The sequence below is a fragment of the Companilactobacillus zhongbaensis genome (assembly GCF_003946515.1).
Taxonomy (GTDB): Bacteria; Bacillota; Bacilli; order Lactobacillales; family Lactobacillaceae; genus Companilactobacillus; species Companilactobacillus zhongbaensis.
In genome coordinates, this window is sequence record NZ_RHOM01000003.1 from 1 (window position 1) to 57,671 (window position 57,671).

Consider the following 57,671-nt stretch of genomic DNA (forward strand, 5'->3'; position numbering starts at 1 on the left):
AAGAATATAAAAAAGACCAACGCAAAATGGTTACGTCGGCCTCAAGTCATATATAGCTAGCTAGCAACTACAGTATACAAATTTTTTTTCGTAATGGCTAGTAGCTTATTTAGTGCACCCTATTATTAGGTTTATTTCATATAAAAAGCAGCATTATCGAAAAAAATCGACAACACTGCTAACTTCCTATCATCTACAGTTGACTCATATGAGATTCATCTACCAGTCAAACTATTATACTACTTATTTCTCATTCAAAACAGCCTGTTGAGCCGCAACATTAATAATATTCCAAGGACGATCAAAACCAGGTTGGAAGAAGAAGTCCGCATATTCAAGATCTTCGATCTTCAACTTAGCTTGGATAGCAACTGAAATAGCATTAATATTAGCAGTCACATCTTGTTTAGACATAATTTGTGCACCGACTACTTCATGATTGTCAGCATTATAAGTTAGCTTGAAGTAAACTGTGGCATTTTCTGATTCTGGAACAAATTTTGGACGATACAAGTCAGTTACAAAAACAGACTTAACGTTTGCACCGTATGACTTAGCAGTAGCATCCTTGATACCTGTTGATGCAAACTTGTAATCAAAGACGGTCAAAGCAGATGAACCTGAAACACCAGGGAATTTTCTAGTTGGTTTTTCTAAGTTCAAGGCAGCAATCCGACCTTGACGACGCGCATTTGTTGCTAAAGCAATGTGAGCATCACCATCTGTTGGCAAGAACTTAAGATGGGTAGCATCACCAACAGCAAAAATATCTTTTTGACTAGTTTGCATGTAGTCATCAGTGGCAATAGTTCCATCATCGTTCAATTGAAGGATACCTTGTAGCCACTTAGTATTTGGACGGACACCAGCTGCTTCAATGACCAAATCAGCATCATAAGTACCCTTGTCAGTTTCAACTTGAGTTACCTTACCATCTTTACCGATGAATTTTTTAACTGATTCTCCAGCAGCAATTTTTACACCATGTTCTTCCATATTTTTAGCCAAAATATCTGTAAATTCTGGATCCAAATAAGTTCCTAAAACACGTGGCAAAATATCGATAACTGTTACATTCATGCCTGCTTTGGCGAAGGCTTCAGTTGCTTCGTTACCAATGTAACCCGAACCAACAACTACTACATTGTTGATTTTTGGATCAACTGTTCTAGCTTTAAGCTTGATAGCCCAATCGCGTCCACGCATTGAATAAATATTTTGAAGGTCTGAACCTTCTACAGGGATTTGAGTTGGTACGGCACCAGCACTCAAAACTAGTTTGTCGTACTTTTCGGTCCTTGTTGAGTTGTCAACGTGGTTAACTACTTCAACCTCATGTTTGTCCGGATCGATCTTTGTGATTTCTTGTTGAAGAAATACAGCGACACCCTTCTTTGACATTTCTTCAGGCGTAGCATAGCTTACGCTATTAACCTTTTTAACCTTACCTTCGAGATACAATTGCATACCACAAGACAAGAATGATAAAAAGTCGCCCTTTTCATACCATTGAATTTCTGTGTCAGGGTTTTGTTTGAGAAGTCCTTCGACCGTTTCGTACCCACCGTGAGATGAACCCACTACAATAACTTTCATATAGAAACCTCCTCTTATTTATAAATCAATCATAACTTTAATGATAAGTTTTTTCAAGCAAAACAGATGCGAACGTATGGTCGTTTTATGGTAAAATTAAGCAATGTAAGCTTGACACATCAAGTTTGTGAACTGGCTATTTTTTATGGATGGAGGAATACTACTACAATGTACATGCTACTTTTGATCGTCCTCGGACTAATCTTATTAGTCACGGCTCTGATCGTTAAACCGAAGAAACGAAGACGGAAGAAAATCATTACCCTCGCCTTAGTTTTGATAATTGCGGGTGGGTCAGGTGCTTATCAGCTTTATCAAGGTTCAGACAGCAATGGTAATAAAACTACCCAAACCGATGCTAAATCTTCGTCAGAACTAGCCAAATTAAATTATACTGATCAACAGGAAGTTGAGGTAAATAATAACCAACCAACTTTCTCCCAAGCTGATCTAGACGTCAGTAAAGGTGCTTGGCAGAGTTTTGCCGATTTAGATAACCTCAATCGTGCAGTTCAGGCCGACGCACTTTTGAGTAAAAGCCTGATGCCCACCGCTAAAAGAGAGCCCCTTTATGTCAATCCAACCGGTTGGCACAATAAACGGATCAATGGTGGTTGGTTGTATAATCGATCCCATTTAATTGGTTATCAACTGACCGGGCAAAATAACAATCCCAAAAATTTGATGACGGGTACCAGATCATTGAATTCTCCGGAAATGCTGAAACATGAAGACGACATTGCAGATTATTTAAAGCAAAATCCGAACAATTTCATCCGCTACCGCGTTAAGCCAATTTACCGTGGAAACGAGCTCCTAGCTAGAGGCGTGCAGATGATGGCGCAATCATTAGACCAAAATGGCAACTCTGATAAACAAATTATTTTTAATGTATACATTTTCAATGTTGAGAAAAACGTGAATATCAATTATGCTGATGGTACAAGTGTTGTAAATAATAACTAAGGAGTGGTTCAATGAAATACAGTAATGGTGATAAGGAAATTTTCGACCTGATCAAAGAAGAAGAAGGTCGTCAAAACCGTAACATCGAACTTATTGCATCAGAAAACATCGTTTCCGATGATGTTCGTAAAGCTCAAGGTTCTGTTTTAACTAACAAGTACGCTGAAGGATATCCTGGCAGACGTTATTATGGTGGTTGTGAATTTATCGATCAAATCGAGCAAATTGCAATCGACCGTGCCAAGAAATTGTTCAATGCTGAATATGTTAATGTTCAACCGCACTCTGGTTCACAAGCAAACGCTGCTGCTTATCAAGCAGTTCTCAAACCTGGTGACAAGGTACTCGGTATGGATCTAAATGCCGGTGGTCACTTGACTCACGGTTCCCGTGTAAACTTCTCAGGTAAAATGTACGAATTCCATTCATATGGAGTTAATGATGAAGGTTTCATCGATTACGATGATGTCCAAAGAATCGCCAAAGAAGTTCAACCTAAGTTGATCGTTGCTGGTGCTTCGGCATACAGTCGTGTGATCGACTTCAATAAGTTCCGTGAAATTGCTGACTCAGTTAACGCATTGTTAATGGTCGACATGGCTCACATTGCTGGACTTGTATCCGTTGGTCTACATCCATCACCAGTTGGTGTCGCTGATATCGTGACAACTACAACACACAAAACACTCCGTGGACCTCGTGGAGGAATGATCATTGCTAAAGAAGAACTTGGCAAGAAGATCAACTCTGCTGTCTTCCCTGGAACTCAAGGTGGACCACTAGAACACGTGATTGCTGCTAAAGCTGTTACCTTCGGTGAAGACCTTCAACCAGAATTTAAGACTTACATTGAACAAGTTATCAAGAATGCTGCTGCTATGGCTGAAGTTATCAATAATGCTGATAACCTTTCAGTTTTAACTGGTGGAACAGATAACCACTTATTGAATGTGGTCCTAACTGAAACTGATTTAAATGGTATGGAAGTTCAAAACTTACTTGATTCGATCCATATCACAACTAACAAGGAAGCAATCCCTAACGATCCATTGCCACCAAAATTGACTTCTGGACTTCGTTTAGGTACTCCGGCTATTACTACACGTGGATTCGACGAAGAAGACTCTCGTGAAGTTGCACATATTATCGTTGATGCTATTAAGTATCATGACGATGCTGATAAGTTGAAGGAATTAGATGCACGTACTAAGGCTTTGACTGACAAGCATCCTGTGGATTAGTGTTTTTATTTGGAGCTGGCCTTTGGCTGGCTTCTTTTTTTGTGAAAAAGTGGCTGATTTTTGGTCAGCTGCTTTTCTGGTTGGAATTGTATGGTAATTTGGCTTTTGTTCTTTGGATCTGAATTCGTGCTTATTGTTTTACTGGTCGCCCCTATCCATATGGCGGAAACGTGTTGCGGTTAGTTTGGTAAATATCATATTTTTTAGACAAAAAAGCAGCTGATTTTATGTCAGCTGCTTTTCTGGTTGGAATTAAAAGGTAATTGAGATTTAGTTCTTTGAATCTGATTTAGTACTTAATGTTTTGCTAGTCGCTCCCTATTCATATAGTGGAAACGAGCTCCGGAGACGATGCAACCTCCACATAAGCAAGTCAACGCTGCGTGGGCCTGACGGGCCCAGCTCCGCATTGACTCACTTGTGCTCCGGTGGCAGACCTCGTCTCCTCCGCTCTCTTGTTTGAAACGAGCTCCGGCACACAGCGGCCTCCGGTTTAGAAACTGTCAGCAGGCACGGCTTCGCCGCACCTTTGTGATGACAGTCCCTAAATCCTCAGCAGCTAACCGTGTACCTGCGCTCTCTTTATTCTCCCCAGCTGTAATCATTAGGGTCTTGAATTCCACGGCCTGTTGCTTTGTCTAGCATGATTCTTTGTTCGAAGTGGGCTACGTTGCGTTTTGTTTCTTTAACCATGTCTGGGTTAACTGAGACGTAGTCGATTCCGCTTTGAATTAAGAAGTTTGTGAATTCTGGGTACTCTGATGGTGCTTGTCCACAGATCGATACTGTTCTGCCATCTTTGTGGGCTGTCTTGATCAAGTGACGGATTGCCCGTTTAACGGCTAAGTTACGTTCGTCGAATAGACTTGCTACGGTATCGTTGTTTCTGTCACAACCTAGGATCAACATTGCTAAGTCATTTGATCCAATCGAGTAACCATCAACGTACTTGTTAAATTGATCGGCAAGGATGATGTTTGTTGGGATCTCAGCCATCATGTAAATCTTGAAGTCTGCTCCACGAACTAATCCTTCACCTTGAATAATGTCGGTAACTTTCTTAGCTTCATCAACTGTTCTCACGAATGGGATCATGATGTTCAAGTTGGTCAATCCAAATTCGTTACGTACTTTCTTAACTGCTGCAAGTTCTAGTTTGAAAGCTTCGATATATTTTGGATCGTAGTAACGTGAAGCGCCACGCCAGCCTAGTAAGTCTGCTGGTTCGTGTGGTTCGTACTTGTCTCCACCTTTCAAGTTACGGTATTCACTGGACTTGAAGTCTGATAGACGTAGCACTACTGGTCTTGGAGCCATTGCACGTGCAACTTTGGCGATACCATCTGAAAGCATGTTAACGACTTTTTCAGGACGGCCCGTTTCAATCAAGTATAGTGGGTGTTCGTGAATGAATGTTGTCCATAAGAACTCTTCACGCATTAGTCCAATACCATCTGCAGGTAGTGTTGAATACTTGTCTGCAAGGTCTGGATCACCTAAGTTCATCATTACTCGAATTGCTGTTGGAGCAAATGTTTCTGCAGCAACTACTTGTCCAGCTGCTCCTGCTTCTGGTGTCTTCTTCTTGAGCAAGCTATTAACTTTACCACGATATACGACACCATTTTTAGCATCAACAGTTACGACATCACCCGTCTTGAATGCGTCTGTAGCTGCCACTGTCTTACTCTTAGTACCAACGATACAAGGGATCTGCATTTCACGAGAAACGATAGCAGCGTGACAAGTCATACCACCATTGTTAGTAACGATAGCAGCAGCTTTCTTCATAGCTGGTACCCAGTCAGGTGATGTCATTAGTGTTACTAAGACTTCACCTTCCTTGAATTGATCGATATCTTTAGGATCGTCGATAACATGAACGACACCACTTGCCAATCCAGGACTAGCAGGTAATCCACGTACAGCTACTTCTGCATCACTTTCTGATACCACGTTCTCATCTTCTTCTGAGTCATCTTGATTTTTATTTCTTTGTGACCATACGGTTTCTGGACGAGCTTGAACGATCCACAATTTATTTGTGTTTTCATCCAAAGCATATTCCATATCCATTAAGCAACCATAATGGTCTTCAACTTTTTTAACATATCCAGCTAATTCGATTACTTGTTCATCAGTTAGAACTGGTTTGTCTTGGATATCCTTCGGTACTTCTTCTTCGTAAGTACCACCGTTTTCTTTTCTTAGTAATTGAATTGGTTTATTGATAATTGTGCGATCGACGATCTTCATTGATTTCTTGTCGATTACAAAATGGTCAGGTGTAACTTTACCTAAAACGATATATTCACCTAATCCGTAAATACCATCAATAACGATTTGTGACTCGTCACCGTTAGCTACGTTAACAGAGAACATAACACCTGATGCCTTTGAGAAGACCATCATTTGAATAGCTGCTGAAAGAGCAACTTTTTCATATGGGAAGTTTTGCTTGTGACGATAGTATGTTGCACGATCTGTAAAGAGTGATGAATAACATTCTTGCACACGTTTTACAACGTCGTCGCCGCCTTTAATATTTAGGTATGATTCTTGTTGACCTGCAAATGAAGCATCTGGCAAGTCTTCAGCTGTAGCAGAGGAACGAATAGCAACGAATGGGTCTTTTTGTCCAACTTTTTCTGAGAGCTCATCGTAAGCTTTCTTAATTTCGACAGCAAGATCATCCGGCATTTTTGCATCAACGATCAAATTACGAATCTTTTCACAGGCTGTGTGAAGTTCTTCGGAATTTTCATAATCTTTAATACTATCCAACAACGCATTTACGTCGTCGTTTAATCCTGTTTTATCCATGAAGTACCGATATGCGTGTGCTGTGGTTGCATAACCATACGGTACTGGAACGTCCATTGAAGATGTCATTTCACCTAGTGATGATGACTTACCACCAACTAAGTTGACATCCTCACGATGTAATTCGTTGAACCATAAAACATTTGCTGTATCTTGACTACTCATGATAATATTTCCCTCCTTGCGTTAATTGCACGTAATGCCTTCCAAACAAAACCATTTATTTTGTGAAAACGATTACAGCTCTATTGTAAGTCTTTTACTAGCAAATTTTAAGTATAATTTTCATTTTCGCAAAAATATAATACGTCTTTAATATATTTGTGACGTCATATAACGCGGTATATTAGGAAATATGATGATAAAATTAATTTTTAAATTTTTTATAAAAAGCCGCTTTTTGAGTAAAAAAAGATGCTGCATCTGCCCTAATTTGGATGATCAGCATCTTTTTTATTTTTTATTTAGGTCAAAATCACATCAGATTTCTTACCCTTTATTCTCCTAAGTTCTTCTTACGCTCGTGTCGTGCATAAGATCCATACAAGACTAATGCGATTGCTCCGAACAAGACTGGTCCTAAGATGGTCCAGAAAGCATCCATATATGCATGTTCGATGATCGGTTCGAGCAATGTGAAGACGATGGCAGATAGTACAACTAGAAAGACTAAGATCGAAGTTGCCCACATGAAGTTCTTATTTTTGAAAAATTGATATGGTTTTTCAATATCGTCATTCATGCTGAAGAATGGAAAGGCTCCGACTAAGAATAAGTAAGGAACACTAGTTGCTACATTAGCCATCAATGTTAAGACGGCGTACAAGTTTTTGGCATTTCTTCCACCTAGGAAGTCAACTGCCAAGATGATGACACAAACAAAGATTGCTTGCATCCACATGGCAAAAGCTGGCATTCCCTTATCATTCAACTTAGTAACTTTTTTAGGCCAAAAGTCTTTGGGAGTTCCCATGATGAATGATTTTAGTGGTGAATAGATCAAGACGAAAAAGGCACCCATGTATAAGATGAACATATCAAGCGCGGTAAATCGAGATAACCAAGCACCTAAGGTGGTAGCTGCAGCAGTACTTAAACCGATGTGAGTACCGAATGAATAACCTAAGTTACTCATCATCACGTAAGTAATGTTAGCTAAGTTAACACCGTCTTTTCCGATGACGTTGTTCCAGTTAGTACTGATACCCCAGAAGAAGATCGTCAATGAATACAAAACGGCGATAATTCCAGCTGATATCAAAATACCTTTCGGAAAATCACGCTTGGGGTTTTTCATACTATCAGTGACGCCACCCATAGATTCCAAACCACCATAAGCAAAAATTGCATAAACAATAAATGAAAGCATCCCGATCGGTGAGGCAAATTCTGGGTTCGGTGACTTGATGAAAGTACTGATCCCATTGATCGGTTCAGCCATGTGGAAACCTGATAAGAAGATCATTGCAATACTCAATCCGAAGAAGACAATGTTCAAGATGATCATCATCGTTCCACCGAATGAAGTAAATTTCGAGATCTTATCGATTCCTCGTGAAGCCGTAAATGTAACAAAAATGATCCATAAAACTGCCAACAAGCCGATCGTTTGTGTTGAACTTAAACCACCGAGATGCCAGCTTTGTGTAGTATCATGTCCGGCAAAAAATGTTGCCATCGGGATCCACACTTTTGAAGAGGTCGACACTAGCCAAACTTCCCATGAAGCTAACCAAATAAAAGTTCCGGTAAAGGCTAATCTTGGTCCGATGGCTCCTTCGATCCAAGAATAAATTCCACCTTTAGCTTCGTTATAAGCTGAACCGTATTCTGCCATCATAAAGCCGACTGGCAAGAAGAAAAAGATTGCAGCGAATAAATACCAAATAATACTTGCTAATCCCATTTGCTCATAAGCAACAGTAGTATTAGCGAATCCAAATACGGACGTAAAAATCATCATGATCAAGCCAAACATCGTGATGGTTTTCTTCGTCGAATTACCTTCGTTCATTTTTCAAAAATCCCCTATTCCCTCATGTTTACAAATTCATATCTGTTTTAAAATTCAATGGTGAAAAGTCAGTTGACTGCGTGATCAATTTTGCAGTCAATTCTTTATAGCCATCGAGAGCTGTTTTAGCCATTTCCTGTGAAGCCGATGTCAAAAATTGTGGTAGTTGATCATCGTCTTTACTTAAGGACTTGATGTCAAAGTCTCGCAACATCTTTCGTAGTGTAATGTTGATCGATTTTTGTTGCTCCTTGAACATCGTGCCTAATTCAGGATAGTGGCTGTCTAATAAGACACCAGCTAATTTAAAGGTCCAATATGCAGACTTTTCATCGTAAGGCAGTTTTCCAATTTTATATTCCTCGGGGGTATCCGTGATCCCCATATAAAACGGAACGTAAACGCTTTGCGACGAAACGCCCATGCTCAACCACTGAACACCAGCAATTTCTGGTTTCAGATCAGGTCGGATCTGTAGTACATGTGATTCTTGGGTCTTCGCCAAACTGATCGGACGATAACGCTTGTTATTAGCCGATTTATTCAATGGATCAAATTCAGTTCCTTCAAAATGCGAACTTAAATATCCTTGCACATCATCGATACTCAATAACCGATCAGCTTTTTTAATGAAGTCGAGTTCTTGACTTTCAGGACTTTCATCCGTTTTTCCTGAAAATTGTTGTTGACCATACCAAACTCTAGGCGTGCTATAAATAGCATCAGATTGGTCATGCGTGCCAAAAATCTTCCGGAAATTAAAAGTTTGCGGAGTGGCATTCAAGTTGTAATCATTCACAAATTCTTGAATGTCTAACTTAAACATGAAATTATCTGGATCATTGAAGTCAATTTCTTGGATAGCCAATTGGTTAGCAACTACGGCGTATGAATCATCCGGGATCCGTTGTGCTACCCAGTAATGTCCGGAACCATTTTCAAAATACCAAACTTCTTTTTGATCAGAAAATAGCACTCCGTTGGTTTCAGAAGTTCCGTATTTTTCAACGATCTCGCCTAAACGTTTGACTCCTTCACGAGCAGTTTTCACGTATGGCAAAACGACCGTGACCATTGCTTCTTCGCCGATTCCATCTTTGACTAGTGGATCAACTCCTAAAACGGCTTGGTTAGAATAAGCACTTTCTGTAGCACTCATGGCAACACCGAATTCATTGAAGCCATCCTCTTCAAAAAGTCCTTCTTTGTCAGTCCATTCAGGAGTGGCTGAATACTTGTAGCGGATCTGTGGAAGCTCCATTGTAAAACCATTTTCGTTTGAAACGTATTTTTGTGGCTCATTAAACTCTTCGTGTGGATGAACGACGAAATGTTTTGGCCAAGAAGCTTTGGCATCTTCGTTTCGACCGATCATAGTAGAGCCATCGATCGAAGCTTTTCTACCAACTAAAATGCTAGTACAAGCAGATAATGAAGCCTTGTTGTACTGTAATGTCATAATTTCACCTTACTTAAATTTTACTGCGGTCCCGTATGCTGCGACAGTCTCCATGTCTTGGCTGATGGAATCAGAATCGAATCTCATCATCACGACAGCATCGGCACCCATTTTTACTGCATTTTCTTTTAGACGCTCAATTGCGATATCACGAGCCTCAGTTAGAAGTTCGGTGTAAGCTTTAATTTCGCCACCGACAATATTTTTCAAGCCGGCACCAATATTTTTGACGACATTTTTGGATTGAGTAGTTAAGCCAAAAACCTCACCAATAATCTCATATTGTTGTCCAGGAATATTTTCAGTTGTAGTAATTAAAATATTATTATTATTCACAATTTCACCTCATATTCAAAAATCAGTCCAGTAAATAACATACCACAACTGACTGGCTAAATCTTTCAGATTAACATTATTTAACCTTGACATAAACTTTTATTTTTCATACAATTTTTAAGTATTGAAAAAACTACTGGGCATTCGCCAAATGGTAAGGCAGCGGACTCTGAATCCGCAATTTATTGGTTCGAACCCAATATGCCCAATTTTTTTATCTTGTGATGTTTGAGATGATCCGAAACCTTTATTGGTTTCGGATTTTTTTGTTTGTTATAGAGTTTGTGTGGTGGTTTGTTCCCGGTACTGAGGGGTTCCAGAAATATCGCCGTGGAACGCCATGGACGCCATGGACGCCATGGACGCCACTTTGAACCAATCGAGAAGCCCACTCGATTGTTTCAAAGCTGGGTCTTTCACTAAGCGGTAAACCGCTAAGTGAAATTTCATGGCTGACGGCGAATTTCTTCCACCCCTCAGTACCTAAGTTGGTATAAACATATTTTTGTGTGAGGGATACAGTACTTAGCTTTTTTCTGCAAACTTGCTGCGGTTTTTGATGGTACTTCCTTTTCCTTTTTCAACTTTTTTTATTTTTCGTTGTTCTCCCTATCTTTTTGATTTTCTCTGGTTTTATCATCGGTAGCTATTTAATTTTGCTTTCATTTTTTGATTACTCTTCTTTTTGCTCTTTCACTGGCTCCTTCGTCGCCGTGAAAAACGCTGTAGTACTCAATCTGGCACGCAAAAAAACCACATCCTGTTCTTTTTGATGTGGTTTTTTATGAAATGTTGGGAACTTAGATCTCCGCTTTTGATCTGTCTCCTTCATTTTTTATTGAAGATTGCAGAATTGTATTGCTTTGTGTATTGCGGTTTCTTGCTTTTTTAATAAGTATTCTCAGCTTGCAGTTCAGCTAAGACGATTTTTTGTTTTACGTCGATTTCTTTTGCTTCTGGTTTGATTGTTTGTTTAATCATTTCGATAAGTTTCATGATCTCAAATCCTTTCATTTAGGTAAATGTAAAATCATAAATTACTATCCTGGAACAACTAAATAATAACTTCTTATCATAGAATAAATGATTCATATTATAAAAGTTATATTTACAATTGATGCTCAAAATTTTCTGATTTGATATAACTATATGTCATGACATTACCTGTAAAATTGCCTTAAAACGGGTCCAAGTCGCACTATTATTGGTTTGTTGTGTTGTTTCTTTTTCTCTGAAAATGCTTCTTGGATCGTGCTATTTTTACCCCCTATTTAGATGTATCTATACTATAATCTAGCAGATTTTTTCTGTCTATCCGAAAACAATATACTGGATTACAATAGAATTTATAATGAATCCGAGGAGAATAATATGACTTACAAACTTATTGCCATCGATTTGGATGACACTTTATTGAATACTCAAAAAACTATTTCTAAAGGAAATGAAACAATCATTAAACGGGCTTTGCAGCAAGGTATCAAAATTGTTCTTTGTTCTGGTCGTACTCATAATGCTGTTAAAAATTATGCGGATCAACTTGGTATTTTGGGCGATGAGCAATTTTTGATCACTAATGGTGGCGCTATTATCGAGACTGCTTCACAAAATATTTTGTATGAAGAAGCCCTCAGCAACCAATTTTATCGTGATTTTGTCAGCTTCGTTAAGAAAAATAAGTTGCACTACAATGTTGTTGACGACAAATCTAATACTTACACTAGTTCAGAAAAATGGTTCGACAAGTATACCATCGCTCAAGCTTATGAAAACGACAGCGGTCTTTTTATCCGCGAACCCGACGAGCTCCCCGACGATTTCCAGATTCTCAAGGCAATTATTAATGGAAATAAAGATGAACTCGATAATATATCTGACTTAGTTCATCAAACCTATGATAAAGACTATTTCGTTGTTAGAACCGGAGAAGGATTCCTAGAAGTTTTCCCTCAAAACGTCAACAAAGGATCCGCTTTAAAAATGCTAACGAAGAAACTAAATATCGACTTGGAAAACGTTATTGCTATCGGTGACCGTGACAATGACATTCCAATGCTAAAATTAGCGGGCAAAGGAATTGCCATGGGAAACGGTCAACCTGGTGTCAAAGACGTCGCTGATTTCGTTACAAAAGACAATAATGAAGATGGCGTTGGATATGCTATTGAAAAATTTGCTCTGAACTAATGGGCATGGAAAGAAACTCTGTGTGTTAATGGAGATAATACAATTCAATCTTGCTTATACAATTGCATTACCACTATCAGTGTTCGCTGAAGATTGATATCTCTCTGAGAAAATTCCCAGGGAAAACTACATTTTCAAATCAAACAAAAAAAGTAGCTGAAGTTAAACTTCAAGCTACTTTTTTTTGCAGGAAATCCCTGCTTGTTATTTACCTAATAATCGAAATACTAACGATAAAATCGCATATGAGAGCATGTAACCCAAAACAAACAATGTTGTGAATGCCAACATCCAAGTGCCATAAATGGCCGCATAGATCAAAATCTGGCTATTAGCGATTACGAAGATCATTGCGATAGTAATGCTCATTAAAATTTTAACAATATTATTTTCAATATATCCTTTAAATGCACTTCTGAAATCAAAACATTTAGTTTTCAATTAAAACGCCCCGATCGTAGTAGTTTGTAATCATAGTGTACCACTTCCTTGGGACAATTTAAAAACAATTTATGCAAAAGCCGCAATCAAATTTTCCTTCAAGAAATTAGAAACACCGTAACCACTATTCAAGAAGACAAAGTGCTTACCATCATAGTCAAACTCGATTTGATTTTTAATATCAGGGTCCTCAGACAAATTAGAAATCTCAGCCAAAGGAATCTTAACTCGAACCGTTTTACTCAAACCAGTCATAAATGCCAAAGATAAAATCCCTTCGCCAAACTCAAAAGCAGCATATCCATTAAAAGTCTCTTCATTTGGACGAAAAATTTGTACATAAGTAAACATATCGATCACTATCCTTTGTTTATATTTCCTAACAAAGCCAGTGTAAAGTATGAAACGGGTTTTAGAGCAACCCCCAAAATCAAATTAATCAATATCAGCCAATTTAGCCTGCAAAATAGCCACAGCCTCATCGGCCCCATGATAAAAATTAATATCCGAAAAATAATCGGTCCCAGAAATCATAGCCGATAAAGAAGCCACTTCAGAATCATGCAAAATAATAACCGGCTTCTCAAACAACTCAGCACAGGCCAACTCATAACCCACACCAAGACTAGGAACAGAAGAATCAACCACAACCAAATCAGCTTCCCTCAACCAAGCAACATCACGATCACGGATCTGCTTATCAGACAAAACCTCACCTGACTCAGACAAATTAGCATCGCCCACATGCTCAGTCAAAACATCATGATCCACCTTCAAAAAATCAATCAAAGCCCGATAAACATCAGCATGGTCACGACCACCACGAATAGAACCAGCAAAATAGATTTTCATAAAAACCTCCAAAAAAAATAAATAAGAAAATAAAACACACAATCCAACGCGAGTGTGCGAGAAACGAGCACAAGAGCCTAAAAACACGAATGCGAGAATGCGAGAGTGCGAGAGAGAATCGAGCACGCGAGCCAAAAGAGAAAGCCAGAGAAGAAAAAATAATGTTCAATCTTATCCAACAAGTAAACAAACAAAAGATTGCAACAAAAAGGTACGTCAGGAAACAAAATGAGCGGAGCTCTAGTCCCGCGAACCGAGAAGCAGCCCGGAAATCAAACAAAGAAAATCTTGCGCATAAGAATAGGAAGCACCTATTTCCCCACTAACAAAGGGGGGGGATTGCTAAAACCTAGACGGAGGGGCCCGGGATACACACCTCAGCCGCCAAATTCCTCTTGGCGACGAAGGAGCTTAGAGGAAGGCTCGTATTGGAGATGTCCGGGTGAACTTCCCGGATAGCTTCAATCGATGCCGGCAGCGTTCCAGTGTGTGTATCCCGGGCCCCGGAGTCGGCATTGAACCACCACACCAAACTACCACCTCTATCCCACCAAACAAACAACAAAATCCCGTCTAAGCAAAACGCCTCTGTCTGCTCTACTCTCTCACCTCAAGAAAAAAGAGCCAGCCAACAGGCCAGCTCTAAATCCTAAAAAATAGACAAAACAAACAAAATCAATGTCCAAATACTAATATTGATCTTCCCCTGACGACTAACCTCAAGCGAAGTCCAATTGATCCAACCAAGCAATCCATACTGGATAACCCCAATCAAAACATTAGCCAAAGTATTAGCGGTAGAAGAAGTGCTCATAGTAACAATAGTAGCCAAGATACCGCCCAAGGCAAATGTCATAGCCATGTTAACAATCAAGACCTGCTTATACTCAACCTCTTCCTTACGCAAAATAAGTTGAAAAACAAAATAAACAATAGCCAACAAAACAGCTGCAGCAACCAAAGCCAAAAAGACAACCAAAAACTTGTTCATCTTTTCAAACCCAGTAGTCAAAGCAAAGTTAACATACATTGCTGTAAATTGAGTGATCAATGCGATCAAAATCACGCCGATCAATGAGCTTCTTTTAACTTTATATAAAATTCCCATTACATTACTCCTCTTTTAGTAGGCCAACTAGTGATGATTTAGCAGCTTTGTTCGATGGAATAAAGCCAAACAACAAACCAACTGCACTAGATACCAATAGTGAGATCAAAATTGAATAGATAGTGATAACCGCCTTAAACGGCAAGAAAGCATTAATGATCAAGACCGCCAAGTACCCGAGGATGATACCGATGATTCCCCCGATAACACAAAGGACGATACTTTCAGTCAAGAACTGATTCCGAATATTATTACCAGTAGCACCAAAGGCTCTTCTAATACCGATCTCGTTGCGTCGTTCTGAAACTGTAATGTACATTACGTTCATGACACCAATACCTGCGATCAATAATGAAATACCAGCTACTAAGGCAACAAAGTAAGTTACGCTATTCAAGACTTTTTGGAATGATTTCATCGATTTAGTTGGATCATCGATATGGTATTTCCCTTCACGGCGATATTCTCCATTGGCCTTGATTTTCTTCAAAACAGCTTTAGAAACTTTCTTCTTATTCTTGCCATTTTCAATCGTCAATTTAGCCTGATCTTTATTGGAATTAGCTGAGAAAATCCGCTTATAAGTTCCTTTAGAAACTAAGACATTAGCTGAGTATTCGTCGCCACCATCAGACACTCCCCGGACGATGAACATGTCCTCACCGATTTGGATAGGTTTGCCGATAGCCGAAGATTTCTTGAACAAGTCTTTTTTGACACTTTGTGAGATGATCACGTCGTATGAATTCTTGTCATTCAAGATGGATTTTTTAACATTTTTGGGCCCATCGGAAGACTTCTTGATTGGTCCTAAATAAGTCTTCGAACTGTTGCCACGATATGATAGCTTAACTGATTTAGTGTTGTCATAACTAGATAATTTGACTGATTGAACACCGTCAACATCTGACATCAAGGCAGCATCCCCTTGAGTGAAGCCATCAATACTATTTAAATCAGTCGAGTTAGTAACATAAGACAACGATACTTTATTAGAAGCATTGTCCTTACCTAACTCTTTAGTAATACTTTGGGTGAAACCATCCCCAACAGCTAAGATACTAATAACACTGGCAATACCAATGATGATACCTAACATTGTTAAGAGGTTTCGGTTCTTATTTTTCATAATTGAGCGAAGTGCGATCGTTAAGTTTTCCATTAGTCAGACACCACACTTTTCTCATTTTCATACAGACGACCATCACGGATATGAACCGTCCTCATTGCAAAGTCTGCAACTTCTTGGTCGTGCGTAACCATGATAATGGTCGTATTAAATGTTTCATTTAGATGTTTAAAAATATTCATGATCTCCAAACTCGTTTTGGAGTCCAATGCCCCTGTTGGTTCATCAGCAATAATCAAATTAGGATTATTGACGATTGCTCGAGCAATAGCAACACGTTGTTGCTGTCCACCGGAAAGCTCGCTTGGAAGATTATTTTCTTTACCCTGTAATCCTACTTGTTCGATCACTTCATCGATCACTGACTTACGATCAGTGATCGTTTTAGACTTGCTGTAAATCAACGGGATCTCGATATTTTCGTATACAGTATACGAACTTAGCAATTTGAAATTTTGAAAGACGAATCCGATCTTATCTCCACGAACGCCAGATAATGTTGCATCGTCTTTATTCTTGTAGTTTTCATTTTTCAAAAAGTAGTCCCCGGTATAATCGTTGTCGAGCAATCCTAAGATATTGATCAAGGTCGATTTACCAGAACCTGATGGACCCATGACGGCAAGAAACTCACCATCGGGAACTTCAAGGTTAATATCAGACAGGGCTTTAAAATCGTTTGCGTAGGTCTTACCTACATTTTTAACCTTTAACATTCTTTCACCCCACTCCTATTTTAAGACAAGTTTTTGTCCAGCTTTGATACCAGAGTGTGTGTAATAGAAGTCGCCACTCTTATCTAAAGTAAGGTAGACTTTTTTCTTAGTATTGTCTGATTTTAGAACATAAACATAGTCGTCATCTGTAACAGCATTCTTAGGGATCTTGAATCCTTTAGAGTTACCTTTGATTTGAACGTGCATACCAAATGTTAGGTTTTGATCAGCTGTTACTTGGAAGTGATAGTAAGAAACTGATGAAGATGAGTTGTAAGGAGCTTTGTCAATTTGTGTGACAGTTCCATACATCTTCTTACCATTATTCTTATAAATTTGCATGTCGGCATTGTTCTTAATGTTTGGTAGTTCAAATTCATTAACGTTACCTTGAACTACTGGCTTGCCATAAACGAAGTAATTACCTTCAGTGTCTTTGATCAAAGTACCAGAAATTGGTGCGACAACTGTCCGATTAGCTTCTTCATTTAATTCAGCCAATTTGCTTTGGTCACTAGTGATTTGAGCATTGTTTTGTGCGATTTGTGCACTATTATCAACTGTTGGTGTAGCAGCCATCAATGCTGAGGCATCTGAATCATCTGTACTATCAGCTGTTGTAGTAGTTGCAGCACTTTGTTGTGATTGTAGTGACGCATTTGATGCAGTCAATTGTTGGATATCAGCGTTAACTGCACTGATTTGACTACTCATATCTTTACTGAAAGTGAACAAAGTTTGGCCTTTAGTAACCTTTTGGCCACTCTTCATTGGTTGAGAAGTCATCGTTTCTTTTTCTAGTGCTTTAGGACTAACTGATTCTTTTTCATCAGGTGCGACCATACCACTGTAATAGCGTTCTTCTTTAGGTTGAACGGTGTAAGTATCATATTGGCTTTGGCCTAATTTACCGTTGAAAGTTGCAACAACAACGATTGCCAAAACTAGAAAGAGGGCACAAACGCCCCAAATTGCGTAATCAATTTTTTTACTCATAATCTTCCCCATATCTAAATTCTACAAAATCTTAGTTCCATTATATATGTATTTGTTAACAATGTATCAATGAATTCGATTACAGTCTTAACTTTTCTCAAAAATTTACCAGAATTTTACTTTTGTTGGATTTAACTCAATGAAAATCCTTGATCCTTCAAAAACGGACCAACATCTGGACGACGGATCTCCTTGAAAAAGTCGACATTCTTATCTGTCCATGTACTATCTTGAGCATTGGAGTTCCTCGACAAATAGTACTCTCTTACCTTTTGATCGTAATCGCCGATGTTAGTTAACTGCTCGACATCATAGTGATCTGTTGCCACTTGGTTAGACAAAGGCATTCTTGGTTTGACTTGATTCTTACCGTTGGGGATCCCAACCGTCAATCCATACAATGGGAAGGTATATTTAGGCAAATGTAACAATTCAGCGATCTGACGGATGTCATTTCTAATACCACCGATGTAGCAGATTCCTAGTCCCAATGATTCAGCAGCTGTTGCCATGTTTTCAGCTGCGATCGTCGTATCCACGGTTGCAACTAGTAACTGCTCCATCGACTTAATACCATCTAACGACAGGCCACGTCTTTTTAGCATCTGAGCTTGACGATACAAGTCAGCCACAAAGACATAAAATGCCCCCGTTTTCTTGACATAAGGTGCACTATTGGTAATGTCCGCTATAGTATCACGTAATTTTCCATCAGAAATTTCAATAATTGAAAAAGCTTGGACAAAGTTTGATGAAGAACCACTTTGAGCAGCTTGCAATAATTCCTTTTTCACTTCATCTGTCAAAGGTTCATCTTTAAAGTCACGGACAGAAACGTTTTTTTTCATTTGTTCGATAATTGGATCCATTACGATTCCTCACTTCTTAATCAATACCACTAGTTTACAACATTTTTAAATATGATATCATTTTCATATGAATAATTTATCATATGTGAGGTGCTAAATGAACGATATTTTGCAGATCGATTCAAAAATATTAAATGAATCACAAAAGATCATCAAAGTCCTCAGCAATAAAACACGTTTTCAAATGCTTTATTTGTTGGAACAACAAGAGCTTTCAGTCTCGCAATTAATGAAGCTTTTGAACATGGAACAGTCCGCTGTCTCCCACCAACTAGCTACCTTGAGGAAATATCAATTAGTCAGTACAGAACGCGATGGAAAAGCCAACTACTATCGTCTAAATGACCCCCACATCTTGGACATTATCAATGAAACGATGGAACACGCTAATCATGTGTTAAGGGGAAAAAAGCATGGTGAATGATCTTAACGTCAAAAAAAGTTTAACTATTGAATATTTCTCGACGGCTTGGATGGCCTTAGAGTTCATCGTTGGCCTCTACTCAGGCATTAGTGCTGGTTCGATCTTGTTGATCGCCTTTGGAATGGATAGCATGCTCGAACTGATCTCCGGGTCGACCTTGATCTGGCGTTTGAAAAAAGAAGCAGCCCACCAATCCGCTGAGGTCATCGAAAAAGCCGAAAAAAAATCATCCCTGATAGTCGGGACGATTTTATTGTTATTAGCGATTTATGTGACTTTCGTTTCCATTTACAACTTATTCACTCATCAAGTTGCTGATGAAAGTATCTCAGGTATTTTGATTGCTATCGTTTCATTAATATTAATGCCAATTTTAGCCGTAAAAAAACGCAAATTCGGCAAATCGATCAATTCAGATGCTTTGGTCGAAGATGGTATGTGCAATATCACTTGTGCTTACATGGCAGCAACCGTCTTGATCGGTGTGATCGTAACTGCCCTATTCAACTTGTGGTGGATCGATTCTGTTGCGGCTTTAGTCTTGGTTTACTTCATCGCCAGTGAAGGTCTGGAGTCGCTAAAAAACGGCCTCGGAAAATAACTAATCGATCTTCTTTTCTTCCAAACTCTTGATGACTTTAGCGGGAACTCCACCGACTAAACTATTATCCGGCACATCGTCAACAACGACCGCACCAGCGGCAATTACGACATTGTTACCGATCGTAACACCCGGAGTGATCGTAGCCTTACCGCCGATCCAAACATCATTACCGATCTTGACCGGTAATGCCTTGGCGAGATACTTACGGCGACCGATAGGGTTCAGTGGATGATTGACTGTATAAATATCAACATTAGGACCGATTTGAACATTGTGCCCTATCGTAACAGGAGCGATGTCCAAAATCGTTAAATTGTAGTTGCTTAAAAAATCTTCTCCAACGTGAATATTTTTCCCATTGTCGCAATTAAAAGTCGATTGGACTGAGACGTTCTCGCCACTGGAACCAAAAATTTCTTTGATTTTTTTCGTTTGTGCTTCAGGATCAGTTGCGGGTATTTCATTAAATTCTTGGCACAGTTTAGCAGCATTGGCCTTTCTTTGGACTACTTCATCATCGAGGAAGTAATACCACTCACCATCATCTCATTTTTCAAGTTCTGACTTACTCATAATTGTCACCTTCAATTCTTATTAAGATAATTATAGTGCTTTCATGAAAAAGTTAACAAAAAACCGATATCATTTTCGATATCGGCTTTTTTCGTTAAGGTAAAGTATTTCCGGCAGCAAAGTAAACGTCGTACCATTCTTGGTTAGTCAGCTTAACATCAGCACCAGAAGCACTATCTTTAATATGATCTGGATTCATTGTTCCGATAATAACTTGCATCTCGGCTGGATGTCTCAAGATCCAAGCAGTGGCGATACCATTCTTGCTGACGTGATATTTATCAGCTAACTCGCCAAGCTTTTGATTCAATTCTGGGAACTTGTCATTGTTGATAAACGTCCCTTCAAACATCCCATATTGGAATGGTGACCAAGTTTGAATAGTTGTACCTTTACGTCTCGAATATTCAAGAATACCGCCATCATGGTCGATTGAGCGTTCATCTTTCATATTTGCATGTATACCAAAGTCAACCATTCCTGTATGCATAATACTGAATTGCAATTGATTGATCAGCAATTTTTGATCAAGATGTTCTTGCAAAAAGGCGAACTGTTGCGGATTAAAGTTGGAGACACCAAAGTGACGGACTTTCCCAGCCGTTTGCAATTCGTCGAATGCTTCAGCTACTTCTTCTGGTTCCATCAGTGGATCTGGACGGTGAAGCAAAAATGAATCAAGATAGTCGACTTGCATTCTTTCTAGGATACCATCAACAGCTTCGATAATATGTTTCTTGCTGAAATCATATCTCTTACCGAAGACAAAACTACCGTGACTTCTGTTAGGATCCAACACGATGCCACCCTTTGATTGAATATACAATTCATCACGACTAACGCCAGATTGTTTGAGAGCCTCACTGAAAACTTTTTCCGAGTCACCTGTGCCATAAATATCAGCAGAATCGATGTAGTCGATTCCAGCATCTTTAGCGGCATCCAAAGCTTTTGCTGCCTGGGCAGTCGTTAAAGCTTCCATACGCATGATACCTAAAGCCACTGCTGAGGTTTCCCAGTTAGTTTGACCAATATTGATTTTTTTCATGTCTTTCTCCTTCGTTAAAACGATAACTACAACTGTATAATAGTCCTTCTAGTTAGGTCGAAGGCAAGCGTTTATACAAAAATAATTTTTCATTTTTCAATTTAATAGTATTTAATGCAAAAAAGATGGTCGTCCCTTGATTAAGAGATCGACCATCTTATTTAATTTACATATTTATGCCACTTTAATCGTTTCAACCAAGTTTGTTGAGCTGATTTTCCAAAGGATTTATGTTTTTTGAAATATTCACCGTTTTGATTTAAATAGTATGAATTTTCAGTATCCTTGGAATACATCTTAATAATCTTAAGCAGTTTTTTCTTAGGTTTATCATGGATGATCGGTACAGCAACTTCCACACGACGGTCCAGGTTTCTCGTCATCATATCGGCAGATGAGATCCACAGTTCATCATGGCTATCGCCATATTTGAAGTGGAAAATTCGACTATGCTCCAATAATTCACCGACGATACTTTTAACCACAATATCCTCACGGGCACCACAAATACCTAGCTTCAAAGAACAAGGTCCTCGAACGATCAGTCTGAATGGCAATCCTAATCGAGCTGCCCGATAAATTTCGTTGATAATATCAATATCGGTCAAACCGTTGACCTTCATGAAGACTTGCCCTTTACCAACACGTAAGTATTCTTTAGTAGCACGCTTAATGTTGTTGATGATCATAGGCTTGAGCTGATTAGGAGATGTAGCTAACAAGTCGTAATCAGTTTCTTCATAGGTCTTGAGACGGTTGAAGAATTTTGTAGCATCATGAACGTAAGTCATATCGCTCGTGAAAAAGCTAATATCCGAAAAGACATTAGAAGTCACCGCGTTATAGTTACCGGTTCCGATCTGAACGTATCCAGTATCGTCTCCACCTTGTAAGACGAGGCAAACTTTGGAATGAACTTTGTTAACGCGATCGCCGTACAACACATGGACACCGCTAGACTTCAAGACTTCCGATACGAGTAAGTTATGCTCTTCATCAAACCGAGCTCTCAACTCAACCACCGCAGTAACGTCAATGCCCTTCTTAGCTGCACGTTGCAGTAATTTAACTAGTTGCGATTTCTTCTCCGTCCGATAGATCGTAATACAGATCTTTGTCGTTTTCGGATCATCGACTGCAGCTTCCAAATATTTAAGAAAAACGCTGAATGAGTCATATGGATATTCTAGTAATAAATCATTGTTATTTAAATATTGTAAAATATCTTTCTTTTCTTTCCATTTGCGTGGACGGAATTTTGTGAACACTAAATTAGGCTGATCTTTATATTTTTTGAAAAAGCCGTTTAACAGTTTTAAATCGATCGGTCCCGGTATTTTGTATACACTCTTCTTGCTTAATCCAAACAAAGCTGCGAAGTAGCTTCTCCCCCGGGGACCGGCGCATTCAAACTCAACTCGTGTGATCTTGCGTGGATCACGCGAGTTCAAATATTCTGTCATCTTAGTCAAATATTCTTGATCGGTCAGACTTTGATCTAAAAAGTCGTATTTCTTATTTTTGTCATATGTGACCCGGAAAATATAACTCTTTAAAACATCATATTTGCGAAAAATATCTTCGGCGACATTCAAGATGACATCTTCCAATAAAATATAATGATCAGGTATCCCGGTTGAGACTAACCGGTCAAGTCCATCTGGTATTGGAACGGTATACGTGTGGCCTTGTGACTGCATCAAAATATTTAGATTGTTTTTGAATTGCTTTTGGTTGGAAAAACCTTCAACTTTCAACTGATGAGAAACAGTTTCAGTGTAATAATCTTTAACTTGTTGCTTTTCAAAATCACTCAATTCGTAATATTTCATCAAGTGGAAAATATTCTTTTCTTTGCATTTTTCGAGCAACAAAGAATAAGCCTCATATTGCTTGGTAATATTTCGAATATTAAATTCATGCACTAAACTCAAAACTTCGGCCCCGCTCAGACCAGTTCGCTTTTCGAGCTTTTTACTTCCTATCATACTGTGGATATTGTGCATCCGAACCTTAAAAAATTCGTCCAAGTTATTTGAAGCAATGGCTAAAAATCTTAACTTTTCCAAAATTGGTACATTTGGATTGTATGCTTGATCGATGACTCGATTATCAAACAACAACCAACTTAAATCCCTATTATAATATTTACTTTTCATCTCTTAATTCCTTTTCGAAAGACTCAAAATCATATTCCACTTGCTTTGCATAACTGTTAGTGAAATTCATTAACGAGTTGGCAATATCGGCGTATTCTTCCCCAAAGCCGATAATTAGTGGATAGTTTGGTGAATGTGAATGTGCTCTGGCTAGCAAGATCACACAAACTTGAACATAGTCTTTGAAAGAGGCGAAATCTAATTTGTCCAATTTAATGGATGACTTCATATCTTTAAATTGGCGCATGTAAAAACTGTATTGTTTCGTATCAAACGCTCCTAAAAATGGATCCGATGCACTCTGCAAGATCAATTGACTGTCAACGATGTTTTGTCCTTGACTGACATTGGAATCAGAATACAATTCGTCATCATTGTAAATAGGAAGAGCTTGTTTAGCTTGCAATACTAAGTAGTTAGAATCCAGATCTTCCAGTAGGATCAAGTAGCAAAGTGTCCCCACACTTCCTACACCTACACTATGTCTGACCACGTCAATGATATCGAAATCCTCTAGGAATAAACGAACATCACTACGTTGGTGCTTTTTGTATTTCTTGTAGCCTTCGACTAGATCTTGGTAATCCTTCTCACTAATGTGCTGTGTTACTGGTTTGTTCTCAACAAAACGACGTTCCCCTTTGTCATTAAGTTCGGTATATTTCTCAATGACTAACTTAGAATTACTCTTCTGAGCCTTCTTGATCGACTTGGCGATCACTTTAATGAAGGAATCTTGGAAGTATTCTTCGTTATTCTTTAAATCACCAAAAATTTGCGTAATATTTTGCAAAGTGTTAGGCAAAATAAATCTTTTCATTTCGGAAATCTTTGTCATGTGCTTTAGTGTATCGAAATAAGTATCAACCACTGACAATAAAAATTCTTGAATTTCAGATTCTTCGAATCCATGATCACGGGCAACAAGCAACGCACTAACGAGCAAACGTTTTAGGTCGTACTCCCAATGACCTAAATGAGCCTCATCAAAGTCGTTCATATCAAATAATAATTGGCCTTCAGATGATCCATAAAAACCAAAATTACCAATATGAGCGTCTCCACCAACTAAAACCCTGATACCACTATTCTCATGTCGCGACAAATCGTAATGCATCACATCGACCGTTCCTCTTAAAAAGGCGAACAGCGATCCTGACATACGTTGGCGCTTGACTGCTAATAGTTCAGGTACTAACAATTTGTTCTTGATGTTTAATATCTTATGAATATTTCTTTTCTTCGGTTCAAATTCATTAAACGAATCAGAAACAGTGGTAGCAAAAAAGCGACCTTTGATTACTAATTGTTCGGTGCTTTTGAATGCGTCAGTATCCTGAAATCTATACGGTGTTTGGCTCATACCCTTCATCTCCTTATTATGTATTATACAATAGCTTTTGGAGTTAACTGATGGTTTGTCAAAATTTTTATATTATTGTTTGTGTTAGGTGAATATTTTTATTAAACATAGTTTAAAATATGTTTTCGGTGTTGTGTTTTTTATGAAAATGGTTTTATGATTGGAGGTTCACTGCCGGTTCTGCGGGAGGTTCCGGGAATTGCGCTGTGGAACGCCATGGACCCACTTTGAACCAATCGAGAAGACCACTCGCTTGTTTCAAAGCTGGGTCTTTCACTAAGCGGTAAACCGCTAAGTGAAATTTCATGGCTGACAGCGAATTCCCTCCACCTCCCGCAGAACCTAGGTTAAATAATAATATTCTTTTTTGGTCTGGATACAATACTTATTTATATATGCTTTGACTGATTTGGTTTATATTTCTGTACCTATTTATCTTGCTCTTTTATCATTATTATTCGTAATTCTATCTATTTCATTTTTATTGGTCTAAAAACCATAAAAATGAAATCTAACCTAATGAAATAAAAGGGTGAAATAAAAGCCCCAAAATTGGAATTTTTCCAATCTTGAGGCTTTTTTCTTCTATTGTATTTTTTTATCTTTGAGGCATTTCTTCGAAGATGCTGTAGAATTGGGATTTGTCTGCGAATTTGGCTAGGTAGCGTCCGTTTAGGCCTGCTTCTTTGCCGTATGTTCCTAATTCTATTAGTAGCGCTTCTTCTGATTTTGTTAATAATATTCTGCCGAAGCCTTCTACGTAGCGGTAGTTTACCATGTGATTTACTAATACTACTGGATCCTTGGATTTATCTAGCTTATTGTAAACTTGCATTAATACGTCTGTGATGTTTAACAAATGTGAATTTTTGTCTTCTGTTGCATTCAATTGATCATATAAACTCTTGATGTTCTCTTTTACTTGCGTTACGTCTTTTCCCATGCCGATCCCTCCGATTGCTTTTCATTTAAATATTAATATACGAAAACAATAAAAACAATATTCAAAATGAATTGTGTCACATTATTGATTGATTTTGGTGGATTGATCTTTGACAGCTTGCCATTTCTTTTTTCTATTATGCTAATACTGTAATTTCAAAAAATCATTTTTTATATTTTTTATCGAATTTAAATCACAAGATCTGAATTTTTTGACATTTTATCCCCTTATTCTCACTGGTTGATCTGATATACTGGATCTATTGTAATAACTATCAATGGGAGTGATTTTTTATGGGTAAAATTCAAGTTGTTGGAGCTATTATTGTTAAAAATAATCAATTGCTGGCTGCTCAGCGTGCTGCTGATCGAGTTTTGGGAGGTTGCTGGGAGTTTCCTGGTGGGAAGATCGAACCTTCTGAGTCTCCTGAACAGGCTATGGCTCGTGAACTTAAAGAGGAATTCGGTGCTTCGGCGACTGTCTTTGAGAAGTTCTCACTTGATGGGGTCGCTGAATTGGAATTCGGCAAAGTGGTACTTCACTGCTACTACGTTCAGCTGAACAGTGAAATAACTAAAACGATTGCACACGATGAATTACGTTGGGTAACTCCTGAAGAAGCTCTTGACTTGACTTGGGCTCCTAGTGATATCGCTGTGATAAAAGCGTTGGCGGAGACTGGATTTAACTATGAATACTAATGAGGAAATCGTTAAGGGATTACATTTTGGCTTTATCGACAGTTCCACTCAAGCACTAGATCGGTATCAACCAGCGTTGGTCACTAACCACAACGGAACTGTTTTGGATACTTTGGAAGAAGAACTGCGAAGTGCTAAATCTTTTACCATCGCAGTGGCTTTTGTAACTTTGGGTGGCCTTTTAGATTTAAAAAGCACTCTGGCAGATATTGCTGCACATGGTGTAAAGGGTCGACTAATTACCTCGACTTACCTTAGTTTCAACCATCCGGATGTTTTTGATGATCTATTACACATTCCTAACCTCGACGTACGGGTCTTAAATCAAGACGGCTTTCACACGAAAGCTTACTACTTTAATCATGATGATTATGAGAGCATCTTGATCGGTAGTGCCAATCTTACGCAAAATGCCTTGAAGAGAAATTTTGAATGGAACTTACGGGTTACCTCCACTGAACGCGGAGATATTGTCGACAATGTCAAAAATGAATTAGACAGTCTTTGGAACAAGGCTACTAATCTTACGACCGATTGGATAAGTAGCTACCGAGCTCATTGGAAACCCGCTGACTATCAAAAATTAGTTACTCAACAACCATTAAGAGTTGCTGAAACTAAATTGGTTCGTCCTAATCAAATGCAACGTCCTGCCCTGGATGCTCTAGCAGAATTGCGTGAAATCCAACATGCCAAAAAAGGATTGATTGTTGCTGCTACCGGTACAGGTAAAACTTATTTAGCTGCTTTCGATGTTCGACAAACCAGGCCGAAGCGGGTCTTATTTGTCGCCCATCGAGCACAAATTTTGAATTCAGCGATGGGAAGCTTTAAAAAAATTCTCGGAGGTTCCGAAAGCGACTATGGCATCCTTAGTGGTGAAAGCAAGAATTTAGATGCCAAATACCTTTTTGCTACAGTCAACATGGCCTCCAGTGATCAAATTTGTCAGCAACTAGGTACAGATGCCTTTGACTACATCATTATTGATGAAGCTCATCGAGTTTCTCAAAATCAAGCTGGCGGTAAAAAGACCATGTATCAAAAACTTATGGATTTTTACCAACCAAAATTCACTCTAGGAATGACAGCAACTCCTGAGCGTACTGATGGAACCAACGTTTATGCTTATTTTGATTATCATTTAGCATACGAAATCTCTTTATTGGATTCACTAGATCATGATCTACTGGCACCTTTCCACTACATCGGTGTTACCGACTACGAAAAAGACGGTCAAGTGATCGATGATAAGACTAGTCTCCAATATTTAGTTTCTGACGAACGCGTCGATTACATAATTTCCAAAACCGACTACTATGGTCCCAGACGTAATGTGCATGGATTGATTTTCGTCAGCCGTGTCAATGAAGGACAAGAACTGGAAGGAAAACTTAACGAACGGGGCATCAAAGCTTGCTTCGTCTCTGCCAAAGATAGTGTCGAAAGTCGTGAAGATGCCGTTCAAAAATTAGAAAATGGTGCATTGTCCTACATCATCACCGTAGATATTTTCAACGAAGGTGTCGACATCCCTTGCCTTAATCAAATCGTCATGATGCGCCCTACCCAATCAAGCATTATCTTTTTGCAGCAGTTAGGACGTGGACTACGAAAATATCCTGACAAAGAATCGGTTACTGTTTTAGATTTCATCGGTAACTATGATGAAAATTACCTGATCCCGATGGCATTTGACCGCTCAAATACTAGCAACAAAGAAAAAATCCGTAAACAAATCATTAGTCCTAGTATATCCGGTGTTTCCACGATCCACTTTGAAGAAGTCGCCCGTAACCGGGTATTAAATGCTGTCTCCAAAGCTAACTTAAATGATATGGGACGTTTTAGAAATGCTTATGCTAATCTCAAAGACAAAATCGGTCGGCAAATACCGATGTTGATCGACTTCGAAAAAATCAGTACCTTAGATGTTGACGATATAGTTCGCAAATTCAACACGGTCTATGACATGCAAAGCAAGTTTGAAAAGAAGCCAATTTACCAACTTGACGATACTCAATATACTTTTTTAGATTTTATTTCGCGAGAACTCACCGTTTCTAAACGTCCACTTGAAGCATGGATCCTTAAACAATTATTTGATGGACGAAAGCTTTTTGACCAAGACATTTTAACTGATCTTAAAGCTGCCAACGTTTACGTTGACGAAGAATCGCTGGATAGTGCTTCATCGATACTTGATCTTTCTTATTTAATGAGCAAAAATAAAACAAAATTTGGTGGCCTGCCTTTAGTGCATCGAAACGACTCTCAATGGCAATTCAGCAATGAATTTAAATCTGAATTACAATCACCAATTTTTACCAAATATTTTACAGATGCAATTAATACTAACTTGTTAAAATTACACGAACAACATGGGTCTTATCCTGAAAGATTCACCATTGGCGAAAAATACTACCGAAGTGATGCCATAAAACTTCTGAATTGGAAAAAGGAACAAAATCCTCAAAATGTTGGTGGCTACATCATGCGACCGGACGAAAAATTTTTACCAGTATTTATTACTTTGCAAAAAACTGAGAAATTCCAAAACAAAATGGCATACGAAGACGAATTTCTAGACCGATCAACCATGAGATGGTTTTCAAAAAGTGGCCGCACCACAGCCAGTAAAACTGAACGAAAAGTAATTGAACATCAAGAATTTGGCATGATTCACTTATTTGTTAAAAAATCTGACGACGATCATCGTGAAGGTAACGACTTCTACTACTTAGGGTCGGCAAAAGTTCTCACTGCCGAAAACACAGTACGCAAAAATGCGGATGGCAAAGACACCAAATTAATCGACTTTACACTTCGATTAGAACATGAAGTCAATTTGAGTTTGTACAGAGCATTGACTGAAGGATAAAGGTCCAACAAGTTACCATTATTTAATACTTTAATCCAATTAATTTTTTAAAAAGATTGCTTATTCATCGAAAGTCTTGTCATAATAAACTTAACGAACAAAAATCTCGATTCAAGGAGAAATTATGAACAATTTTGCTGCCGCAATGGAATTAAAAATTACTTTAAACGAATCCCCCGCCACAATTAGAAACATCGTTGTGCCTTTGAGTATTCGTTATGATCAATTACACGTCTTGATTCAGCTAGCATTTGGCTGGACAAATTCTCACCTTTATGCTTTTTACACCGAAGACCGTAAAAAAAGCTATGAAGGACGGGTGGATGAAAATGGCTTCTACTTTGGTGATCCACCAATTCAAGCAGATAAAGGATACGTTTTTTCCGACTTGAACAATGGTCCCTTAACTTATATTTACGATTTTGGTGACGACTGGAGCCATGAAATCCAACTTGCCAAAATGCTTAGTTTCGAAGATCTCCAAGATACCCCTATCCCATCATGCGTTTCTGGAAAAGGTCGCGAACACAAAGAAGACAAAATGTCTGGTGATTTAGGTAGAGCCTATTCCAAAAAACGGATCAATTCTCAGTTTGAGCTTTGGTCACACGCTGGTGAGCAAATGATCCGTGCTGATGATATGGGATTGATGCCTAAGTATGATTAATTCAAGTTTTTATTTTTATTTCAAATTCACTTAGTGGACAACAAAAAGAACTTCCAGTTCAAAATGAGCTGGAAGTTCTTTTTTGTTACAAAACAAATATCACTATAATTAAATTCAATGTTTGATATTAAAATACTAAACTAATTTAGTCTTCACTATGTTGCTTGATACTGTTGGCTTTATCATCCACCATTTGCTTTTGACTTGGTGTGGAGTAGTAATTATCCATTAAACTTCTGATACTCAAAGTATGTGGGATTCTTGGTGCCGTTGCCATAGAATCTCCATGACTATAATCTCGAGTATAATAAATAACATTGTCACCATCTAATTTATATGTAATGGTTGAACTTCCAGAGCCATTTCCGACTCCATAATGATCACCAATTTTACCGGCTCCAAGAAGTGGTTCTCTCGAAATGTCATCACCAGATCTAAGCTTGAGCAATAGCCCTATTATCACTGGATCATGTACAATGGCTTCACTAGAACTTGAATTGGATTTACTGCTTGATGAACTGCGTGAACTAGAACCTCCATTATATGTACCATTTGCAATTGATTCGAAGTTTGAAGCTACATCAGTATTTTTAGTAGGTGCAGCTTGAAGTGGGCCATTTGTTGATTGATCGACTAAAGCTACCGGTTGACCGTCATGGAAGGCAAATAAGTAAGTGATCCGTTGAACGGTAGTACCACTGTCATAGTCATAAATAGCTACAACATTGTAGTCGTAATTCCCCTCACCATTTTTGCTCCAACCGATGGAAGCATTACTATTATTGACATTTTCTTTCGATAGATCATCTGGATAAACCGCACCATTTGTTGACTTGATTGGATTCGTACCATCATATTTGTCATATGATTGGCCCATCGTTGGTGCCCATTGATTGATAAATGATTCTAATTGCTTGTCTTTTTTATCATTCCACAGCGTTGAAGATTTCTTCTCACTGGTGTTTTTACTAGATGTATCCGAAGATTTTTTGCTTTTTGAAATTTTGGAAGTGGCAGTTTGTGGACTCTTGCTATCAGAATTGTTTTGTCCGCCGCAACCAGTTAACACTAACACGACTGTAAAAAATATTGTCAATAAAAATAATTTCCGATGTTTCATTTTTTTACTCCCTTTATTTAATTACTCATTTCCCTAGTTCATACTTTAAAAAATTTACATATCAAAGTTCAGCCATATCATTGATTACCCATTTAATGAGCGTAAGTTATTAGCAGCATCCTTAGTGGCTTATTTTTGCGAAGCTGATGAATACCACTTACTTTCAAGTTCTGACAGACCGATGGAATATTCTTTCATAGTTTCGTCAGCATCTATTTCAGCACTATTGGGATCAAGCATCCAATAATTGACTGTGTTTCCACTGATAGTAAATTGAACGCCTGAAGTTCCGGTTCCACCAGTGATTGAATATTTTCCATTTGCAGACCCAAACATCAAATGACTAGCAAAATCCAAGTCTGCTCCCTTTGCTTCTTGATAAATCATTAAACTTACTAATTTCGGGTCACGTTCTAGTGCAGAAGTATTTGAATTAGAAGACTTCTTAGCTGAGCTATTGGTGCTGGAACCTCCATCATATGTCCCCTTAGCAATGGATTCAAAATTAGATGAAACACTAGTGTTCTTAGTAGGTGCTGCCTGCAGTGGTCCATTGGTCGATTGATCGACTAAAGCTACCGGTTGTCCATCATGGAAGGCAAATAAATAAGTGATCCGTTGAACGGTAGTACCACTGTCATAATCGTAAATGGCTACAACATTGTAGTCGTAATTCCCCTAACCATTTTTGCTCCAACCGATCGTGGCATTGCTGTTATTAACCTTTTCTTGTGATAGATCATCTGGATAAACCGCACCATTTGTTGACTTGATAGGATTTGTTCCATCATATTTGTCATATGATTGCCCCATCGTTGGTGCCCATTTATTGATAAATGATTCTAATTGTCGATCTTTTTTGCTATTCCAAAGTGCAGATGATTGTTTTTCGCTATTCTTATCAGAACTGCTAGAAGCTTTACTCTTAGTTGACCTAGACGTTGTAGATTGAGAACCTTTGCTGTTAGATTGTTGATTGCCTCCACACCCAGTCAAAAGCAAAACAATTGAAAAAAACATTGCTAATAAAAATAAATTTCGGTGTTTCATAAAATTCCATTCCCCCTATTTAATCCCGATATTAACGCACTTAAAGTTTATTCTTAGTTTAGTACAGTTTCAATAATATAAATATATTTATATTATCAGTTTAACAGATTAAACATCTGGTAGCATCTGAATCAAATCAAAATAAGAAAAAGCTTCAAACATGACGTTTGGAATGAATAAAAAAAACAAGAAATCCATCAAGTATGCTTACTTGATGATTTCTTGTTCTGATTGTTTTTGAGTCAATTTATGAATATCGCCTTCTACTTGGAAGGTGTCTAAACATAATTTTTGTAATTCCTCGATAGCTTGATCTGCTCTGAGTGCTTGTTCCTGGTTGATTGCCTCGATCACCATGACGCCATTTTTAGTTTCATCGGTCAACATAGTTCTTTGTGCTTCCCGCCAATTCATACTTCGTCAAATTGCACCATCCTCATCGTAATGAATTACTTCGTTTGCCAGTGCCGGATTGTCTTCGGTTTCCCCCAAAGGATAAAAACTCTCGCCACCTTTTGCCATACCTAAATGTAAGTTACCGACCATTTGATCTAGGTCTTCCCCACCACAAGGACTAGCAAACTTTAGAGAAACACTATTGTAAATATCAACTAGTGGATTGATCGGTGTCAAAGTTTTTCCTTGATCAACTCTTTTTAACAAAGCCTCGATTGAACTTCTGGCACCTTTTTTAGTCTTAAATTTTTGCAAAGCCTTTCGCCACTGGTCGATCACCGGATTTAACCGGAAACTGTCCTCGGTCAAAAATTGTTTCGACTGAGCAATCGCTTCATCTATTAAGGCTTGAAATTTAGCATCGTCAAAATTAGCTGGATGATTATCGATTTGATTTAATGTCAAAAAGTTTATTTGTGCATCGGGAAATAAGTCCCAAAATTCTGGATCGATAATAATTTTTTTCATAGTTACTCCTTAGAGTTGTTTCGTTAAAATAAAATCTGTTTGCGGGTCATCCCCTAATTGAAAAACGTGTTGTGACTGGCGTTTGAACCCTTGTTTTTTGTAAAAAGCCTTAGCATTTTCGTTATGTTCCCAAACACCGAGCTTGATTTCTTGAACTTGGGCTAACTTAGCTGCACTAATGGCATGATCCAATAAAAGTTTTCCTAAACCATATTTTTGAAAGTCCTTCAAAACATAGATCCGTTCTAATTCAAAGCCATTTTCGTCAAAGTTTTCTTTAGAGTATGCTGCCGTTTTTCCGTCTATCTTTAAAAAATAAAATTGGCTGTCATTGCTTTTCAGTTCCGTCAAAAGTTGCTCCGTAGAATATGCCTCATTTAAAAATGTATCCATATTTTCGGGTGTATTGAATTCCGCAAAAGTGTCCCAAAACGTTTGCTTAGAGATTTGTTGCAGTTCTTTTAGGTCGGCTTCAGTTAGTGACTTGATTTCAATTGTTTGCATGCTTAGTATTCTCTCTTTTTCCCACTTTTTACTAAATCCCAATCATCGGAAACATTTTCCACAACGAGGTTTAATAAATGTGATAATTCTTCTTGTTGTTCAGTTGTTAAATTTTTCATAGCTACACTATTAGAATAGTGTTCTTCACGTAATAGCAGAGGATATAATGATTTGCCCTTTTCAGTCGGATAAATCTTCTTGATCTTGCGATTGCCAGCATCGATCTGCCGAGTAATTAATCCTTTTTTCTCGAGTTTCTGGACTGACCTCGCCGCAGTAGTCTTGTCGACCTTCAATAAATTGGTCAGGCGTTCCAAATTTATGCCCGGGTCTTCACAAATACGGACTAAATAAATGTATTGGCCACGACTTAATTCGATGTCCTTGAATTCGAGATTGGCGATTGAATCTAATGAGCGAGCAATGATACCTAGTGGTCGTAAAATTTGTTCCATGTTCTCACCTCATTTATGGGAATAATTAGTATACTAATACCAAATAGTTGCAAATGCAACTATTGATCATAAAAAAAGCACCCAAGGGTGCTTATTATTTATTATCTGTAATAAACTCTAGAATTTTAAACATAGCAGTCTTATTCTCACCTGGAACAGGTCGATCCATGATTTCTTGAGCAGTTTGATCAAAAATCGAGCCTTCCAAATACGGAAAATCATTGATCGCCATTTCGCGGACATTTTCAATTTCTGGTTCAAGGTGAAATTGCAGACCGACTACATGGTGTCCCAGAACGAATCCTTGATTTTTCAATCCTTGACTTGAGAAAAGCAAATCAGCTTGATCTGGGATCTCAAACATTTCTTCATGCCAGTGAATGACCGAAAGCTTTTTTGGCAAGTCTGGTATGACTGAACTTTGTAAGGTAACATCACCCCATCCGACCTCTTTGACCGGTGACTTACCTACGGGATATCCTAACGTCTTGGTAATTTGTTGTGCCCCAAAGCAAGCTCCAAAAATTGGCTTGTCAGCTTTTAACAATTCTTTGATCAAAACTCTCTCATCACGAATGAATTTATCGGAATCATTAGGACTGATCGGTCCGCCTAAGATGATCAACATATCAGTCTCTTCAGCAGTCGGCAAAACACCGTTGAAAAATCCGGGATAATAAGTATAAACATCATGATGATGAAGATTGGCCCACTCTAAGATCGATCCAGCACCCTCATTTGGTGTGTGTTGCAAAATATTGATCCGCATAAAAATCACTCCTTACAAAAAGCTCAAAATTTTGATAACTGCGATGGATAAACAAATATAAACAATTGCTTGAACCATAAAAGCAATGGAAAAAATAATCATCGTCCCCACTGCCATGGTCAAAAATGACTGTTGTTGCAAAACGAGACAAATAATCGTCAAGACAATCAAAACAACTACCCAAGGGATGATACCTTGATTAACAGTATGAAAATCTTCGTCACTCAAATCATAACCGGTACTTGCTACCAAGGTAAATACTATCACGCTCAAGACAATAAAGCCCCACGAAGCAGTGCTATACATGGAAAAAATATTATCAACTACCGTCATGAAACCTGCATTTAACAAATTGAGATCAAGCTTATCGGCATTAGTAAAAGTTGAAACGTCAAAATTACTTTTTAATAAAAACTTTTGCAGCAATAACAATACGATCGAGCACATGTAATAAGGAGCTATACCAATGAAAAAGTTTCCCAATCGTTGATAAATGCTCCGTTGATTCCAAGAATGTTCGACCGAACCCAAAGTCCCAGTATTGGCATAATGGATATTCAATAATTGGACCTTGTCAACATGATGGCGAAACAACAGAGCAAAAGAAGCATGCCCAAATTCATGTATAATCACACCTAGACCACCCACAAATAACTGACTATTAGGTCCAAGATTATTAACGAGCATTTCCTTAGAAAGATGCCCGAGTTTCGACGTGATCCAAGCCGTTGCATAAGGTACCAAAGCAAAAGCAACTAACACCAGCAAGATCCACTGAAAAACAAAATTAAAAGTCTCCACAACGTCAACTCCTATCGAATATGAATCTAATTTTACACCAAACAATTTTTTCAGTCGCTTCATATATGTATGTAATGCAAATTATTAGAAAAGATTGCAAAAATTTGATAGACTAGTATTAACTAATAAATTAGGTCTACTTAAAACTAAGCCAAGAAAAGAGTCGATGTCCCATATGAAGAAAATAACCCCGCTCCTAGTTTTACTACTGATTCCACTAGCAATCAGTGCCTGTTCTACCCAATCGCAATCCGAAAATTCCGCATCCAAATCAGAAACCACAATCGTAAATAAACCCGAACAGACTGTGTCTGACAACGAAATTCAACAGAACAAGCAGAAGTGGGAAAAGGAAACTGGATCACTAAAAGTAGTCCACGACAAAGTTTCCGTTTCTGATTATGCAACCTTCCCCGAAGACCTACAAAGTCTAAAGAAAAACAACGACTACGTAATAAGTGGTACAGTCATAAATCTCCAAAAAATGACCGACCACAACGAAACCGCCATGACCAAAGCCACAATTCTAGTAACCAGAGTAATCAAGGGAAATGAAAAACTAGAACAACACAAAATCAAAGTAACCTTCAGCGGAGGCGTAACCAAAAACGCCAAAAACAAAAAAGTCTACGTCCAAAAATCAGCTGTACCGATCCCAGCAATAGGCTCAAAAATCATCACCGGAGTAAACGCCAAAAGCGCCGATGACGCCGACAAAAAAGAAGCCGAATACCTAAAAGAAAACGGCCTAGACGGATCAGACTACTTCGAAATTTCAGTACCAGAATACAACATCTGGATCAAATCAGAACACGGCGAAAAGTACCACCTAAACAACCAAACACTAACAGGTAAAAAAGCCACAGACAAAAACAAAAAGTACGCCAAAGAATTAAAGAAACTAACACAGCAACTAAACAACAATTACAACTAAGTAGACGAATAAAGTAGTTAAAACAGAAACAATATATACACATATAAAGAAAAAAGCCTGAAATTACAAGAATGGAAAATACATTCAAAATAATTTCAGGCTTTTTTAACACCGCGATTTCACAGCGACGAAGGAGCAAGTGAAGAGCCAGAAAGAGAAGAAAAGAAAATAGCAACCGATGATGACCACAAAACAAAATAAACAAGATAGAAAGAGCAACCAACCTCGTAAGAAGGAAAAAAGAAATAGAAACAACCACCAAATCCAAAACATGTTTGTAGAAAAAAGATAAGTACCGTACCCAAACCCAAAAATATTGATTGTACCACCCTAGGTTCTGTGGGAGGGTGGAGGGAATTCGACCGTCAGCCATGAAATTCCACTTAGCGACGAAGGAGCTTAGTGGAAGGCCCAGCTGTGAGATGTCCGGGTGAACTTCCCGGATAGCTCAGAGTGGTGCCCATGGCGTTCCACGGTCGCAATTCCCGGAACCCTCCCACAGAACCGACAGTGAACCACCACCAAAACAACCAGCCCAAACAAAAACAAACACAAAAAAAGAAGCAACCAAAACGGCTACTTCAATTAAAAATCTAAATCCTATTGAATATCAACAAAAGTCAAACCAAACATCTTGCTCAAATCTGTCAACTGCTCAGAATCAACAACAAATGACAAGACAGTATGGTGGCCACCACCAGCAGTGATCCAAGCCTCGGCGCCTTTCTTCCAGCCCATCTTAGGAGTCCATAATTGCTTAGCAATTGGCAAATGTGGAGTTTCCTTTTCAGGTTTGTTACCAGTAACGTCATATGAGATCAACTTGAACTCATCACCGAAGTCAGCCATTGTAACGTCAACAGCGTCACCTTCTGAACCAGTAAATACTAGACGTGCAGGGTCATCTTTACCACCGATGTCTAATGGGTGAACTTCAACACGAGGTTTTGTTGAAGCGATTGTTGGGTCAACTTCAAGCATATGTGAACCAAGAATTGCTTCGTGACCTTTTCTTAGATCCAATGTGTAGTCTTCCATGAATCCTGTTAGCTTGTTGTGAGCAATGATCTTCATCAAACGGTCAAGAGCAGCTGTCTTCCAGTCACCTTCACCAGCGAATCCGTATCCTTCAGCATTTAGCATTTGTACTGCCAAACCAGGTAGTTGGTCTAAGCCAGCTAAGTCTTCGAAGTTTGTTGTGAATGCTGAGTATCCACGGTCGTCCATGAATTTCTTAAGTGCGAAGTATTCACGGATTTGATACTTAGTACTCTTTTCAAATTTTTCGTCGCCGTTGTCACCAGGAACGAAGTCATATTCTTTTTGTAGTTCTGCATATTTAGCATCGATGTCTGCATCTGAAACAGCGTTAACTTCTTCAACTAAGTCAGCAACACCCCAGTAGTCAACTGTCCAACCAAATTTGATTTGTGCTTCGATCTTATCACCATCTGTAACAGCAACGTTTCTCATCTTGTCAGCGAATGTAACAACTTTAATACCAAATGATTCGTTGTAACCTACGGCAACATCCATCCACTTAGCAATTTGTTTTTGAATATCTTCGTCACCCCAGTAACCTGAGATAACCTTGTTGTCTTTACGTAGACGAGCATTGATAAATCCGTATTCACGGTCACCATGAGCTGATTGGTTCAAGTTCATGTAGTCAAAGTCGATTGTGTCGTAAGGAATGTAGTTAAGTTTTTGTGTAGCTAAGTGAAGCAATGGTTTTTGAAGTAATTTTGTACCACGGATCCAGTTCTTAGCAGGTGAGAATGTGTGCATCCAAGTAATAACACCGGCAACGTTGTCGTCGTAGTTAGCATCTTTCATAACTTTTGTGATGTTATCAGCTGTTGTAGCAACTAACTTGAATTTAACTGGATAAGGTAAGTTGTTTGACTTGTTTAAACCATCAACGATTTCTTGTGCATCTTTTTCTACGGCTTGCAAAGCTTCTGGACCGTATAAGAATTGACTTCCTGTAATAAACCAAAATTCATAATCTTTAATTTTTTCCATGATAGATTCTCCTCGATTTTTGTATTATGCACGTTCGGCATGTTCTTTAGATTTGGCATTATTTTGACCGTAATAAGCATTCTTACCATGCTTACGGTAATAATGTTTGTCTAACAAATACTGTGGTACACGAACGTTATCGCGTGTTAGTTGCAAGGCGTGATAACTGATTTCTGAAGCAACTTCAAGAACTTTAGCATTGTAAACTGCCTTGTCCGGAGTAGCACCCCATGTGAATGGACCATGTTGATTAACTAAAACAGCTGGGACTGCTTCTTCGTCAATGCCACGTTCTTTGAAAGTTTTAACGATAACTTTTCCGGTATTTTCTTCGTAAGCTTCTTCGATCTCTTCTTTTGTCAAAGGATCTGAAACCGGTACGTCACCGTAAAAAGTATCGGCATGAGTAGTACTTGCTGCTGGAACGTCCATTCCGGCAGAAGCAAATGAAACTGCCCATGGTGAATGAGTATGCACGATCCCACCGATATTTTTGAATTCGTTGTAGAGAACTGTATGTGTTGGTGTGTCACTTGAAGGGTTCATGTTTCCTTCAACAACTTCACCATCCAAATTTACAACGACCATATCTTCAGGCTTGAGTGATCCGTATTCCACACCGGATGGTTTGATAACGTACAAACCTTTATCACGATCGATTCCGGATACGTTACCCCATGTGAAGGTAACTAAGTCTAATTCTGGTAGGCGCATGTTTGCGTCATAAACTTCTGTTTTTAATTTTTCTAACATGTTCTATCCTCTTAATCTAAAATTGCATCTCCAGCTGAAGCTTCAACTGGAAGTCCATCAACATACTTTTTAGTGTATTCTTCATAACCCTTAACACCCTCAGGTTCTGGGCTCAAAGTCATGCTTTCAGGATTTTGGAAAACATTGTGATCTAAGTAATCATCAAGTGTTTGTCCATTGTTATCAGCTGAATACATGGCCAAGACTGCCATTCCCCATGGACCACCTTCACCGGCGTTTTCCATAACTGTGATAGGAATGTTCAAAGCGTTAGCTAAGACTTGTTGAGCCATAACTTGTGTTCTGAAGAGGCCACCTTGAGCGATCATGACATCCGTGTGGATGTGTTCTTCATTACTCAAAATATTCATACCGATCTTAAGTGGAGCAAAGGCTGAATAAAGTTGCGTCAAGATGAAGTTTGGTAAGTTGAAATTACTGTTTGGTGTTCTAACGAATAAAGGACGACCTGCTTGGATATCAGTAATATTTTCACCTGATTGGTAACTGTAGTTTACTAAGCCACCGGCGTTAGGATCAGCTCTAGTTGCTTCGAGGAACAAGGCTTCATACAACTTATCTGCTGGTAAATTAACCCCTAATCTAGCAGCAAATTCGTTGAAGATGCCTGCCCAAGCGTTAATATCTGATGAACAGTTATTAACGTGAACCATGGCAACTGGTGAGCCATCTGGTGTCATAACAATATCGATATCGCGGTGAACATTTTTCAAAGGTTTTTCCAAAACTACCATTGAAAAAGCAGATGTTCCGACAGAAATGTTACCAGTACGTTTTCTGACACTGTTAGTACCAACCATTCCAGTTCCCGCGTCCCCTTCTGGGGGAGCGACTACTGAACCGGCTTCAAGGTTACCCTTTGGATCTAACAATTTAGCACCTTCAGCTGAAAGTTTGCCAGCAACTTCACCGGCTTTTTCAACGTCAGGCAAGATGTCTTTGATGTTCCATGAATAAGGTTTGACCTTATCCAAGTTAGCGAACTTAGTTAACATCTCTTCTGAATAAGTTCCAGTTTTCTCATCGATTGGGAATGCTCCGGAAGCATCACCGATACCAAGAACTTTGGCACCTGATAACTTCCAAGTTACATATCCAGCAAGCGTTGTGATGAAGTCGATGTCTTTAACATGATCTTCGTCATTTAAGATTGCTTGATACAAGTGAGCTACACACCATCTTTGAGGAATGTTGAAGTCAAATTCCTTAGTCAATGCATCTGCTGCATCGGCCGTGATGTTATTTCTCCAAGTTCTAAACGGAACTAGTAATTCATCATTTTTATCAAAAGCTAAGTATCCGTGCATCATGGCACTAATACCGATCGAATTGATTTTTTTCAATGGTTGGTGATATTTGCTTTGTACTTCAGCAGCCATTTGTGAGTAACTCGTTTGGATTCCTTCCCAAACTTGTTCGATTGGATAAGTCCAGATTCCATTATCGAATTTGTTTTCCCAAACGTAGCTACCAGAAGCAACTGTCTTGAAGTCTTTGGTAACTAAAACTGATTTGATCCGTGTTGAACCTAATTCAATTCCTAGAGATACTTGACCTTCTTCAATTGCTTTAGATATTTCGACTAAATTCATTGAAATCTCTCCGTTTCAATTATTAATTCTCAACTGAAGTTTCTTCAGCTGCTTTTTTTGCGTGGTGATGTTTGATTCCTTGTTCTTCGATTTCTTCAAGTGTGTGACCTTTTGTTTCAGGGACACGAGTTCTAATGAAGACTACACCTAAGATACAGATGATACCGAAGATAGCGAATACGGCTTCTTGTGACATGTTGGCTGTCATGATTGGGAACAAAAGACCAACTAAGAATGAACCGATCCAGTTGAATGATGAAGCGATACCTGAAGCACGTCCACGAATTGCTAGTGGGAAAATCTCACCAACGATAACCCATGTAAGTGGTGCCCAAGTAAATGAGTAAAAGGCAACATAGATCGATAAGAAAACAACGATCATCATAGGACTCATGTTAGGAATAACTTTGTTCAAGATTGCTGGCAAGATGAATGATAATCCCATCACTGTTCCACCAAGTGTAAGCAATGAACGACGGTTGAACTTATCAGCAATAAGTAAGAACAAGAGTGAACCTAGAACTAACAAGATACCTTGAATGATTGGCCACATAAGAGCTGAACTAGCAGCATTACCAGTAGCCTTTTCCACGATCAATGGAATGTAGTAGAAAATTGCGTTAGCACCTTGGAATTGTTGGAAAGCAGCAACTCCGACACCGGCGATAACTAAGTAACGATATTTACCAGTGAATAAAGTACTCATTGAAGTATTCTTAGCAACCTTAGTTTCATCTTGGGCTGTTTCTTGAATAGTCTTCAATTCATCTTCAATTTCGTCTTCTTTACGGATGAATGATAAAACTTGTTTAGCTTCGTCAAGCTTACCGTTCTTAACTAAGAAACGAGGTGATTCAGGAAGTTTCAAAACTCCTAAGAACAAGATTGCGGCTGGAACGGCAGCTAAGCCAAGCATTAATCTCCAAGCCATTTGTTCTGGAAGTCCTTTAAGTAAGAAGTCAACAATGTATGAAAGCAACATACCTGAAGTAATCATTGTTTGGTTGATTCCTGATAGACGACCTCTAAGTCTAGCAGGTGCCATTTCTGACATGTAAGCTGGAACTAAAGCTGAGGCAGCACCAACAGCTAGTCCTAAGAAAATACGTACGATGATCAAGTAATATTGTCCATCGTGTGGTGACAATCCAGAAAGGATCGAACCAATAACGAAGATAAGTGATGAAATTAAAATCATCTTTCTCCGTCCTAATTTATCTGACAAGTTTCCGGCAATGGCACCACCGAAAATTGCACCGAACATAACAGCGGATGTGATCCATCCAACGACTCCCGCGCTATTTTGTAGGTCCCAATCGTGTTGCAAGAAAGGTAACGCCCCTGTCATAACACCGATGTCATAACCAAATAAAATTCCACCAAATGATCCGAAAAAGTAAATAAAACCACTTGGGATCTTTTTAACTTTATCCATCAGTTTTTCTCTCCTCAAAAGCATATTTATTTGAAAGCACTTTCAAAAGCTCAAAAACATCATAAAACATTTATACGTATAAATCAAGATACTTTTTTCACTAATAGAATAGTTATTCGGATGAATTTTAATGTAAACGCTTGATTTAAGCGCTTTTTTGCGCACAAAAAAAGCCTGAAAAAATTTTTTTCAGACTTATTACCTAATAACTTATTTAGTTGTGGTGGAATCACGCATGATCAATTCTGGGTCATAAACGATGTTGCCTTCAGGCTGTTTACCATCGATCAAATCAAACAACATCTTGGCAGCATCCCTACCCATTCGTTCCTTTGGATGTTCGACCGTACTGAGCTTTGGTGAGATGTATTTTGACAATTGGTAATTATCAAAGGCAATAACGGATACATCATCTGGAACCTTTAAATTCAACGATCTGATCAGGTCGATCACTTGAATTGCTAGCTGATCATTGTAGCAAACGATTGCTGTTGGACGATCTTCTCGCTTCAATATGGCACTTAATCTAGTGAAGACTGAATGCATATTGTCTGATGATTGGAACATAACAATTTCACTTAAATAAGAGAATTGTTTATGTTGTTGATAGGAATTAACGTACCCATTCATTCGGTGGACACCTTGATTATCATCGATCTTAAAGACACCTAAAATGCGTTCATGTCCTAGATCAAATAATGCGTCCGTAACAATCTTTCCTGCCTTCTTATCATCCATCTCTATATAAGGAAAATCGAGGTCTGGATAGTGCGAATTGAAGAATATTGTTGGTAATTGTGATTTTTTTAGTTTTTCATAGACGTCTTTATTAGGATTACTGATAGCACTTTGCGTCGGTTCAATAATTAGACCGGATAAATTGCTGTCGAGCATCTTTTCGAGACTGGTCCGTTCTTTCTTGGGGTCGTTTTGCGTGTTGCTGATCAGGATGGAATAGCCTTTGGCTGAGATCAATCGATCGATCCCGGTGATGATATTAGGAAAAATATAGTCAGCAATATGGGTCGTGATGACACCGATCTGTTTGCTTTCTATGTGTGATTCGGCTACTTGTTTTTGCCAGTCGTCGACGAACATTCCGCCACCTTGGATGGTGTAGATATAGTTGGCTGTTTCTAGGTCGCTGATTGCTCTTCTGATTGTATAGCGGCTTACTTGGTATGTTTCCATCATTACTGATTCTGTTGGTAGTTTGTCGTTTATTTTGTAGAAGCCTGATAGTATTTTTTCTTTTAGGTCTTTTTCGACCATTTCGTATTTTGTTTCCATTTTGTTTTTCTCTGTTTTTTTTGGATTTGTTTGTTATTTGTTATTTTAGCATGAATTTTTGGTTGTTTGTGGCTTTTTTTGATATTTGTACGTATGAATTTTGGTTGTTTTTGTTGGTGGGGGTATTTTGGGTGGTGGTTCAATGCCGACTCCGGGGGCCGGGGATACACACACTGGAACGTACCCGACACGATTTTGAACCAATCGAGAAGTTCACTCGATTGTTTCAAAACTCGGTCTTTCACTAGGCAATAAATTGCCAAGTGAAATTTGGGTACTGAGGTGTGTATCCCCGGCCCCCTCCGTCTAGATAGTACAAACATCTTTTTTTGTAGTTGGGAAGTAGGTGCTTCCTATTTTTTTTTGCACGATTTGTTCTGTTTGATCTCCTTGCTGCTTCTCGGTTCGCGGGACTGAAGCTCCGCTCATTTTGTTTCCTGACTTACCTTTTGGTGCAATCTTCTTTTGATTTGTTGGTTGGATAAGTGTTTTTATGCTGCTTTGATGTTTTGCTTTTGCTTTCTTGCTCGCTTGCTCGTTTCTCGCAATCTTGCCCTGTTCTGTTATTTTTTGTTTTGCTCTCTTGCTTTCGCTTTCTTGCTCGTTCCTCGCAATCTTGCCTTGTTCTGTTCTTGATATTTTCACACGAAAAAAGACGCCCTATTGGCGTCTTTTTATGATCTATTTATGAAGTCTGATTCTATTCTGATGGTTTTTGATTCATTGCTGGTTGCTAATGCGAAGGCTTTTTCTCCAACTTTGTTCAAGTGGTGATCTATTGTGGAGAAGTTTAGGATCTGACTTGGTAGTTGGTTCTCTTGTCCCATGTAGTCTGGAATTGGTAAGTTGTGGTCTAGGTGATATTGTCTGAAGCCTGTGGCTATGTCGTCGCTGTTGCAGAAGACGAAGTCTGGGTTGGCTTTTGTTTGATGATAGTGTTTTGCTGCTTGATAGCCGTCTTGGTAGGTGCTGACGTTGTTTACTATTAGATTTTTGTCTGGCATTTTTTGGAAGACTGCTTTGTAGGCTGCTATGGTTTTTTCACTGGTGGCACTTTCGTGGTAGTCGCGATTTTGCATGATGGCTATTCTTTGGTAGTTTTTGGATTTTAGCCAGGCAAAGGCTTTGACATAGGTGTTGAATCTTTCTGTGTAGGCTGCTGGTATGTTGATCGATCCCGGGTTTTGGCAACATACTATTTGGCCGTATTTTAAGTATTTGGCTATTTCTTCTAAGGGTAAACCATGGGAGGTGAAAATTAAGGCGTCGAAGGCTTTTCTTCTTAGTTGTTCTAGGAATTCTTGTTCTTTTTCTTGGTCGTAGTTTGATAGTAGTACTAATATCCGATAGCCTTGTTTGTAGGCTTCGGACATGATTCCGTCTAGGATCTGGGCGAAATAGGCGTGTTTGGTGTATGGCAGGACTACTCCGATGTTGTAGGTTTTGCCCCGGCTTAAGTCTCTAGCTACATCATTTGGGACGTAGTCTAATTCGTCGATCACTGCTTGAATTTGTTGTCTGGCATCTTCTGAGACGTACTGTTTCTGGTTTAAGACTCTGGATACGGTCGAGACGGAATAGCCTGATTTTTTGGCGATGTCGTGAATGTTAGTCATTTCGCCCTCCTCCTTTCAAAAAATTTTTTCTGGTTGAACTTATTTTAATGTATCTTCTGAAACGGGTTTCAGGTCAAGCTTTTTTAATATTTTAACCACAATTCATATTCTTGCTTGATCGAGTTGTTTAGGAAGGAACTGACATTGTGGTCGATGCCGTTTTTTAATGACCAGATCAAAAATGACATGACATTATCTGCGTAGACTTTGCTAATGAATTTTGTCGGTAAATTACTCATCGGATTGGCATTTAAGACATTTTCTACTGATTCGATGATCTGTTGCTCGAATTCATTAGTCAAGCTGCTGATTTTATTTTGAAGTTGGAACAATGCTAATAATTGATGGGAATCTCTTTGCAAGTCGGTCACGATATTTTCCAGGCTTTCTTCTTCTGAAAAGCCACCAGGATACTTCTTGAGGATTTCAGAAAATTTTTGTGAATAATTATTCACTTCTTGCGCCAACAAATCATATTTATCATCATAGTGCTGGTAAAAAGTTGACCGTCCGATCAATGATTTTTCACAAATTTGTTTAACATTTACTTTGTCAAAATCTTCCTCATCAAGTAGTTCATAGAACGATTCTTTGATCAATCTCTTAGTTTTGATAACTCTTAAGTCTGATATATTAGCCATTGTATTTTCCTCATATCAATATAATTCATTTAATAAATCTATATAACCTATAGAAAAATTCTATAGGTTGTTTAAAAAAAACTGATTAATGTACTTTTATTCACAAATGTGCCTTGTAAACATTATAGCCAAAGTTATACTAAACGTAAAATTGCGAAACGAGGTATGGCTTTATGAAATCTATTTCAACTACATCAAATGAAACGTTTTCACAGAAATTAATTCATAAATTTCATTTATCGGAGCAATTGAACATTATTCGCGCTGGTGTCTTAGGTGCTAACGACGGAATTGTTTCAGTTGCCGGTATCGTCTTGGGAGTTGCTGGAGCTCAGCAAAGTCAGACGGCCTTGTTCATCGCCGGAATCTCGGGAATGTTCGCCGGTGCCCTTTCTATGGGTGGTGGTGAATACATCTCTGTTAGTACCCAACGTGACACTCAAAAAACAATGACCCAGATACAACGCCAAAGTTTAAAAGAGGACTATGATGGTGAACTAGCGCGTTTAACTAACCATTATGAAAACGAAGGACTGACCACTTCATTAGCAACTGAAGTAGCCACCCAATTAATGGAAAACGACCCCTTAACCGTAACTTTAAAATCAAAATGTAATATCGAACTGCAACATTACTTCAATCCTTGGCATGCTGCTATCTCATCTTTTTTCTCCTTCATCATCGGTTCCCTACTACCGTTATTAGCAATCACGCTGATCCCATACCCATACAAAGTGATCGGCACCATCACAGCGGTAGTCTTAGCAATGGCCTTCACCGGATACATCAGCTCCAGTTTAGGAAATTCCGATAGAATAAAAGGTGTACTGCGAAATGTTCTCGTCGGAGTCGGAACCATGGCAGTGACTTACTTGATCGGTGGAAGTCTGGGATAGAGATTTGAAAATGTCAGCAACTGACAATTTCTAGCCGGAATCCATTTAGCCTAGAATAAGGCCAATTTTCAAAACCGAACAATCATTAATCAAAAAAGGTGACACATTGCAATTTGCAGTGTGTCACCTTTCTTTAATTTGTTTTATTTCGATTAATGAACATAGCATTAACAACAATAATAAACAGTAAGTCAATCATGTTCAAACCAGTAAAGATCAACATGACGATCCTTGAAAAGTCCGATCCACTGCCAGAAAAAATACTGTTCAACAGTATCGGTAGCATGATGGCTACTTCCATGAATATGGCAAATGCCAAAACTGCAATGCTCGTTTTGCGACTGATGAAGATCGAAGAAATAATAAATGGTGTGTACAACATCATCAACACGAAGGTAAAGATGATCAAGAGGACTAAACTACCGGTAACTTGAAGTCCACCTTTGGCTTGGTCGATACTGGAAATGAACATCCCTACTATTAGTAATAAGTAGCTAAGTAATAAACTTATGATATTTTTTAATCGCATATTTTTTCTCCTTACTGCTATTATACCTGTCTTTAGGAGTAGAAAAAAAGACGCTTGCTGAAATTATCAGTAAGTGCCTTATTTAAATGTTTCTAATGCTGGCGTTATTGATCATGGCCCATTCACTCGTCGAAACTCGATACCAGTGATTACCTGCAGAGTCGACATAAACTTGATCAGTGTACCAGTCTGTATTTGGTGCTAGACCACGGTTGGACAATTTACCATTTGTTGGTGCATCATACAGCCGAGTTAATCCTTGAGTCGAGACAACCGAATTGATCTTGGTTGCACCTGGAAAAATTTCCGATTTAGTAGTCGAAACGGTGGCATTTTGATCATATTTAGTTGGATATTGAGAACTTAACCCGTCTTGTTTAGTGTAATTTGCATACGCCACGGCAGCATCGTAGTTGTTCCCAAGTTCTGCACTAGTAGTTCCAAAATCTTGTGCATAATAAATGTAATTAGTTATTGGATTGATCGAGACGCCGATGCCAACATGTTGAAAATAAGGATTCAACATATTTTTACGGTGACCAAAATTAGCAATGCCAGTATCATCATACAAGTTAGCGATAATATGTTTAGCAATTACTTTAGGATCACTGATGGCTGAATTATACCAATAACCAATGTTTTCCCCAGCAACCGCAGTATAGGGTGCGCCCTGCTTGTAGTCATATCCGGCGTGTTCATCTAGCCGACCGATGTTTGATAAGTAATCAGCCCGATTTTGCGCCAAATTTGCTAATGGGTAAACCCCTGTAACCTTGCTTTCCCCATTTTGACTTCGCAAATTATTTAATTCGACTAAAACTTCATGTGAAATTGCTTCACTTTGGGAATTAGTTGCAGCAGATGCCGTTGAAGTATATGCCCCAATCGACACGATCAAGGTCAACAAAAACGTTAATAAAAAAGATATTTTAAATTTTTTGCCCATGATTTGTCCTCCAAATATAAATATGGTGATAGATAAATAATAACATTATCTTTCATCGTTTATTAGACTAACGACGTCCACGTCTTTGAAGTTTGAAGTTCCAAATCAATAATCCAATCAATAAAGCAGCAACCAAAGCTGCTAAAGTACCGAATAACCGATACTTTGGCTGGTTAGAAACAGCTTTTGGTGAATTCTTTGCGGCTTCATTTAGTTCATCTGCTTGAGCTTTGGTAATAACAAAATTTTTCTTCATATTCCATTCTTTAGTCCCATTATCACCTTTAGCTTTGATGTACATAGTGTACTTACCTGCACCGATAGATTGTCCAGGAGCGTTGACACCTAAGTTAAATGTCGAATTTGGAGCTAGAGACAAGTTCTTTTTGTCGCTTCTCAAAACGACGTTTGATTTTCCTTGTGGAGTTATCTTCGTAATTACTTCTGCTTGATTGATCAAAGTTGGAGTGTAATTTTGCAACCGAGCCGCGATAACTTCATTTTGATTTTCCCGTGTAGCCAATCCCTTCAATAAGCGAAGGTCAGGTTTAACTGGATCAGTTTTTTGTTGTAACTGGATTCCGAGAACATAAGCATATTGATTTTTGACGCTCAATACCTTACCTGAAGTGTTCTGATTATTAGTTTGATCCAATTGCATGACTCTAATACCACCGAGGATCGAACCGTCGAACTCACCTTTAGGAGTTTTCATGGTCAAGGTAACCTCTTTACTTGAATTAGCGGAAACAGTCACAGTCTCTGGTTTAGCAAACATGGACTCAATATTATATTTCAATGTTGGATCCTTTTTCAAACCATGGAGTGAGTAATCGACGATGCCATTGCTGTTAGTCACGGCTTGATTTACTTCGACACGGTACTTGTGATCAACGGCATCTTTATTGTTGATATTGATTTTAAGATCTTGAGTACTGTTAGGAGTAACTTTTAAGTCAAAAAAACTGACATTCTTATTAATTTGATTGTCTGGTAGTTCTGCTTGAACGGTGTATCCAGCAGTGTTAGGTGGTGTGGCAGCATCAACATTTGATGCAAAGGTAAAAAAGCCTAAAAAAGCTAAGCAGAAACCAAACATTATCGATAAAGCTTTCCTCAAAATACCACCTTCTAAAAAAAGGGAAATATCCCGACGTTGCCGGAATATTACCCCTCTTGTTTTGATTTTATTCAATTAACTATAATCAGTTTTAAGCTGTTGTACTTGGTGTACTTGGTGTACTTGCCAAAGTCCATGTCAAAGTACTTGCGTAAGTACCAGGCAATACAGTTGTTGGTGGGATACTCAAGGTTGCATCAGCATCACCGAATGCTTCTGAAAATTGACCAACACCGACTGGGTTAGTAACAGTTGCAGCGGGTGCAGATTCAACTAAGGCCGCCGTCCCAGTGATTGTTGCATCAGCGGGAGTTGGGAAGTAAGCTGAAGTTGCGCCAGTAGTTGAAGTGTACTTTTCTGATGATGTGTTAGCAAGTGATAACGTTGCTGTCTTCAAAGCACTGGTACCATTAGTAAATGGTGTCCCAACAACTGTGACAGACCATCCACCTAAATTACCAGGGTTTGAAACGGCCAAGTCACCAACTGACGTGGAGCTATACGATGCTTGAGTAGTAGAAATACGGTTCGTACCACCGAAATCAATTTGTGGCACGACATCAAGTGACAATTCACCAGGTGTCAAAGTAGCTGACGTCTGACTCGTCGTCGTGGTAGCAGCACTTGCCGTTCCAGCAAATGCACTAGCCCCACCTAATGCTAGTAAAGTTGCAGTTAAGACAGAACTGAATTTAGCTAATTTACTATTTAAAAATTGTTTTCTCATAATAAATCCTCTCGTTCTCTTATCGTCTGTAATGCATCCTCTTAAAAAACATCTGATGATAAGGGCTTTTCATTCATTGCCCATTAAAATGAAATTTCCGTAAAAGATTAACTCAGTCCTTGGGCATAAGGTGCAAGATCATCAAAATATTCAGCGGATAAGCCAAACTCGTCCCAGATCTTGTAATCCTAAACGGTTCATAATTGTGATTGGATAAGCTTTGTTGCCTCATACCCTTTCACAACTTAGTTATATAAAATTTATTGCAAGTAAGCAATTAATATGGCCTAAATTTGGTAAATTAATTTAATGATTTTAATATATAATTTGACAAAATAAAAAAAGTGAGATCACTCTCACTTGTCATTAGTTCTCCAAAATTTAGTACAGTCTTTTTTATCTTCGATATTGAAATCGATGATGCTCTTTAATAGATCGTAGTCGACCTCTTGAGTATCAGTGATGCGGAACATTTTTTTACCATATGAGTAACCGATCCGATCAAAGTCAGAAGCGAATTGTGTAATTCCTTCACCTTCGGGAGCCACAGAAATATGCTTTTTAGCCACGGAAAAAGCAATAATGAATGTTCCGTGATCGGTAAACATCGGTTGGTTCCAAGCGATGCGGGTCTCAAGCTGTGGATAGTTTTGTTTGATCCAAGTAAAGATATCGACCAATCTCTTTCGTTGACCCACGTTTTCCAAGTCATCTAAAAAAGGAGTTAAATTGTCCATAAATTTCTCCATTCATTTTTTTAAATTATATCATTAAGTCAGCAGTTTTGTTATCGATTACATTACAATTTGGTTAGTTAAAATCATTGAATTACACCGCAAAAGAAGGTATATTTAGATTGAAAATGTCAAATAAAAATTGGACATTTTGATTTTAAGCTTGTATCCTTAATTCTCATTACATCTTTGGAGGTTTTTACATTGAGAAAAAAGAACAGACTTGAACTACTTGATTTGATCGACGATGTTCTTTCAGATACCGAAGGAACATCGCTAGTCCCCGTACTCGAATCATTCCGCAATAAAATTGATGCTGGATACGATGGCGGAGCGTTTTTAGATAAGATGCACTACAAGATCCAACATGTTTGTCTGAGCGACCGCAACGTTAAGTCCGATCGAATTTATGATCTACTACAATTCATCGATAAGGCTAACGTCTGGCACGACTTAGGAAAATATCTAGTAAAATCACGATAAAATCACGATAAAATAATAAGGCTTCGACAAACGTCGAAGTCTTTTTTAGTATATTTTTGATTAATTATTTGACACTATTGTTCAACTTGAAATTGTGTTTCAAACGTGGCCAGATGTACTTGTCGGCTGTCGCAATAAAGACACCGTTGAATAAAATCGAAACTAGCGTGGCAATGTTGATCGAGTATATCTCGTGAGTATTAACAAAGGCAATGATCACGATGATGATCGGTGGGATGAAATCTATCAACTGAGCTAAAGTTGAGTTTCCTTTTAAGTAATGGAAGCGCAAGATGTTTGTTGTATCATCATTTGGGTGCATTAATATATTTGCGCGCTGGTATAGTGAAATTGCAACACAGAAACAAACGATACCCAAAATGGCGAAGAAAATCCGGAAAATCACGTTGTAGTGTGGCATCCCTAAGAAATTAAATATGTCAGTGAAAATATCAACGAAATATCCATAAAATATGACGAAGATGATTTGACCAATGAAGCGTTTGATATCGATTTGATGGATCAAAATCTGGTTGGTGATAGCATTGGCTAATCCTATCAACATTAAGAGAATCCCTGTATCCAAACCTAACCAGTTGTGCATGTTTACAGCAGAAGCCGTCCAGATACCACTTCCCATGTTTGATGAAATGCACAGGCCGTTTCCGAGCGCGTTTAGTACCAGACCTAAAACCAAGCCAATAAAGCGAACCTTAAATGAGTTTTTTATGATTTTCACCCCTTTTTAACGAATTGATTATAACAAATTATTATTAGTTTTGGGGATATGGGAGTGATTTGATTTAATTTTGCATTTAAATAGTAAGGCCGTTAAAACAAAAAACTCATCCTTTTTATTCAGATGAGTTTCTAAGTCTACTGATACTTTATTAATTTACTTCAACTACTACTTTTCCAATGCTTTGACCACTTTCAAGATAAGCATGTGCAAGATCTACTTGGGTTAAATCGTAGATCTTTGATGGGGAAACGTCTACGTGTTTTTCTTCTATTATGTTTAGAAGATCTTGGATCCAAGTTAGTTTTACATCCCCTGATTCGAAGGAAGTTAAGTAGCGATTGTTTGGGATCATCATGATCGGATCAAAGTCTTTTACTGACCAAATGCCACCTAGTTCTCCGGTTGAACTTACTATCCCATTGACTGCTAAAGTTGCTAAGGAATTTTCGATGGTTTTGGGTCCAATCAAGTCGAGAATCTTGTCATATTGCAGCTTGGTTTGTAGTTTATCGTCTTTGTCTTCTACTACATCATCAAAACCTTTTTGTTTCATTAAGTCTGATTTACCAAGATCTCTAGTAGTTCCGGTCACGTGAATGTCACGGTCGATAGCTTTGGCTAATTTTGCTGCAGCAACTCCTACTCCACTGGTTCCGCCACGGATCAATAAAGCATCACCTTGTGATAAACGCAGGCCAGTCAATGCTCCGTATGCTGTGTAGTACGTTTCCGGGATCGATGCTAAATCAGTCCATTTCAAATTTGAATGAACTGGAATGATTTGTTCATTGGGTAATAAGGCGTATTCGGCATAGCCACCGTCAAAATCGCGACCCATTCCACCCATGAGTGAGATGACTGTCTTACCTTCTGGCAAATTGTCGGGATCAGTCGTCTCGGCGATAACACCAACGCATTCAATTCCTAGGATCCGAGGAAATTTTACTGAAGGCGATTGTCCGGCTCTAGTGAAGATTTCGGAATGATTTACACCAAAGGCTTTAACTTGGACCAAACTCCACCCAGGTTTGACTTTGGGAGTCGGTACTTCTTTATAAACTAAGGCTTCTGGTCCGCCTGCTTGTTCAACTACAACTGCTTTCATATTAATTCCTCTCTTTTGTCGAATAATTTTCTTGCAAAAAATCTTTTAAGGAAACAGGATCATGTCCCATAATATCTCGATAATCAGAACTAACTTCGTTCAACAAGCCTAAGGCCCCGCCGGCATACATGGAAGATAACATGTGACCTTCTCCATTTTGGTCGTAAGTATTTTCAAACTCCGTAGGATCCATTGGTTGATATGTGATCTCAGAATCAGCGACTTCACTCAAAATCTCGCTCAGTTGTTCCATCGTATAATTGCGGTTCTGCGTCAATGTGTAAATCTTACCATCGACTCGTAGATCATCCGAAGTAGCAACTTTGGCAAAGGCTTCTGCACTATCGTGTAAGGAAATGAATGACAAAGCTTGATCAGCCATTGGATAAATGACATGTTTACGCTCGATCAACTCGGGCAAATAAGGTACCAATGGATCAGCGTATAAAGCATTGCGAATGATCGTGTAATGCAGATCAGATTCGGCTAAGCGTCGAGGCAAATAACCGTAAAAAGCCGACAAGTCAAATGGATTGTTAACTTGGTCTGCAATGAATCCCATGGCTAAAACATGTTTAACTTGAGCTTTTTCACAGGCCTCAATGACCTTTTCAAATTCAGTAACTCGACTAAAACTGTCATGACTTTTACTGGGAACATAAATAAAAACATCAACATCTTTCAATAACGAATTCAAAGAATCCTTGAAGAAGTCAAACTCCTGACAACGGTAACCCGCATCGATCAAGCCTTGCGCCTTTTTTAAAGTATGAACTCCGACCTTCACGTCCGAATTGTCGACGAATTTCGTCAAAGCCTGCAAAATCTCTGATCCTAAATGACCAGTACCACCTGTAACTGCATAATTCAAAAAACCACCCCCACGTTGTTGTTAAATTAACACGTTAAATAAGATGTATCAAGAAATTTATCAATCAATATTTCAGTTTTTTCAAATAATCATTTGAACCAGTATATTTTTCAACATAATCAGAATAAGAATCATAAACTTGATTATCAAAACAAGTCAGCAAAACGTCCATCGAATAATCAGAATGATCGACCAACCACTGACTAACCACCGGCAAAACCACCGCAGCAGCATCAGCCAAAGGATAACCATAAACACCAGTAGAAATAGCCGAAAAAGCCACACTATGCAAATCATGCTCCACAGCCAGATCCAAAGAATTACGATAACAATCAGCCAACAAAACCGGATCAGAATCAGACCCAGAATAAACCGGACCAACAGTATGAATAACAAAATCAGAAGGCAAATCATACCCACGAGTAATCTTAGCCTCACCAGTCTCGCACCCATTCAAACCACGACACTCCTCAAGCAACTCAGGCCCAGCAGCAGAATGAATAGCCCCATCAACACCGCCACCACCAAGCAAAGTCTTATTAGCAGCATTAACAATAGCATCAACAGCAACCTGAGTAATATCACAAATCTCAAACTTCAAAGAACTCATCAAATCATCTCCTAGTTAACCTTATTCTATACCAGACCAGAGTATAGAAACCAGAAATACCAAAGAGTTAATAGAAAACAATAATTTAGTTGATTGCTTCATTCAAAAAATTTGAATTAAAAACGGATAACTAAAAATCAACCTCAAAATGAGGCGATTTTCACGAGCGACAAAGGAGCAAGTGAAAGAGCAAGTGAGGAAGAAAAACAAAATAGCCATCGATGATATCAACGAAAATAATGGAATAGATAGGGAAACGAGCAAAAATCATATGAACAAAAGAAAGCAAAGGAAATCCAACCCAAAAACAAACATTGCTGGCAATAACTACGTACATCCCACCCCGCCAACAAATAAGTTTTAGACAAACCTAGGTTCTGCGGAGGGTGGAGGGAATTCGCCGTCAGCCGCGAAATTTTCGTTTGCACGGCGTGGGCCGTGCTTACGAAAAGGTCAAGCTTTGAGATGTCCAAGGCGGTTTCCCTTGGATAGCTCAAAGTTGGCCCGCAGCGTTCCACGGCGCAATTCCCGGAACCCTCCGCAGAACCGGCAGTGAACCTCAAGCTAAAAAAATAGACCTGATATATATATACATACATCAGATCTATCAAAACCTATTTACGTCGTTTCTTCTGGTTCTTCTGGTTGAGATATATAATCACAGCCAGCAAAGCAATAACAACCAACACCGCAAGCACAATCCATATGAAATAATTAGGACTGTCTTCAGTATCGACTGCCGACTTATTAAGCTTATCAGCCGTCTTGTCGGTAATTACAAAATCTTTAGTAAAGTGCCAGTGATATCTGCCCTTTTCAGCGTACGCATCGAGAACTAGCGTATACTTCCCGGCTTTTAGAGCCTTGCCGTTTGCACTAATTGGAAAGTCGAAGTTACTGTTTGGAGCCATGGTCATCGAGTCTTTTTTGACGTCCATTACTTTATCTTTAGTTCCTTTAGTATGAACTTTGGCGTTGACCTTCAATTCATGCATGATCGTTGGTTTCGTGTTTTGCAAGTTTGCTGTGACATAATTACGGGCGTTATATTGCTTAGCCTTAACATTTAACAACTTCATATTTGGTGCCACGTAATCTTCATTAGAATGTAGTTGCAAACCAATCACATAAGCAAATTGGTTTCTGATAGAAACGCCTTTTTGCTTTTTAGAATTGCTTTCGACTCTCTGAACTCTGACACCGCCTAGGATGACACCATCAAAAGCTTCTTTTGGAACGTTCAGATGGAAGGTGTAATCTTGTGTGGTCTTGGCTGGTACTTCGACCGTTGTTGGTGCAGGTACTAATGTTTCAATATTGTATTTGGTATTCAATGACTTGTCCGGCTTAACTCCATGAGTCGAATAGTCGATAACTCCATTTCGATTAGTCCCCGCACGGTTGATCGAAACTCGATATTTATGTGCTTGAGAATCACTGTTTTGAATCTTGACCGTCAAGTCTTGGCCTTCATTTGGCTTAACTAATAAGTCAAAATAAGTGATCTCTTTGTCGATCTGGTTCTCAGGTTGAACTGCTGAAACACTAAAATTAAGGCTTTCAGCCTTAACTTGATTACCCCCGAAGAAAAAACCGATCAGTGTTAAAAGCGAAATACTCAACACTAGCCATATTTTTTTCATAATCAAAAATTCTCCTATCCCTCTTATTAATCACAAACTCCGTTTACTTATAGAATAACTAAACTGGAGCGTTGGTCAAGGACCAACTTAATGAGCCAACATAGTGGTCAGCTTTAGCATTTGATACATCATTTAAAACAAGCTGAGTTGGGGAACTAGCATATTGATTGAATCCAACCGTCCACGTACTCATTCCAGTATTTTTTGGAGCTACAGTGATATTTTCATAAGTATCAAGTGGGATCCGAAGCGTTTTCGAAAGTGGGGCATCCGAAACATTGGCAGTAGGCTTGCGAATGGCTTGAGTTCCCAGATACAAATAGCCGTCTTTCAAGACTGCACCTGTTTGTTCACCGACCATCGCTGATGGTTTCAGCTGCAAAGTCCAACCATTCCCATTACCACGACCATCAGTAATTTGAACCATCGCATGAGTGTTTTTAGCTGTTGCCGTCAAACCACCCTGCTTAGCCTGGTAAGTTCCGAACCGCAAATTACTAACATAATCCAAAGTCAATTGACCGATCGAACCAGTTCCGTCATTTCCGACATCGTAAATATCACCAGGATAAGAACGATCCGGATCATAAGGATCTAAGATCTTATTAGGATCAGTCGGATCTGGCCCATCAATCAAAGTGACCGAAGCATGAGTATTCAAAGAATCTTGTGCTTTAACAACTTGTGGGAAAACTGAAAAGGACAACATTGCACTGAGCAGTATTGAGCTAATCAGCATTTGACTACTTCGCATTATTGTCCTTTCTTGAGGCTTATTTTATTTTGATTGGTTCAAAAAATTATGATGGAGCGTTTGTCAATGTCCATGTAAGGTCTGAAGTGTATGTATCCGCTTACCAAGACCTGCATTTGCTGCTGCTGTAAAGATTGGAGCTGCAGATTCATTAACTTCTACAGAACTCGTTGTAGGTGCTGTACTTACGTTATTTGTATCTTCGGATGAAACTACACCATTCAGAGTAAAGGTAGCACCAGTCAAAGTCTTTGATCCATCAGCGTTCTTGAATGGAGTTCCAGCTAAAGTGACATTCCAACCGGAATCTTTACCAGGGTTATTTACTTGCAATGGTGAATCCACTTTTTCAGCTTGAAGATCCAATGTTTTTGATCCAATTAGACTTGAACCGAAGTCAAAAATTGGAGCTTTAACTAATTCAATCTTGGCATTAGGATCATCTTGAAGGCCAACTGTGGCAGTTGTTGATGCAGAACCATTTT

Annotated in this window: 55 protein-coding genes, 1 tRNA gene and 3 pseudogenes (1 of these 59 running past the window's edge); 13 read left to right on the forward strand and 46 right to left on the reverse strand. The window is 38.7% G+C overall.

Translation table 11 applies throughout. The features are described 5' to 3' along the window. Window positions 1–243: 243 nt before the first annotated feature. Entirely contained in the window at window positions 244–1,596 is a 1,353-nt protein-coding gene (locus EKM69_RS01955; RefSeq protein WP_125707582.1) for an FAD-dependent oxidoreductase, read from the reverse strand. A gap of 168 nt (window positions 1,597–1,764) precedes the next feature. Here EKM69_RS01955 and EKM69_RS01960 point away from each other — a divergent pair, with 168 nt between their 5' ends. Both EKM69_RS01960 and glyA read left to right on the forward strand, forming a co-directional pair. Next, complete coding sequence (locus EKM69_RS01960) at window positions 1,765–2,562, forward strand: DNA/RNA non-specific endonuclease (RefSeq protein ID WP_125707584.1); 798 nt, start codon at window positions 1,765–1,767, stop codon at window positions 2,560–2,562. A gap of 11 nt (window positions 2,563–2,573) precedes the next feature. Next, window positions 2,574–3,803, forward strand: coding sequence for a serine hydroxymethyltransferase (gene glyA / locus EKM69_RS01965; protein ID WP_125707586.1), 1,230 nt, complete (start codon window positions 2,574–2,576; stop codon window positions 3,801–3,803). 582 nt (window positions 3,804–4,385) lie between these two features. Here glyA and ppsA read toward each other — a convergent pair. The 4 genes from ppsA to EKM69_RS01985 form a co-directional block, all read right to left on the reverse strand. Further along, window positions 4,386–6,791, reverse strand: coding sequence for a phosphoenolpyruvate synthase (ppsA, locus tag EKM69_RS01970; protein WP_125707588.1), 2,406 nt, complete (start codon window positions 6,789–6,791; stop codon window positions 4,386–4,388). Between the two features lie 331 nt (window positions 6,792–7,122). Further along, the gene (yjeM, locus tag EKM69_RS01975; protein WP_125707590.1) at window positions 7,123–8,640 is read right to left on the reverse strand and encodes a glutamate/gamma-aminobutyrate family transporter YjeM; all 1,518 of its coding nucleotides are present in this window, start codon (window positions 8,638–8,640) and stop codon (window positions 7,123–7,125) included. 28 nt (window positions 8,641–8,668) lie between these two features. Continuing rightward, window positions 8,669–10,099, reverse strand: a complete 1,431-nt coding sequence (locus tag EKM69_RS01980; RefSeq protein WP_125707592.1) for a C69 family dipeptidase — start codon at window positions 10,097–10,099, stop codon at window positions 8,669–8,671. Between the two features lie 9 nt (window positions 10,100–10,108). Beyond that, on the reverse strand, window positions 10,109–10,435 hold the full coding sequence (locus EKM69_RS01985; RefSeq protein WP_125707594.1) for a heavy metal-binding domain-containing protein: 327 nt from the start codon (window positions 10,433–10,435) through the stop codon (window positions 10,109–10,111). Window positions 10,436–10,572: 137 nt separating this feature from the next. Between EKM69_RS01985 and EKM69_RS01990 the strand changes: the two genes are divergently transcribed. Together EKM69_RS01990 and EKM69_RS01995 are read left to right on the forward strand one after the other, a co-directional pair. Next, a tRNA-Gln gene (locus EKM69_RS01990) sits at window positions 10,573–10,644 on the forward strand. 1,162 nt (window positions 10,645–11,806) lie between these two features. After that, window positions 11,807–12,622 carry a Cof-type HAD-IIB family hydrolase gene (locus tag EKM69_RS01995; RefSeq protein ID WP_125707596.1) on the forward strand — a complete coding sequence of 272 codons (816 nt, stop codon included), beginning with the start codon at window positions 11,807–11,809 and terminating at the stop codon, window positions 12,620–12,622. A 204-nt stretch (window positions 12,623–12,826) separates the two neighbouring features. Here EKM69_RS01995 and EKM69_RS12250 read toward each other — a convergent pair whose 3' ends face one another. From EKM69_RS12250 to EKM69_RS02030, 8 genes are all read right to left on the reverse strand, one after another. Next, window positions 12,827–13,063 (reverse strand): hypothetical protein, encoded by a 237-nt coding sequence (locus EKM69_RS12250; RefSeq protein WP_225423808.1) that lies wholly within the window; start codon window positions 13,061–13,063, stop codon window positions 12,827–12,829. Window positions 13,064–13,132: 69 nt separating this feature from the next. Next, window positions 13,133–13,414 (reverse strand): hypothetical protein, encoded by a 282-nt coding sequence (locus EKM69_RS02000; protein WP_125707598.1) that lies wholly within the window; start codon window positions 13,412–13,414, stop codon window positions 13,133–13,135. A gap of 84 nt (window positions 13,415–13,498) precedes the next feature. After that, window positions 13,499–13,915, reverse strand: a complete 417-nt coding sequence (locus EKM69_RS02005) for a nucleoside 2-deoxyribosyltransferase (protein WP_125707600.1) — start codon at window positions 13,913–13,915, stop codon at window positions 13,499–13,501. Between the two features lie 649 nt (window positions 13,916–14,564). Next, complete coding sequence (locus tag EKM69_RS02010; protein WP_125707602.1) at window positions 14,565–15,023, reverse strand: hypothetical protein; 459 nt, start codon at window positions 15,021–15,023, stop codon at window positions 14,565–14,567. A 4-nt stretch (window positions 15,024–15,027) separates the two neighbouring features. Continuing rightward, window positions 15,028–16,152 (reverse strand): ABC transporter permease, encoded by a 1,125-nt coding sequence (locus EKM69_RS02015; protein ID WP_225423809.1) that lies wholly within the window; start codon window positions 16,150–16,152, stop codon window positions 15,028–15,030. A gap of 32 nt (window positions 16,153–16,184) precedes the next feature. Then, entirely contained in the window at window positions 16,185–16,868 is a 684-nt protein-coding gene (locus EKM69_RS02020; protein ID WP_125707607.1) for an ABC transporter ATP-binding protein, read from the reverse strand. Window positions 16,869–16,883: 15 nt separating this feature from the next. Further along, window positions 16,884–17,864 (reverse strand): efflux RND transporter periplasmic adaptor subunit, encoded by a 981-nt coding sequence (locus EKM69_RS02025; protein ID WP_125707609.1) that lies wholly within the window; start codon window positions 17,862–17,864, stop codon window positions 16,884–16,886. Window positions 17,865–17,995: 131 nt separating this feature from the next. Beyond that, entirely contained in the window at window positions 17,996–18,733 is a 738-nt protein-coding gene (locus tag EKM69_RS02030) for an NADPH-dependent oxidoreductase (RefSeq protein WP_125707611.1), read from the reverse strand. A gap of 97 nt (window positions 18,734–18,830) precedes the next feature. On the opposite strand from EKM69_RS02030, the gene EKM69_RS02035 reads away from it, so the two are divergent. Both EKM69_RS02035 and EKM69_RS02040 read left to right on the forward strand, forming a co-directional pair. Further along, window positions 18,831–19,157 carry an ArsR/SmtB family transcription factor gene (locus EKM69_RS02035; protein ID WP_125707613.1) on the forward strand — a complete coding sequence of 109 codons (327 nt, stop codon included), beginning with the start codon at window positions 18,831–18,833 and terminating at the stop codon, window positions 19,155–19,157. Next, a complete protein-coding gene (locus EKM69_RS02040; protein WP_125707615.1) occupies window positions 19,147–19,758 on the forward strand; it encodes a cation transporter in 612 nt (203 codons plus the stop codon). The genes EKM69_RS02035 and EKM69_RS02040 overlap by 11 nt, the downstream gene beginning before the upstream one ends. On the opposite strand, the pseudogene EKM69_RS02045 reads toward EKM69_RS02040, so the two are convergent. The 5 genes and pseudogenes from EKM69_RS02045 to EKM69_RS02065 form a co-directional block, all read right to left on the reverse strand. Next, window positions 19,759–20,334, reverse strand: a pseudogene (locus EKM69_RS02045) (sugar O-acetyltransferase). It lies immediately after the preceding gene. Window positions 20,335–20,428: 94 nt separating this feature from the next. Then, complete coding sequence (locus EKM69_RS02050) at window positions 20,429–21,382, reverse strand: aldo/keto reductase (protein ID WP_125707617.1); 954 nt, start codon at window positions 21,380–21,382, stop codon at window positions 20,429–20,431. A gap of 161 nt (window positions 21,383–21,543) precedes the next feature. Further along, a complete protein-coding gene (ppk1, locus tag EKM69_RS02055) occupies window positions 21,544–23,541 on the reverse strand; it encodes a polyphosphate kinase 1 (RefSeq protein ID WP_125707619.1) in 1,998 nt (665 codons plus the stop codon). Continuing rightward, window positions 23,531–24,904 (reverse strand): DUF2252 domain-containing protein, encoded by a 1,374-nt coding sequence (locus EKM69_RS02060; protein WP_125707621.1) that lies wholly within the window; start codon window positions 24,902–24,904, stop codon window positions 23,531–23,533. Before EKM69_RS02060 ends, ppk1 begins: the two co-directional genes overlap by 11 nt. 598 nt (window positions 24,905–25,502) lie before the next feature. Continuing rightward, window positions 25,503–25,847: a bacteriocin immunity protein gene (locus EKM69_RS02065; protein ID WP_125707623.1), complete on the reverse strand. Its 345-nt coding sequence runs from the start codon at window positions 25,845–25,847 to the stop codon at window positions 25,503–25,505. A gap of 293 nt (window positions 25,848–26,140) precedes the next feature. On the opposite strand from EKM69_RS02065, the gene EKM69_RS02070 reads away from it, so the two are divergent. The 3 genes from EKM69_RS02070 to EKM69_RS02080 all read left to right on the forward strand — a co-directional run bounded on the left by EKM69_RS02070 (window position 26,141) and on the right by EKM69_RS02080 (window position 30,096). Beyond that, window positions 26,141–26,548 (forward strand): (deoxy)nucleoside triphosphate pyrophosphohydrolase, encoded by a 408-nt coding sequence (locus EKM69_RS02070; protein ID WP_125707625.1) that lies wholly within the window; start codon window positions 26,141–26,143, stop codon window positions 26,546–26,548. Next, on the forward strand, window positions 26,538–29,429 hold the full coding sequence (locus EKM69_RS02075) for a DUF3427 domain-containing protein (RefSeq protein WP_125707628.1): 2,892 nt from the start codon (window positions 26,538–26,540) through the stop codon (window positions 29,427–29,429). The genes EKM69_RS02070 and EKM69_RS02075 overlap by 11 nt, the downstream gene beginning before the upstream one ends. 124 nt (window positions 29,430–29,553) lie before the next feature. After that, a complete protein-coding gene (locus EKM69_RS02080; protein WP_125707630.1) occupies window positions 29,554–30,096 on the forward strand; it encodes a plasmid pRiA4b ORF-3 family protein in 543 nt (180 codons plus the stop codon). Window positions 30,097–30,241: 145 nt separating this feature from the next. On the opposite strand, the gene EKM69_RS02085 is transcribed toward EKM69_RS02080, so the two are convergent. The 8 genes and pseudogenes from EKM69_RS02085 to EKM69_RS02115 all read right to left on the reverse strand — a co-directional run bounded on the left by EKM69_RS02085 (window position 30,242) and on the right by EKM69_RS02115 (window position 35,719). Beyond that, window positions 30,242–31,216: an Lreu_0056 family protein gene (locus EKM69_RS02085; RefSeq protein WP_125707632.1), complete on the reverse strand. Its 975-nt coding sequence runs from the start codon at window positions 31,214–31,216 to the stop codon at window positions 30,242–30,244. 129 nt (window positions 31,217–31,345) lie between these two features. After that, window positions 31,346–31,603 carry an Lreu_0056 family protein gene (locus EKM69_RS12450; protein WP_225423814.1) on the reverse strand — a complete coding sequence of 86 codons (258 nt, stop codon included), beginning with the start codon at window positions 31,601–31,603 and terminating at the stop codon, window positions 31,346–31,348. Between the two features lie 114 nt (window positions 31,604–31,717). After that, window positions 31,718–32,266: pseudogene (locus EKM69_RS12455) on the reverse strand (DUF4767 domain-containing protein); the annotation flags it as partial. A gap of 207 nt (window positions 32,267–32,473) precedes the next feature. Next, window positions 32,474–33,190, reverse strand: a pseudogene (locus EKM69_RS02095) (B3/B4 domain-containing protein). A 9-nt stretch (window positions 33,191–33,199) separates the two neighbouring features. Next, window positions 33,200–33,736 carry a GNAT family N-acetyltransferase gene (locus tag EKM69_RS02100; RefSeq protein ID WP_318530651.1) on the reverse strand — a complete coding sequence of 179 codons (537 nt, stop codon included), beginning with the start codon at window positions 33,734–33,736 and terminating at the stop codon, window positions 33,200–33,202. Next, window positions 33,697–34,149 carry a MarR family winged helix-turn-helix transcriptional regulator gene (locus tag EKM69_RS02105; protein ID WP_125707634.1) on the reverse strand — a complete coding sequence of 151 codons (453 nt, stop codon included), beginning with the start codon at window positions 34,147–34,149 and terminating at the stop codon, window positions 33,697–33,699. Before EKM69_RS02105 ends, EKM69_RS02100 begins: the two co-directional genes overlap by 40 nt. Before the next feature lie 94 nt (window positions 34,150–34,243). After that, window positions 34,244–34,918, reverse strand: a complete 675-nt coding sequence (locus tag EKM69_RS02110; RefSeq protein WP_125707636.1) for a type 1 glutamine amidotransferase — start codon at window positions 34,916–34,918, stop codon at window positions 34,244–34,246. Window positions 34,919–34,930: 12 nt separating this feature from the next. Then, on the reverse strand, window positions 34,931–35,719 hold the full coding sequence (locus EKM69_RS02115; protein WP_125707842.1) for a hypothetical protein: 789 nt from the start codon (window positions 35,717–35,719) through the stop codon (window positions 34,931–34,933). Between the two features lie 94 nt (window positions 35,720–35,813). Between EKM69_RS02115 and EKM69_RS02120 the strand changes: the two genes are divergently transcribed. Then, on the forward strand, window positions 35,814–36,653 hold the full coding sequence (locus EKM69_RS02120; RefSeq protein ID WP_125707638.1) for a hypothetical protein: 840 nt from the start codon (window positions 35,814–35,816) through the stop codon (window positions 36,651–36,653). A 600-nt stretch (window positions 36,654–37,253) separates the two neighbouring features. Here the strand turns inward: EKM69_RS02120 and araA are convergent. From araA to EKM69_RS02160, 8 genes are all read right to left on the reverse strand, one after another. After that, window positions 37,254–38,678, reverse strand: coding sequence for an L-arabinose isomerase (gene araA, locus EKM69_RS02125; protein WP_125707640.1), 1,425 nt, complete (start codon window positions 38,676–38,678; stop codon window positions 37,254–37,256). Between the two features lie 24 nt (window positions 38,679–38,702). Further along, on the reverse strand, window positions 38,703–39,431 hold the full coding sequence (locus EKM69_RS02130) for an L-ribulose-5-phosphate 4-epimerase (protein ID WP_125707642.1): 729 nt from the start codon (window positions 39,429–39,431) through the stop codon (window positions 38,703–38,705). A gap of 11 nt (window positions 39,432–39,442) precedes the next feature. After that, window positions 39,443–41,044 (reverse strand): xylulokinase, encoded by a 1,602-nt coding sequence (locus EKM69_RS02135; protein ID WP_125707644.1) that lies wholly within the window; start codon window positions 41,042–41,044, stop codon window positions 39,443–39,445. Window positions 41,045–41,066: 22 nt separating this feature from the next. Beyond that, a complete protein-coding gene (locus tag EKM69_RS02140; protein WP_125707647.1) occupies window positions 41,067–42,479 on the reverse strand; it encodes a sugar porter family MFS transporter in 1,413 nt (470 codons plus the stop codon). A gap of 210 nt (window positions 42,480–42,689) precedes the next feature. After that, on the reverse strand, window positions 42,690–43,769 hold the full coding sequence (locus EKM69_RS02145; protein ID WP_125707649.1) for a GntR family transcriptional regulator: 1,080 nt from the start codon (window positions 43,767–43,769) through the stop codon (window positions 42,690–42,692). Window positions 43,770–44,075: 306 nt separating this feature from the next. Then, complete coding sequence (locus EKM69_RS02150; RefSeq protein ID WP_125707651.1) at window positions 44,076–44,414, reverse strand: hypothetical protein; 339 nt, start codon at window positions 44,412–44,414, stop codon at window positions 44,076–44,078. 29 nt (window positions 44,415–44,443) lie between these two features. Then, a complete protein-coding gene (locus EKM69_RS02155; RefSeq protein WP_125707653.1) occupies window positions 44,444–45,385 on the reverse strand; it encodes a LacI family DNA-binding transcriptional regulator in 942 nt (313 codons plus the stop codon). Between the two features lie 83 nt (window positions 45,386–45,468). After that, the gene (locus EKM69_RS02160; RefSeq protein WP_125707655.1) at window positions 45,469–46,026 is read right to left on the reverse strand and encodes a TetR/AcrR family transcriptional regulator; all 558 of its coding nucleotides are present in this window, start codon (window positions 46,024–46,026) and stop codon (window positions 45,469–45,471) included. Between the two features lie 173 nt (window positions 46,027–46,199). Between EKM69_RS02160 and EKM69_RS02165 the strand changes: the two genes are divergently transcribed. Further along, a complete protein-coding gene (locus EKM69_RS02165; protein WP_125707657.1) occupies window positions 46,200–46,922 on the forward strand; it encodes a VIT1/CCC1 transporter family protein in 723 nt (240 codons plus the stop codon). Between the two features lie 133 nt (window positions 46,923–47,055). Here the strand turns inward: EKM69_RS02165 and EKM69_RS02170 are convergent, their stop codons facing one another. From EKM69_RS02170 to EKM69_RS02190, 5 genes are all read right to left on the reverse strand, one after another. Next, window positions 47,056–47,451, reverse strand: a complete 396-nt coding sequence (locus tag EKM69_RS02170; protein WP_125707659.1) for a hypothetical protein — start codon at window positions 47,449–47,451, stop codon at window positions 47,056–47,058. A gap of 82 nt (window positions 47,452–47,533) precedes the next feature. Continuing rightward, a complete protein-coding gene (locus EKM69_RS02175; protein WP_125707661.1) occupies window positions 47,534–48,397 on the reverse strand; it encodes a CAP domain-containing protein in 864 nt (287 codons plus the stop codon). Window positions 48,398–48,464: 67 nt separating this feature from the next. Then, window positions 48,465–49,517: a DUF916 and DUF3324 domain-containing protein gene (locus tag EKM69_RS02180; protein WP_125707663.1), complete on the reverse strand. Its 1,053-nt coding sequence runs from the start codon at window positions 49,515–49,517 to the stop codon at window positions 48,465–48,467. A gap of 91 nt (window positions 49,518–49,608) precedes the next feature. After that, on the reverse strand, window positions 49,609–50,244 hold the full coding sequence (locus tag EKM69_RS02185; RefSeq protein ID WP_125707665.1) for a WxL domain-containing protein: 636 nt from the start codon (window positions 50,242–50,244) through the stop codon (window positions 49,609–49,611). Window positions 50,245–50,600: 356 nt separating this feature from the next. Then, entirely contained in the window at window positions 50,601–50,981 is a 381-nt protein-coding gene (locus EKM69_RS02190; RefSeq protein WP_125707667.1) for an iron chaperone, read from the reverse strand. A 201-nt stretch (window positions 50,982–51,182) separates the two neighbouring features. Between EKM69_RS02190 and EKM69_RS02195 the strand changes: the two genes are divergently transcribed. After that, the gene (locus EKM69_RS02195) at window positions 51,183–51,461 is read left to right on the forward strand and encodes a hypothetical protein (RefSeq protein WP_125707669.1); all 279 of its coding nucleotides are present in this window, start codon (window positions 51,183–51,185) and stop codon (window positions 51,459–51,461) included. Between the two features lie 64 nt (window positions 51,462–51,525). On the opposite strand, the gene EKM69_RS02200 is transcribed toward EKM69_RS02195, so the two are convergent. From EKM69_RS02200 to EKM69_RS02215, 4 genes are all read right to left on the reverse strand, one after another. Further along, on the reverse strand, window positions 51,526–52,101 hold the full coding sequence (locus EKM69_RS02200; protein WP_191988678.1) for a hypothetical protein: 576 nt from the start codon (window positions 52,099–52,101) through the stop codon (window positions 51,526–51,528). A 250-nt stretch (window positions 52,102–52,351) separates the two neighbouring features. Further along, window positions 52,352–53,308 (reverse strand): zinc-binding dehydrogenase, encoded by a 957-nt coding sequence (locus tag EKM69_RS02205; RefSeq protein ID WP_125707671.1) that lies wholly within the window; start codon window positions 53,306–53,308, stop codon window positions 52,352–52,354. A 1-nt stretch (window position 53,309) separates the two neighbouring features. Beyond that, entirely contained in the window at window positions 53,310–54,179 is an 870-nt protein-coding gene (locus tag EKM69_RS02210) for an NAD(P)H-binding protein (RefSeq protein ID WP_125707673.1), read from the reverse strand. 64 nt (window positions 54,180–54,243) lie between these two features. Continuing rightward, a complete protein-coding gene (locus EKM69_RS02215) occupies window positions 54,244–54,789 on the reverse strand; it encodes an O-acetyl-ADP-ribose deacetylase (protein WP_125707675.1) in 546 nt (181 codons plus the stop codon). Between the two features lie 148 nt (window positions 54,790–54,937). On the opposite strand from EKM69_RS02215, the gene EKM69_RS12460 reads away from it, so the two are divergent. Further along, window positions 54,938–55,153, forward strand: coding sequence for a hypothetical protein (locus EKM69_RS12460; protein WP_225423810.1), 216 nt, complete (start codon window positions 54,938–54,940; stop codon window positions 55,151–55,153). Window positions 55,154–55,403: 250 nt separating this feature from the next. Here EKM69_RS12460 and EKM69_RS02220 read toward each other — a convergent pair whose 3' ends face one another. The 3 genes from EKM69_RS02220 to EKM69_RS02230 all read right to left on the reverse strand — a co-directional run. After that, window positions 55,404–56,432: a DUF916 and DUF3324 domain-containing protein gene (locus tag EKM69_RS02220; RefSeq protein ID WP_125707677.1), complete on the reverse strand. Its 1,029-nt coding sequence runs from the start codon at window positions 56,430–56,432 to the stop codon at window positions 55,404–55,406. Window positions 56,433–56,490: 58 nt separating this feature from the next. Then, window positions 56,491–57,186, reverse strand: coding sequence for a WxL domain-containing protein (locus EKM69_RS02225; RefSeq protein ID WP_125707679.1), 696 nt, complete (start codon window positions 57,184–57,186; stop codon window positions 56,491–56,493). A 63-nt stretch (window positions 57,187–57,249) separates the two neighbouring features. Continuing rightward, a protein-coding gene (locus EKM69_RS02230; protein WP_125707681.1) for a WxL domain-containing protein crosses the window boundary here: on the reverse strand, window positions 57,250–57,671 show its 3' portion. Its footprint extends 103 nt past the window's final position; only the last 422 of its 525 coding nucleotides appear in the window; the start codon falls outside the window, past its right edge; it ends in the stop codon at window positions 57,250–57,252.

Bases quoted from the DNA above. Each gene is read 5' to 3' on its own strand.
- EKM69_RS01955 (WP_125707582.1), bottom strand. From the start codon at position 1,596: ATGAAAGTTATTGTAGTGGGTTCATCTCACGGTGGGTACGAAACGGTC.
- EKM69_RS01960 (WP_125707584.1), top strand. From the start codon at position 1,765: ATGTACATGCTACTTTTGATCGTCCTCGGACTAATCTTATTAGTCACG.
- glyA (WP_125707586.1), top strand. From the start codon at position 2,574: ATGAAATACAGTAATGGTGATAAGGAAATTTTCGACCTGATCAAAGAA.
- ppsA (WP_125707588.1), bottom strand. From the start codon at position 6,791: ATGAGTAGTCAAGATACAGCAAATGTTTTATGGTTCAACGAATTACAT.
- yjeM (WP_125707590.1), bottom strand. From the start codon at position 8,640: ATGAACGAAGGTAATTCGACGAAGAAAACCATCACGATGTTTGGCTTG.
- EKM69_RS01980 (WP_125707592.1), bottom strand. From the start codon at position 10,099: ATGACATTACAGTACAACAAGGCTTCATTATCTGCTTGTACTAGCATT.
- EKM69_RS01995 (WP_125707596.1), top strand. From the start codon at position 11,807: ATGACTTACAAACTTATTGCCATCGATTTGGATGACACTTTATTGAAT.
- EKM69_RS02000 (WP_125707598.1), bottom strand. From the start codon at position 13,414: ATGTTTACTTATGTACAAATTTTTCGTCCAAATGAAGAGACTTTTAAT.
- EKM69_RS02005 (WP_125707600.1), bottom strand. From the start codon at position 13,915: ATGAAAATCTATTTTGCTGGTTCTATTCGTGGTGGTCGTGACCATGCT.
- EKM69_RS02010 (WP_125707602.1), bottom strand. From the start codon at position 15,023: ATGGGAATTTTATATAAAGTTAAAAGAAGCTCATTGATCGGCGTGATT.
- EKM69_RS02015 (WP_225423809.1), bottom strand. From the start codon at position 16,152: ATGAAAAATAAGAACCGAAACCTCTTAACAATGTTAGGTATCATCATT.
- EKM69_RS02020 (WP_125707607.1), bottom strand. From the start codon at position 16,868: ATGTTAAAGGTTAAAAATGTAGGTAAGACCTACGCAAACGATTTTAAA.
- EKM69_RS02025 (WP_125707609.1), bottom strand. From the start codon at position 17,864: ATGAGTAAAAAAATTGATTACGCAATTTGGGGCGTTTGTGCCCTCTTT.
- EKM69_RS02030 (WP_125707611.1), bottom strand. From the start codon at position 18,733: ATGGATCCAATTATCGAACAAATGAAAAAAAACGTTTCTGTCCGTGAC.
- EKM69_RS02035 (WP_125707613.1), top strand. From the start codon at position 18,831: ATGAACGATATTTTGCAGATCGATTCAAAAATATTAAATGAATCACAA.
- EKM69_RS02040 (WP_125707615.1), top strand. From the start codon at position 19,147: ATGGTGAATGATCTTAACGTCAAAAAAAGTTTAACTATTGAATATTTC.
- EKM69_RS02050 (WP_125707617.1), bottom strand. From the start codon at position 21,382: ATGAAAAAAATCAATATTGGTCAAACTAACTGGGAAACCTCAGCAGTG.
- ppk1 (WP_125707619.1), bottom strand. From the start codon at position 23,541: ATGAAAAGTAAATATTATAATAGGGATTTAAGTTGGTTGTTGTTTGAT.
- EKM69_RS02060 (WP_125707621.1), bottom strand. From the start codon at position 24,904: ATGAGCCAAACACCGTATAGATTTCAGGATACTGACGCATTCAAAAGC.
- EKM69_RS02065 (WP_125707623.1), bottom strand. From the start codon at position 25,847: ATGGGAAAAGACGTAACGCAAGTAAAAGAGAACATCAAGAGTTTATAT.
- EKM69_RS02070 (WP_125707625.1), top strand. From the start codon at position 26,141: ATGGGTAAAATTCAAGTTGTTGGAGCTATTATTGTTAAAAATAATCAA.
- EKM69_RS02075 (WP_125707628.1), top strand. From the start codon at position 26,538: ATGAATACTAATGAGGAAATCGTTAAGGGATTACATTTTGGCTTTATC.
- EKM69_RS02080 (WP_125707630.1), top strand. From the start codon at position 29,554: ATGAACAATTTTGCTGCCGCAATGGAATTAAAAATTACTTTAAACGAA.
- EKM69_RS02085 (WP_125707632.1), bottom strand. From the start codon at position 31,216: ATGAAACATCGGAAATTATTTTTATTGACAATATTTTTTACAGTCGTG.
- EKM69_RS12450 (WP_225423814.1), bottom strand. From the start codon at position 31,603: ATGATTTATCAAGAAGCAAAGGGAGCAGACTTGGATTTTGCTAGTCAT.
- EKM69_RS02105 (WP_125707634.1), bottom strand. From the start codon at position 34,149: ATGGAACAAATTTTACGACCACTAGGTATCATTGCTCGCTCATTAGAT.
- EKM69_RS02110 (WP_125707636.1), bottom strand. From the start codon at position 34,918: ATGCGGATCAATATTTTGCAACACACACCAAATGAGGGTGCTGGATCG.
- araA (WP_125707640.1), bottom strand. From the start codon at position 38,678: ATGGAAAAAATTAAAGATTATGAATTTTGGTTTATTACAGGAAGTCAA.
- EKM69_RS02130 (WP_125707642.1), bottom strand. From the start codon at position 39,431: ATGTTAGAAAAATTAAAAACAGAAGTTTATGACGCAAACATGCGCCTA.
- EKM69_RS02135 (WP_125707644.1), bottom strand. From the start codon at position 41,044: ATGAATTTAGTCGAAATATCTAAAGCAATTGAAGAAGGTCAAGTATCT.
- EKM69_RS02140 (WP_125707647.1), bottom strand. From the start codon at position 42,479: ATGGATAAAGTTAAAAAGATCCCAAGTGGTTTTATTTACTTTTTCGGA.
- EKM69_RS02145 (WP_125707649.1), bottom strand. From the start codon at position 43,769: ATGGAAACAAAATACGAAATGGTCGAAAAAGACCTAAAAGAAAAAATA.
- EKM69_RS02155 (WP_125707653.1), bottom strand. From the start codon at position 45,385: ATGACTAACATTCACGACATCGCCAAAAAATCAGGCTATTCCGTCTCG.
- EKM69_RS02160 (WP_125707655.1), bottom strand. From the start codon at position 46,026: ATGGCTAATATATCAGACTTAAGAGTTATCAAAACTAAGAGATTGATC.
- EKM69_RS02165 (WP_125707657.1), top strand. From the start codon at position 46,200: ATGAAATCTATTTCAACTACATCAAATGAAACGTTTTCACAGAAATTA.
- EKM69_RS02170 (WP_125707659.1), bottom strand. From the start codon at position 47,451: ATGCGATTAAAAAATATCATAAGTTTATTACTTAGCTACTTATTACTA.
- EKM69_RS02175 (WP_125707661.1), bottom strand. From the start codon at position 48,397: ATGGGCAAAAAATTTAAAATATCTTTTTTATTAACGTTTTTGTTGACC.
- EKM69_RS02185 (WP_125707665.1), bottom strand. From the start codon at position 50,244: ATGAGAAAACAATTTTTAAATAGTAAATTAGCTAAATTCAGTTCTGTC.
- EKM69_RS02190 (WP_125707667.1), bottom strand. From the start codon at position 50,981: ATGGACAATTTAACTCCTTTTTTAGATGACTTGGAAAACGTGGGTCAA.
- EKM69_RS02200 (WP_191988678.1), bottom strand. From the start codon at position 52,101: ATGGGAAGTGGTATCTGGACGGCTTCTGCTGTAAACATGCACAACTGG.
- EKM69_RS02205 (WP_125707671.1), bottom strand. From the start codon at position 53,308: ATGAAAGCAGTTGTAGTTGAACAAGCAGGCGGACCAGAAGCCTTAGTT.
- EKM69_RS02215 (WP_125707675.1), bottom strand. From the start codon at position 54,789: ATGAGTTCTTTGAAGTTTGAGATTTGTGATATTACTCAGGTTGCTGTT.
- EKM69_RS12460 (WP_225423810.1), top strand. From the start codon at position 54,938: ATGAGGCGATTTTCACGAGCGACAAAGGAGCAAGTGAAAGAGCAAGTG.
- EKM69_RS02220 (WP_125707677.1), bottom strand. From the start codon at position 56,432: ATGAAAAAAATATGGCTAGTGTTGAGTATTTCGCTTTTAACACTGATC.
- EKM69_RS02225 (WP_125707679.1), bottom strand. From the start codon at position 57,186: ATGCGAAGTAGTCAAATGCTGATTAGCTCAATACTGCTCAGTGCAATG.